Source organism: Enterobacter cloacae complex sp. P24RS (assembly GCF_014982165.1).
Taxonomy (GTDB): domain Bacteria; phylum Pseudomonadota; class Gammaproteobacteria; order Enterobacterales; family Enterobacteriaceae; genus Enterobacter; species Enterobacter quasihormaechei.
Genome location: NZ_JADCKU010000005.1, coordinates 57,672 through 115,342, shown reverse-complemented (window position 1 = coordinate 115,342; position 57,671 = coordinate 57,672). Strand labels below are relative to the sequence as shown.

The window sequence follows — 57,671 nt, the reverse complement described above, 5'->3', positions numbered from 1 at the left end:
GTCGGCAGCGCGGTGTCGACCAGCAGGTTCGCTGCGCTGCTCACGCTGTTGCCCACGCCGTTGGTCGCGGTCGCACTGAGGGTGTAACTGGCCTGACCGAGACCGGCCAGATCCGCAGCCGGAACCGTCAGGCTCCAGGTGCCGTCCGCCGCCGTCGTTGCGGTGTAGTTTTTACCGTTCAGGGTCACGGTCACCACGGTGCCTTCCGCCAGGTTGGCGCTGGTGCCGCTCACGCTCAGATCCTGACCTTTCTCCGCCGCGTTCAGGACGTTGTCACCGCTGATGGCGTTGAAGCTGACCGACGGCAGACCGGTATCGACGGTCACATTATGGGTGCCGCTGCCGGTGTTGCCCGCCGCGTCGGTAACAGACGCAGTGACGGTCACGGTGCCGTCGCTCAGGCCTGAAATCACGCTCGCCGGGACGCCCACGCTCCAGTTGCCCGCCGCGTCCAGCACGGTGGTGTACGTCTGGCCGCCGATAGTCACGGTGACCTTATCGCCCGCTGCCGCGCCGGTGGCGGTGCCGCTGATAATCTGCGCCTGACCGTGCTCGGCGACGTTAATCACGTCGTCATCTGCAATAGCGTGGATGGTGACCGCCGGAACGGTCATATCCACCGTCAGGTTATGGTTTACCGACGCCGGGTTGCCCGCCTTGTCGCTCACGCTCGCGGATACAGTCACGCTGCCGTCGCTGAGCGCCGCCAGATCCGCCGCCGGAACGTTCAGCGTCCAGCTACCGTCCGCGCCGACGGTTGTGGTGTAGTCCTTGCCGTTCAGCGACACGGTGACCGTCTGGCCCGCCTCGGCGGTGCTGGTGCCGGAAATCGCCAGGTCAGACTGCGCTTCCGTGGCGTTCAGGATGTCGTCAGTCGCAATCGTGTTGATGGTGACGGACGGCGCGGTGGTATCCACGCTGTACTCGCGGCCAGCCGAAGCGCTGTTGCCGTTGACGTTGGTGACGCTCACCTGCACGCTGGCGTCGCCGTCCTTGAGGCCCGCCAGATCCGCAGCCGGCACCGTGGCGGTCCACTTACCCGCCGCGTCCACCGTGGCGGTGTAGTGCTTGCCGCCAAAGGTGATGGTGACGGTCTGATTTTCCTCCACGTTTGAGGTGGTGCCGGAAAGCACCAGATCCGCGCCCTTCTCGGCCGCGTTAATCACGTCGTCGGTGGCAATGGCGTCGATGCTGATAGCGACGTTCGCCAGATCCACCGTCACATTGTGGCTGATGGAAACCGGATTGCCCGCGCTGCTCTGGCCCTCAACGGTCACGGTGACGGTGCCTGCTGCCAGGGCACTTACGTCCGCAGAAGGGAGAGCCGCGCTCCATGTACCGTCCGCCAGTACCGTCGCGGGATAGGTTTTGCCGTTGACGGTAACGGTCAGCGCCGTGCCTGCGCTCAGGCCATTGCTGGAACCGGTAATAATCAGATTCTGTCCATGTTCGATGCTGTTGATCACGTCATCGCCGGCCACGATGTCCACGCGCAGGCCCGGCAGGCTGGCGTCGATGGTGATCTCACGCTCGCCGCTGCCGCTGTTGCCCACGCCGTTCGTGACGCTGGCGGTTACAGTCAGATCGCCGTTGCCCAGCGCCGTCAGTGCCGATTCCGGTACAGCGACGGACCAGGTCAGATCGCTCTGCACCGTTGCGGTGTAGCTGTTGCCGCCAATCTTCACGGTCACGGTATTGCCCGCTTCGGCATTCACCACGGTGCCGCTGATGGTCTGGCCTGAGGCCACTTCTGCCGCATTGATGACGTCGTCGCCTGCCACGGTGTTGATCGTGACGCCCGGCAGCACGGACTCCACGTTCACGGTGTGCGAGGTGCTGGTGCTGTTGCCGACGCTGTCCGTTGCCGAGGCAGTGACGGTGTAAAGCGCCTCACCCAGTTGCCCTACCTCGCTCGCCGGAACGGTCGTGGACCATTGGCCGTTGGCCTCAACCGTGGCGCTGTAGGCTTTGCCGTTGAGCATCACGGTCACCACCGCGCCCGTCGCCAGTCCGGAAGCCGTACCGGTGATGGTCAGATCCTGCGTTTTCTCGCTGCTGTTAATCACATCGTCATCGGAGACGGTGTCGATGGTCAGCACCGGCGCGCTCAGGTTGACTTCCACCTCGCGCGTCGCGCTGTTGCTGTTTCCGGCTTTGTCGGTAAGCGCCGCGGTGATAGTGTAATCCCCGGCGGTCAGGGCACCGACGTCCGCCGCAGGCACGCCCACGCTCCAGTTGCCGGAAGCATCCAGCGTCGCCGTGTAATCTTTATTATTGATGGTAACGGTCACCACGTCGCCCGCCGCCGCGCCGGTCACTGAGCCGGTGACAATCAGAGCCTGCCCGTGCTCGGCGCTGTTGATCACGTCGTCATTGGAAACGGCGTCAATGGTCAGCTGTGGCACGGTGGTATCGACCAGCACGTCGCGACCCGCCGAAGCCGGGTTGCCGGCCTTATCGGATACCGCTGCCGTGATCGTGTAGTTGCCGTCGTTAATCGCGCCGACATCCGCAGAAGGTACGGTCACGCTCCAGCTGCCGTTTGCCTGCACGGTGGTGGTGTAATCCACGTCGTTCAGCGTCACGGTCACGGTCTGGCCCGCTTCGGCGTTAGAGGTGCCGTTGACGACCAGATCCTGCTGCGCTTCGGCGGCATTGATGATGTTGTTGTCGCTGACGATCTCGATAGATACCGTCGGCGCGGTGGCGTCCACGCCGTACTCGCGTCCCGCCGAGGCGCTGTTGCCGTTCACGTTGGTTACGCTCACCTGCACGCTGGCGTCGCCATCCTTCAGACCAGCCAGATCCGCCGACGGCACGGTCGCCGTCCAGTTGCCGCTGGCATCCACTTTCGCCGTGTAGGACTTGCCGCCGAACGTGATGTAAACCGTCTGGTTCTCTTCCACGTTGCTGGTGGCACCCGACAGCACCAGATCTGCGCCTTTTTCTGCCGCATTGATCACGTCGTCGGTAGCGATAGCGTCAATGCTGATAGCAACCGTCGCCAGGTCGACCTTCACGTCGTGGCTGATAGAAACCGGGTTGCCCGCTGCGCTCCGGCCTTCAACGGTCACGGTGACGGTGCCTGCGCTCAGCGCGCCGACGTCTGCTGCCGGAACAGCGGCCGTCCAGGTCCCGTCTGCCAGTACGGAGGCCGCGTAAGTTTTACCGTTAACGGTCACCGTCAATGCTGTACCCGCTGCCAGACCGTCGCTGGAGCCGGTGATAATCAGGTTTTGACCGTGTTCGATGCTGTTGATCACGTCGTCGCCCGCCACCTTATCGACCCGCAGGCCAGGCAGGTTGGCATCAATCGTGATGTCGCGCTCGCCGGAGCCGGTATTACCGTGGCCGTTAGTGACGCTGGCGGATACGGTCAGGTCGCCGTTGCCGATGGCGGTTAACACGTCAGACGCGACGTTAAGCGACCAGCTTAAATCGTCCTGCACGGTTGTCGTATAGGTATTGCCACCCACCGAAATTGTGACAGTGTCACCGCTAGCGGCACCGCTCACTTTCCCGCTCAGGGTTTGTCCGGAAGCGACTTCCGCTGCGTTAATCACGTCATCGGTGGCGATTGCGTTGATGGTGACCTGCGGCAGCGCACTGTCGACCAGCACGCTGTGGCTGGCGTCCGCGCCGTTGCCTGCGCTATCGGTCACGCTTGCCGTGACGGTATAGGTCGCTTCACCCAGCGCAGAGACGTTCGCCGCCGGAACGGTCACGCTCCAGCCGCCGCTGGCGTTGGTGGTCGCGGCGTAGCTGATGCCGTTGAGGTTCACGGTAATCGCTGTGCCTTCCGGCTGGTTGCTGGTTCCGGAAAGCAGCATATCCTGGCCTTTCTCGGTGGCATTGATGACGTCGTCAACCGCCAGGGTATCAATGGCAATCGTCGGTGCCGTCAGGGAGACGTCAAGAGCATGGGTGGCCGTGGTGCTGTTACCCGCCTTATCGGTGAGGGTGGCGGAGATCGTCTGATGCCCGCCCGCCAGCGCGCCCACGTCTGCCGCCGGAACACCCACGCTCCAGCTTCCGGCACCGTCCAGCATCGCGGTGTAGTCTTTGCCGTTCAGGGTTACGGTAATGACGTCGCCCGCCTGTGCGCCCGTCACCTTGCCGGAAACAATCAGCGCCTGGCCGTGCTCGGCAATATTCACAATGTCGTCGCCCGCGACGAGGTTGAAGCTAATCTGCGGCACGGTGGTATCCACCAGCACGGCAGCATCCGCGCTGGCCGGGTTGCCCGCTTTGTCGTATACGGAAGCCGTGACCGTGGCGTTACCGTCGGTGATGCCCGCCAGATCCGCAGCCGGCACGTCGAGCGTCCAGCTGCCGTCAGCCTGCACCTGCGCGGTGTACTGGTTGCCGTTGAAGGTTACGGTAACCGTCTGGCCTGCTTCGGCAGTGGACGTCCCGCTCAGGGTCAGATCCTGCGCTGCCTCAGCCGCATTCAGCATGTTGTCGCCGCTGATGGTACTGATGGTCACCACTGGCGCGGCGGTGTCGACGCTGAAGCCCTGCGAAGAGGAGGCCGCGTTGCCGTTCACGTTGGTCACGCTGACCTGCACGCTGGCATCGCCGTCCTTCAGGACGTTCAGATCGGCAGCCGGAACGGTGTAGCGCCAGTCGCCGTTGGCATCGACCGTCGTGGTATACGTTTTACCCGCGACGCTGACGGTAACGGTCTGGCCCGCTTCAACGTTTGAGGAAGAGCCGGAAAGCACCAGATCCTGGCCTTTTTCCGCCGCGTTAAGCACGTTGTCGTCCGTCACGCTGTTGATGCTAATCGCTACCGGGGCGAGATCGACATCCACAACGGTGCCGATGTTCACCGGGTTGCCGGAGGCATCCTGCGCGCTGGCGCTGATGGTGAGCGAACCGTCCGCCCATTGGGAGACGTCTGCCGCCGGAACCGCTGCCTGCCAGGTACCGTCCGTCAGTACCGAGGCAGAATAATCCTTGCCGTTAATGGTCACGGTTACGGTGCTGCCCGCCGCCAGGTCAGTACTGGTGCCGGAGATAACCAGGTTCTGCGCGTGTTCGATGACGTTAATCACGTCGTCACCGGCGACCATATCAATGCGCAGGCCGGGCAGCTGGGCGTCGATGGTGACGTCCAGAGAAGACGAACCGGTATTGCCGTGCGCGTTGGTGACGCTGGCCGATACGGTCAGATCGCCGTTGCCAAGCGCGGTTAACTGGCTCTGGGTTAGCGGCAGGCTCCAGGTGAGATCGTCCTGCACGGTTGCCGTGTATGTTTGCCCGCCGAGGATAATCGTGACGGTATCGCCCGATGCGGCGTTAGAGACCTTCCCGGTCAGGGTTTGCCCTGCGGCCACTTCCGCCGCGTTGACGATATTGTCGGTTGCGAAAGTGTTGATAGTGACTACCGGCAGCGAGCTGTCTACCAGCACGTCATGCGAGGTTGAGGCGCTGTTACCCACATTGTCGGTCACGCTCGCCGTCACGGTATAACTGGCTTCGCCCAGCGCGCTCACCGCAGAGGCGGGCACGGTGACGCTCCAGCCGCCGCTGGCGTTAGTGGTGGCGGTGTAGTTGATACCGTTCAGGTTTACGGTGATGGTGGTCCCTTCCGGCTGGTTGCTGGTACCGGAAAGCCGCAGATCTTCGCCCTTCTCTGCCGCATTGATCACGTCATCTACGGCCAGCGTGTTAATACCGATAACAGGCGTTACGGTATTCACCACCACATCCAGAGAATTGCTGCCAGTATTGCCGGACCGATCGGTCACGGAGACGTTAATGGTCCAGGTACCGTCCGTCAGCCCCTGAACGACGGATGCAGGCAGGCCGAGGCTCCAGTTGCCCGCCGCGTCCACCGCAGTGGTGTAGTCCACGTTATTAATGGTGATGGTGACCAAATCGCCCGCCGCCGCGCCGGTGACGGAGCCGCTCAGGATCTGCGCCTGAGAATGGGCCAACTGGTTAACGGTGTTGGTGTCGGTGACAAAGTCATTAATGGTCACCTGCGGCACGGTGGCATCCACCAGCCCAACGCGATCCGCGCTGCTGCTGTTACCCGCCACGTCGCTGACGGTAGCCGTAACGGTGATCGGGCCATCGGTTAGCGCGCCAACGTTGGCGGCAGGCACGTTCAGCGTCCAGGTGCCGTCAGCCTGTACGGTGGTTTGATAGTTTTTGCCGTTCAGCGTCACGGTGACCGTCTGGCCCGCTTCAGCGGTGGTACTGCCGCTGAGCACCAAATCCTGCTGCGCTTCTGCCGCATTGATGATGTTGTCGTCGGTCAGGTTATCGAGCGTAATGGCCGGCGGCTGCGTATCGACGGTCACCACGCGTGAGGCGTCCGCGCTGTTGCCGCTGACGTTTGTCACGCTAACGCTCACCTGCGCCCGCCCGTCGATCAGCGTTTCCATGGCGTTCGCCGGGACGGTCAGGCTCCATGAGCCGTCCTGCTGCACCTGCGCGGTAAAGGTCCGATCCGCGAATTTCACCACCACGGTCTGGCCCGCCTCTACGCCCTGCGTCTGGCCGGAAAGCGTTAAATCCGCCCCTTTTTCCGCAGCGTTGAGCATATCGTCAGCGGTTACCGTATTGATGGTGACGGCCACGGCGTTCAGATCAAGCTCAATCGGGTGTTCAGCTACAACGGTGTTGCCCCAGGCGTCTTCAGCGCTGACGCTGACTGTCATCCCGCCCGCGGTCCATGCCTTAAGGTCAGCCGCGGGCACGCCAATCTGCCAGCTGCCGCTGGCGGTAATCAGGGCGGCGTACTCAATATTATTGATGGTGACGACGATCGGCGTGCCGGCAGCCAGATGGGTACTGGAGCCGGTCACGGTCAGATCCTGCTGCTGTTCAATGGCGTTGATCACGTCATCGCCAGAGATGGTATTGACGCGCAGGCCCGGAAGTCCGGTGTGGATGTTGATATCCCGCTCGCCGGTGCCGGTATTGCCGTGCGCATTGGTGACGGAGGCACTGAAGGTTAGCCCGCCGTCGCCAAACGCCTGAATGTCTGCGGATGGGATCGTCACGCTCCAGGTCAGATCGCCGCCAACCGTCGCGGTGTAGCTTTTGCCACCCACGCTGATTGCGACGGTATCGCCCGCCGCCGCGCCGGTCACGCGTCCGCTAAGGGTTTGGTCCACCGCCGCTTCGGCGTTATTGACCAGGTTATCCCCCGCAAAGGTGTTGATGATCACCTTCGGCAGCACGGTATCGACAAGCAGATTCGCCTCGGCGGAGCCGCTGTTACCCACGCTGTCGGTGCCGCTGACGCTGACGGTGTAAAGGGTATTCGCCAGGCCCAGCACGTCGGAAACCGGCACCTGAACAGACCAGGTGCCGTTCTCAACGGTGGCCTGATAGCTCACGTTATTCAGGGTCACGGTGACGGCGCTGCCGTTCGGCAGATTACTGGTTCCGCTGAGGCTCAGGGGCTGCATAGCCTCCTGCGCATTCAGGACGTTATCCTGGCTGATGGCGTCAATGGTGAATTCTGGCGGGTTGCCGCTGAGCGTAATACCGTGCGTCGCGCTGCCGGTATTGCCCGCCGCATCGGTGACGGAGACAGAAACAGTATGGCTACCCTCACCCAACGCGCCGATAACAGAGGCCGGTACCCCTACGCTCCAGCTGCCGTCCGCCTGGACAACACCGGTAAAGGTCTGGCCGCCGACGGTCACGGTAACGACATCACCCGCTGCCGCGCCTTTCGCATGGCCGGAAACGATCTGCGCCTGCCCCTGCTCGCTGGTGTTCAGGATATCGTCGCCCGCAACGGTATTGATAGTCACAACCGGCGCGGCGGTATCCACGGTGAAATCGGCAGTCGCGGATGAACCGTTTCCGGCTTTGTCGCTGACGTTAACCGTCAGGGTATGCTCGCCATTTGCCAGCGCCTGTACCTCGCTGGCCGGCAGCGTGACGGACCATGAGCCGTCGCTGCCCACCGTCGCGGTATGATTTTTGCCGTTCAGTGTCACGGTGACAATTTGCCCCGCTTCGGCATCCGTTTTACCGGTCAGCGTCAGGGGCTGATTGTGTTCAGCCGCATTGATGACGTTATCCTGCGCGATCGTGTTGACAGTGATCGCTGGCGCAGCGGTATCAACGCCAATGGTCTGGCTGCCGCTCACGGTATTCCCCGCCGCATCCTTACCGCTGACGTTCACCGTCCAGGTGCCATCGCCCAGCGCCTGCGCATCTGCGGCAGGCACCTTCACGCTCCAAGCGCCGTTTGCGCCTACTTCAGCCGTATAGGATTTTCCGTTCAGCGTAACGGTCAGTTCGGTGCCCTGCGCCAGATTTTTGCTGGCACCCGAGAGCGTAAAGCCCGCAGTCTGTTCGCTGGCGTTGATCACGTTATCGCCCGCCGTCGTGGCAAGCGTAACGGTGGCATCTGCCGTGGATACGGTAACGGTGATGCTGCCCGCAGAGGTCGTTTTACTGCCGTCGATCTGCACGACAGACCAGGTATGCTCGCCGTCCGCCTGGGTCGGGAGTTTTACGGTCCAGGTGCCGTCTTTCGCAACCATGGTGCTGGCGATGGTGCTGCCGCTCCCGTCCTTAATCTGAATGGTCGCGCCCGGCTGCCCGGTACCGCTGAAGGTTGGGGTGTTATCGTCCGTGACTTCTTTTGCACTCAGCACACCCTGCTTGTCACCCGCTTTATCCGTCAGCAAAAACGTTGGCGTAGCGCTCTCTACTTCTTTCGTATTATCAATAACTTTTGTTTTGGTTTCGCCGTCACCGCCGTGAGAAAGCAGCGCACCGATGGCCCCGCCCCCTAACGCCGCCCCGGCAATCCAGCCCCACGGTGCATCGCTTAAGACGCCTCCCTGCTCCAGGAAAGGCTCAATGCTGCTGATGGGTGTCGCCTGCGCGGTTAATTCCGTGGCGGCAACGCCCGATGCTTCACCGGCATCGGCGAAAGAAATGTGCGTCAGTTCCTGATTATCGTTGAAGACCAGCTCTGAGTGGTTTTGCGTCTCAGGATCTTCCACAAAATAATTATTGCAGCGAATCACGCTGCCATCTTTCATATAAATGAGGAGGTCATTCCCCTGGCGGACATACCGCACCACGTCCTGAGCAGAGCCCTGAATTTCAATTACGCTCGGCGATGAAATAGAGACAGACAGATTTCCTTCACCGGTTAATTTTGTTTTTTCTGCCGTTTTTCGAATGATGACATCAACAACTTTTGCGTTACTCATATTCTTCTCCTTGCAGGTGCGCGTATTCCTGTGGATATGTCCACCAGATGGATGTAGCTATCCCTGGGAAAAATCACCCATTATTGTCTTACTTATTTCGCGCAGAAAGGCGCGCCTTTTTTTAACTCAAATCAGGTAGCTTCGCGGCAGCGTTTTTCTCGATTCCGATAAGCGGCATGAGATTATCCACTGCGGATGCGTAATTAATCGCCGCACTCCAGCCATCGTATTCAGCCATTATTTTTGCTGAGGTAGCAGCCCAGACATCCTGTTCCACGCTGAGCAGATCGTTAATGCTGCGCTTGCTCAGGGTATATTCATTTTTGTAGACGTCGCGGGCGCGCAGCGCATTTTCCAGCTGTCGTTTCCCGGCCTCCATTCGTCCTCGCGCTCCGGTCCAGTCGGCCTGCGCGACGGAGGCTTTTTGCAGGACATCAAAACGGGCCTGATCGACCTGAGTCGATGCCATCGCCCTTGCCCCTTCAGCCTGACGCACGCGCGCCGAGACCGCGCCGCCCTGATAAAGCGGTGCGTCAATATTGAGCTGGATCTGGTCATCCCAGTAGGCGCGATTATCCGACTCATACCGGGTCCGGCCCCCTTTCAGGCTCAAGGTCGGCCAGTGCTGAGACTTCGCGGTTTCGACCCCATACTGAGCGGAACGCTCCATGTTCTGTGCGGCCATCACCGCAGGAATCAGTGAATAATCAATACGATTGAGAGAACCCGGCTCCACGGCCAGTCTTCCAGGTACCGGTGAATAGCGTTCAGCCTGTATGCCGGTTAATACCGCCAGCCGCGCGCGGGCGCTATTCAGGGACGCATTATACTGCTCTACCGTGGCCTGCATACCGGCGATACGGGTACGGGTCTGAAGCTCGTCAGAGGTGGAGCTTACGCCAGCATCGGCGCGGAGTTTTGCCAGTTGCTCGACGTTTTTAAGCGCCTGCACGTTCTCTGTTGCCGCCTGCAACAGATCGCTGTAGCGCTTGACCTCCACATAGCTGAGGGCCGTTTTTTCCGCGACGGCAGACATCGTGCCCATCAGCTGATAGCGATAGCTGTCACGCTGCGCTGAAGACTGGCTGATGCTGTTGTTGGTCTTGCCAAAATCGTACACCAGCTGCGTCAGGCTCAGGCCCCAGGCAGCGGAATTTCGCAACGAGCCGCTCGAATCGGTGGTCTGGCTGTGACCGGTGCTCCCGTTCAGAGCAATTTGTGGCATCCAGGCACTGCGCGCTTCATCTATTTGCGCCTGGCCGATCCCCAGCTGTGCCGCCTGCTGGCTCACCGACGGATCGCGGTCCAGTGCGAAAAGAATACTTTCTTTCATTGTCATTGCCGCAACGGGCGATATTCCCACCGGGCCGTTATTTGCATGCGCCGCAGTCACCACCAGCGAAATGAAGGTCAGTGAAGCAGATAATTTAAGCAACCTGTTATTGCATTTCATCTTCATTATCTCCTCCGACTCCAGGCAATGGCTAAATAATTACCCATGAAGAGGTATAAATATTTTTTCAAATATTCCCCCACTCCTGTTTGATAAATTCAGGTAATAGTTCCCCATACCCATTTCATTTGAGATGAGAGCCGTACTACGTCTATTTTATTTTAAGAATTTACTTAAAAATTAATTGATTTGCAGCATAACAAAATGTGATATGTGCAACCACACCCGCAATGTTAACGTGGTGTTGCAAACAAGAAAAAAGATGGGGTTTCTGGACAAAACGCTATAAGACGCGTTTTAAATGAAACTTATAAAACCCCTGTAATTTAAGGAAAATTCCGAAATGCCCTGATGTACATTTTTGCGTTAATTTCATCTTGAATCAGACACAAAGATTTTCAAAGAAGTGTCAATTTAAGTAATTCGGCGGATAAAATTGAAGTATTATACTATTCACCTGAACCTATATAGATACAAGCACTATTTTTTAATTATAAATTAGATAAAAAAACCAATTACCGCCTGCAAACTGGCGACTTAACCCAAATTCCTATGTAAAACATAGCGATAACAACCTGGATAAAAGTTAAATACATGTTTTTGAAGAATGATTAATGCGATATCAATAATAACCTCATTAAACTGTTTTTAGATAACATTGCACACCTGCCTCATTTCTTTTCCTGCAAAATGCTGTAAACTGCGAGATATTGCGACATTTTGCAGGATAGTGCCCTCATGCATAAAACCGCCAGACAGAAATATGTGCTTGATATTATTAGTGAACAAGGCCAGGCCAGCATCACCGAGCTGGCAGAAAGGCTACTGGTATCGGCTGACACCATCCGTCGCGATTTGACCGACCTGGAAAAGCAGGGCCTTGCGCAAAAAAATCATGGCGGAGCCATCGCACTCAATCTCTCGACGATGACCCGTGTCAGCAGGAATACCTTGCTTCCTGAAATTAAGCAGCAGTTGGGTAAACAGGTGGCGCAACATGTGCCTGCGGGCTCGACGCTTTTTCTGGACGCGGGAAGCACAATACTGGCCGTTGCCTCTTTCCTTCAGGGGCCGCTGACCATCATTACCCCTTCTCTCGATATCGCCCAGCTGGTTAGCGCTCGGGAGGATATTGATCTGATCCTGCTCGGTGGAAAGTGGGATCAGAAACAGCGCCTGTTTGCCGGAAGTGCCACCCTTTCCCTGCTCTCTCGCTATCGGGCAGATATCGCCATTCTTGGCGCATGCGCCATTCATGCCGAGCTCGGGTTAAGCGCCAGTCAGGAGGCGGATGCCGAGGTAAAGCGAGCCATGTTGGCCGCAAGCCAGGCGCGCTGGATAGTCGCCGATCACCTTAAGCTCAACCAGTGCGAACCGTATCTGGTTTCGGGGTTATCCCAGATTCATCAACTGTTTTTAGATCGTCCCTGGGCAGAGCTCGGGGACCCTGGCGCCTTGCAGGTTACCGTTTGCGCGCATTAACGTGGAGAAGGTCATGAATAAAGTGAAGACAATCAATATTGCGCTGATCGGGTATGGTTTTGTAGGTAAGACGTTTCATGCCCCGCTGATCCGGTCCGTCGATGGCCTGAAGCTGGCGGTGGTCTCATCCCGGGATGAAGAGAAGGTCAAACGCGATCTGCCCGACGTCCTCGTTGTCGCCACGCCAGAAGAGGCCATTCAGCACCCGGATATCGACCTGGTGGTGATCGCCTCCCCCAACGCGACCCATGCGCCGCTGGCTACGCTGGCCCTGAACGCCGGCAAGCACGTGGTGGTAGATAAACCGTTCACGCTGGATATGCAGGAAGCGCGGGATCTGATTGCACTGGCTGAAGAAAAACAGCTGCTGCTTTCTGTCTTCCATAACCGCCGCTGGGACAGCGATTTTCTCGGCATTAAGCAGGTGATTGCGCAAGGCAGCATCGGCAAGGTAAAACACCTTGAGTCACATATCGATCGTTTCCGCCCGGAGGTTCGCGTGCGCTGGAGAGAGCAAAACGTTCCCGGCAGCGGCCTGTGGTTCGACTTAGGCCCGCACATGATTGACCAAACGCTACAGCTTTTTGGACTGCCACAGTCGGTGCAGGGCAACATCGCCACGCTGCGTGACGGCGCAGAGATTAACGACTGGGCGCACGTGGTGCTGAATTATCCTGAACACAAAGTGATCCTCCATTGCAGCATGCTGGTGGCGGGCGGCGTTTCACGCTTTACGGTCCACGGCGACAAAGCGAGCGTAGTGAAAGCGCGCATCGACCAGCAGGAAGCCCAGCTGCTGGCGGGCGTCATTCCAGGCAGCGAAAGCTGGGGTGAAGATAGCGACGATATGGTGCTGTTTAATGCTCAGGGGGAGGCCAGCGCTATCCCTGCGCCAAAAGGCGATCAGCGACAGTACTATATCAACGTGCGCGATGCCCTGAACGGCAAGATTGATAATCCGGTCCATCCGGTGGAAGCGCTGGCGGTGATGGCGGTGCTGGAAGCGGCGGTCAAATCGTCGAAAACGGGTTCAACCCAGACGCTGGAGTTAACGACGCAGGAGCGCGCGCAGCTGCAATAAACAGCGAAAAAAATGCCCTGCGGACTGGCAGGGCATTATCGTTTACTGACGCTTTTTCGGCATCATGCGCAGTAGCGTGTTGTCTTTCCAGAAGTAGTGATGCATTAGCGCGGCAAAGGTGTGCAAACCAATGACGAAATAGCCCAGATTCGCCAGGGTCACGTGCCACTCTTTTAGGCTGTCCACCAGGTCAAAATTCCCCTCCGCCGCATGCGGCATCGTCAGGCCAAAGGCAAACCAGTCATTTCCCCGGTTATACATCATCACGATGCCGATCAGCGGCAGCGCAATGAACAGCAGGTAGATAACCAGGTGCCCCAGATGAGACAACCCGGTGATCATCGCTTTTGGCTTCGGTTGAATAGGCGGAGCCGGGAATTTAAGGCGAATAAGCAGGCGCGCCACCATCAGCACCAGGATGCTGATCCCGCAGGAAACGTGGATCATATTAATGAGCGGACGATCGCTTCGCGGGAACCATCCCCTGAACTCCATGGCGCAATAGGCCATAATAACTAACAGAAAAACCAGCCAGTGAATGCTGATTTGCAGACCCGTATATTTTGTGCGCATGTCGTTTCCCGATAAATAACAACTAACGCGCCAACATAACCACCTTTCCTGAAAATGTGAACCCCCTCGCACGGAGGGGGCTCTTGATTACGACTGCAAATAGACCACCTGCGTCTGCAAATACTCATTCAGACCGTGTTTACCGTCCGCCCCGCCGATACCGGATTTCCGCCAGCCCGCATGGAAGCCCTGCATCGCTTCAAAGTTTTCGCGGTTAATGTAGGTCTCACCGAACTTAAGCCCTTTAATGGCTTTCATGGCGACGTTCAGATCCTGCGTATAAACAGACGAGGTTAAACCGTAGTCACTGTCGTTGGCCATTTTCAGCGCCTCTTCCAGCGTGTCGAAAACCACCACGGGCAGCACCGGACCAAAGGTCTCTTCGTGCATGATGGTCATGTCCTGACGCACGTCCAGCAGCAGCGTTGGGGGATAGAAATACCCTTTGCCTTCTGCTGCCTTACCGCCAAGGACAACTTTTGCCCCTTCCTGCACCGCGCGCGCCACCTTCTGCTCCACGCGCTCCAGCGCGGCGGCGTTGATCAGCGGCCCCATGGCAATGTCGGTTCGTTCCGCCGGATTGCCGAACTGGACGGCTTTCATGGCCTCGCCCAGACGATTGACAAAGCGGTCGTAGATCCCTTTCTGGACGTAAACACGTTCAGCGCAGTTACAGACCTGTCCGGTGTTGATAACGCGTGAATCGACAATGGCCTTCACCGCCAGCTCGAGGTCGGCATCGTCCATCACGATAGCCGGTGCTTTACCGCCCAGCTCCAGCCCCACTTTGGTGATGTTTTTCGCAGCCGCTGCCATGATCTTCTCGCCCGCCCCGACGCTGCCGGTCATGCTTACCATCGCCACTTTCGGGTTCCCGGCCAGCTCCTGTCCAACGGTTTCACCGCGGCCCAGCACCAGGTTAAAGACGCCTTTCGGCAGGCCAATCTCGTCGACGATTTTGGCGAACGCAATGGCGTTGTTTGGGGTAAATTCGCTCGGCTTGATAACGATGGTGTTGCCGGTGATCAGCGCGGGGGCGAGCTTACGGGCGATCAGGAAGAAGGGAAAGTTCCACGGCAGGATGCCGGTGGTCACGCCGAGGGCGCGTTTAAACACCAGAATATTCTCGCCCGGACGGTCGCTCTGAATGATTTCCCCTTCATAACGGCGCGCCCACTCGGCCATATAGTCGATATAGTCAGCGGTAAAGTTCACTTCCACTTCCGCCAGCTGCTGGATCTTGCCGCCTTCGGCCACAATCAGCGCGCTGATTTCACTGACGCGCTCGCGGATCCCGGCGGAAATTTTGCGCAGCCAGCCTGCGCGTTCAATGGCAGGCAGCGCCTCCCAGCCAGCCTGCGCGCGCTCTGCCGCATCAATGGCTTTGCGGGCATCCTCGGCGCCGCCGTCGGGAATACGGGAAATGACCTCTTCCGTGGCCGGATTGATCACGTCAATCCATGCATCACCCTGCCAGGCAACAAACTGTCCATCGATATACATAGGATGTTGTACGGGTACTGTCATAACCTGCTCCTGTAATTACACTGTTTTCAACAAGTAAACTTATTGTTAAAAACTATAATTACCGGGGCAAATGCCTACTGTATGAGCCTGTTTTTGTGAGATATCTCATAAAAGAAACGGGTCAGCACGCTTAAGGAATTACAAATCGGCAACATGAGATGCCCGTTTGCGTAAAAGATGGCGCAAACGGGCAGATCGCTACAGCAGAGAACGGCTCACCAGCGCGTCGGTGAGGATGACGTCGTTTCGCAAGGTCTGCCACGCCGACTCCACCTCGGCGGGGATGTCGACGTGGGCAATAAAGTCACGCCCCGCCGGACCGTAGCCGTTAATGTCGTCCCTTAATCGCGGAAGTTCACCCAGCACCAGCGACAGGTAGCGCTCTACCGGCCATAACCCCTCAACCGGGCCGCTAAAGACCAGACCGTCGTCGCTGTTTTGCAGCACCGGGGTCAGGCCGGGGTGACTCACCCAGGCGGGCGATACGCTCTCGTCGCGGCATACGCGGGCAAACGTAGCCATTGTGCGACGCTGCATCGTCGGGTCCTGCACCACCAGCACCCGTGCGGCGTTCAGGCCGGATTGTTTCATTAACGCCCAGCTGAAGCGGGCGTTTTCCCCGCAGTTGGTGGACTGGTCCTCAACGTGCAGTTTCTCAGCCGGAATATTCCAGAACTCGCGGGCAATGTCGGCCAGGATAGCCGCCTCGGCCCGCCCGGTGGTGGGTATCCTGTTGTAGCGGGGGTGTTTCGCAATCGCGGCGTAAAGGAAGGTCGTCGAGTGACCGATCCCGCCGCTGATGATCAGAGGAACACCCTGTTCAGCCGCGATTTTACAGGCAGCATCAATCGCGGGAATAACCGCGTTACCCGCCAGAATCACCAGATCAACGGGCTGGTTGTCCTGATAGTCATCCTGAGCAAGCCACGCCCCGACGGTATTCACGGCGTCGAGGGTTGTGCCAGGCAGACAGGGGAAAAGTGCCATTGTCATCGTTACCTCCTTACAGCATTCATCTTTAGAGTACTTCACGCAACGGGGTTGAAAAGGAGATCACTCTGAAAGCGGAGGTGCTCATTACGCGGCATATTTGTCATTTTGATGAAATAACCAGAAACATCCAAAAACAATTGGGTTGCACCCTGGGTTTGTGCTTTTGATTATCTGCCCTTCAATACATCCTGCCAAAACAGCGTGCTGAAAAAGCACCTGTTGCTGCTTAATCCAGCGTGATCTGACCCGTTTTAGTTCTGGCTGACTTGCCAAATGTAACATCCAACCCTAAGTTTCTTAACAATTTAACAACCATTACACACCGACAGGTTGCACCTGAAGCGCGCCAGGTAACACCTCTATTATCATCCACGTGGCGGAGTTTTGAGTCATGACACAACATGAGAGCACGACAACGGTATTGCGGAAAAACAAAAAGGTATTAATTGCCAGTCTTACGGGAAGTTCTATTGAATGGTTTGATTATTTTCTCTATGGCACCGCTGCCGCCCTGGTGTTTAACAAGATTTTCTTTCCGATGGTCGACCCGGTAATCGGGCTGATCCTCTCCTATCTCTCCTTCTCGTTGACCTTCTTTATTCGCCCCATTGGCGGCGTTCTCTTTGCACATATCGGGGATCGTATCGGTCGCAAAAAAACGCTTGTCCTCACCCTTTCATTGATGGGAGGTGCAACCGTGATGATTGGCCTGCTGCCCACCTACGACATGATCGGGATGTGGGCGCCCGCGTTGCTGATCCTGATGCGTATTATTCAGGGGATGGGTATCGGCGGTGAATGGGGTGGCGCGCTGCTGCTGGCTTACGAGTATGCGCCAGAAAAACGCAAAGGCTTCTTCGGCAGTATTCCGCAGGCGGGCGTTACCATCGGCATGTTGATGGCAACATTTATCGTCTCGCTAATGACGCTCTTCAGCGAAGAGGATTTTCTCTCCTGGGGCTGGCGCATTCCGTTCCTGCTCAGTTCCGTGCTGGTATTATTGGGGCTGTGGATCCGGAAAGATATTGACGAAACGCCTGATTTCCAGAAAGTGAAAAAATCCGGTCAGGTTGCGAAAGCTCCGCTGCGCGACACCCTAAAACACCACTGGCGTGAAGTGCTAATTGCCGCCGGGCTTAAGGTTGTTGAGACAGCACCGTTCTATATTTTCTCCACGTTTGTCGTGAGCTACGCCACTACCACCCTGACCTATCAGAAATCCCAGGCGCTGGAGGCAGTAACTCTTGGCGCACTGGTCGCCACTATCATGATCCCGCTGATGGGGCTGCTCTCCGACAGGGTTGGCCGCCAGCGAATGTACTCCGTCAGTGTCTTCATGCTCGGCCTGTTTATCGTGCCCTGGTTTATGCTGCTGAATACCGGTACCACTTGGGGAATTGTGCTCGCGACCGTTATCGCTTTTGGCGTACTGTGGGCACCGGTGACGGCAGTTCTCGGGACGCTCTGCTCTGAAATTTTCAGTGCCAACGTTCGCTACACCGGTATCACGCTGGGATATCAACTTGGGGCCGCGCTGGCGGGTGGAACGGCACCGCTAATAGCTACCGGACTGCTGGCGAAATACGACGGCGACTGGGTACCCGTGGCCTGGTATCTGGGCGTGACGGTTGCTATCTCCCTCGTTGCAATTTTTTGTGCAAGCCGCATCAACCGTGAACGCCACCTTCAGGCGCAGCCGGAACAGCGATAATATTTTTGCGGCTCCGTTCGCGAGCCGCACTTTTTCTTCATTACTCCCTCTACATTCGATTAACATACAATAATCGTATTCACTTGAATTATGATTTGCGGCAACCGTAGAATCATTAGCCCGCTCACAATTCAACTTTTTGAAAGGTAAATCCCGTTATGCGCCTGCCCCAACGCGATCCTTATGCTCCTCGCGAGTGGCAGCCACACGAGAAACCCGCCCTGCTGGGTTCCCCTTCCACCCCGGAACATCCCACCCCAAAACGGATCGCCTATGGCGTGGTCGGCCTGCTGGTGTGTTTGACCGGGGCGCTGGGTAACGCGGTCGTCACCGCCAATCTGCAAAATCTTCAAGGCACCTTCGGCGCCTGGTCGACCGAAATCGCCTGGCTGCCTGCGGTCTATGTTATGACCAACGTCTCCATAAACCTGCTGCTGGTGAAGTTTCGCCAGCAGTACGGTTTACGCGCGTTTACGGAAGGCTTCCTGGTGCTGTATGTGCTGGTCACCTTTTTCCACCTGTTTGTGAACGATCTCAGCTCGGCGCTGATGGTGCGTGCGGCGCACGGGATGGTCGCCGCCGCGCTCAGCTCGCTCGGCATTTATTACCAGATACAGGCCTGGCCCGCGAAGCATCGACTGAAGGCGCTGACCATCGGCATTACCGGATCGTCGCTGGCGATCCCGCTGGCGCGGCTGTTCTCCACCGAGCTGTTACAGCTTGACGAGTGGCGTGGACTGTACTTCTTCGAACTGGGTCTGGCCCTGATATCGCTGGCCTGCGTGATGGTGCTAAAGCTGCCCCCGGGCGATCGGCGCAAAGTTTTCGAGAAGAAAGATTTCATCACCTTCTTTTTGCTGGCACCCGGCATGGCGCTGCTGTGCGCGGTTCTGTCGTTAGGGCGCCTGGACTGGTGGTTTGAAGCGCCGTGGATCGGCTGGGCGCTGGCCCTCTCGCTGGTGCTGATTGTCTCAGCGATTGTGTTTGAGCATAACCGCAGCAACCCGCTGCTCAATACCCGCTGGCTCTCCAGCGGCAGCATCGTACGTCTGGGGCTGATTATGCTGCTGATCCGCATCGTGCTGGCGGAGCAGAACACCGGCGTCATCGGCTGGCTGCAATATGTAGGCCTACAGAATGAACAGATGACCCATCTGGCATGGGCTATTTTCGCCGGGATTGTCTGCGGTATCGTCACCAGTTGCCTGACGATAAAACCCACTAAACTGGCCTGGCCGATTATCACCTCGCTGGCGCTGATGATTATCGCCTCGCTGCTGGACAGCCAGTCTAACAACCTGACCCGACCGGATCAGCTAATGTTCAGCCAGTTCCTGCTGGGCTTCGGCAGCGCTTTCTTCCTCGCGCCTGCGATGCTGGCCGCCATTGGCGGGGTGATCGCCGACCCGCGCAACCTGGTCAGCTTTTCCGTGATGTTTGGCATGAGTCAGAACCTTGGGGGCCTGCTGGGTTCCGCGATCCTCGGCACCTTCCAGACCTGGCGCGAGAAGTACCATTCCAGCCTGCTGGCCGACCAGCTCACCACCCTGAACCCGCTGGTGAACGAACGTATTCAGCTTTACACCCAGATGTATAAAAGCCTGATTGGCGACAGTTCCCTGCTGGGCACCCAGGCCATTACCCAGCTCCAGACGGTGACGGCGCTTGAGGCAAATATTCTGGCTTACAACGATACTTATTTACTGACGGCGAGCATTGCCACTGCCACGCTGGTCTGGATTTTATGGCGCTTGCTGCGCCTGCGCATTACCGCCCGTATGGCCCTTAAGAACGCCACCGGCAATAAGTCATGATTATTTTTCAGGAGAGGTTATGAGTCAGCAGGATGCCGCCAAAGAGCAGGCCAACACCCGTAAAAACGTGCGCGTCGTGTCCATTTTCACCGCCGCGGCCATCGGTATTGTCGGGGTGCTGGTGATCCTTTATGCCTGGCAGTTGCCTCCGTTCACGCGTCACGCGCAGTTCACCGATAACGCCTACGTGCGCGGCCAGACAACGTTCATCAGTCCACAGGTAAACGGCTACATTACCGAGGTACACGTTCAGGATTTCGTGCAGGTTAAAAAAGGCGATCTGCTGTTGCAGATTGATGACCGGATCTATCGCCAGCGCGTCCATCAGGCCGAGGCGCAGCTGGCAATGAAAATCGCTGCCCTGAACAACAACCTGCAACAGCGTAAAAGTGCGGAAGCGGTGATTGCCAGAAACGAGGCGGCGTTGAAAAACGCCCGTGCCCAAAGCCTGAAAACCCAGGCGGATCTGAGGCGCGTGAAGGATCTGACCGCAGACGGCTCCCTGTCCATCCGCGAGCGCGATGCAGCGCTGGCGAGTGCCGCGCAGGGTAGCGCCGATATCGATCAGGCAAAAGCGACGCTTGAGATGTCGCGCCAGGATTTACAAACGGTCATCGTTAATCGCGGTTCGCTGGAAGCGGACGTTGAAAATGCCAAAGCCGCCCTTGAACTGGCGCAGATCGATCTGCAAAACACCCGAATTGTCGCCCCGCGCGACGGCCAGCTCGGGCAGGTTGCGGTGCGTCTGGGGGCGTACGTCACTGCCGGGACGCACTTGACCACGCTGGTTCCGCCGCAGCACTGGGTGATCGCCAACATCAAAGAGACGCAGCTGGCGAATATACGCGTCGGCCAGCCGGTGAAATTCACCGTCGATGCGTTAAACGATAAAGCCTATCAGGGGCGCGTAGAGAGCATTTCCCCGGCCACTGGCGTGGAGTTCAGCGCTATCACCCCGGATAACGCCACGGGCAACTTTGTCAAAATCGCCCAGCGCATCCCGGTGCGCATTGAGGTTCTCGGTGAGGCGGAGGAGTACCAGCTGCTGCGCCCTGGCATGTCGGTGCAGGTCACCATCGACACGCGGGAGGCGAAACAATGACGCTTCGCCCGATAGCTGGCCTGCTGATGATGGCTATCCTGGCGGGTTGCCAGTCGGTAGACGTTGAGCCCGCCACATCGTCACTGCACATTCCGGCCCAGTGGCGCGCCACGTCGGGGCCGACCAGCCCGGCAGAGCAGCTCTGGTGGCGCAATTTTCACGACAGCAATCTGAACCGCTATGTGGATCAGGCGCTGAAGAACAACAGCGACGTGCTGATTGCCCGCGAGCGGATTAATGAGTATCAGGCCCGGGTGTACGCTGCCGACGGCAGCCTGTTTCCGTCGCTAGATGCGGGCGTGACGGGAACGCGCGGGCGTTCGCAGTCCGCCGCCACCGGGCTTCCGGTATACGGTACGCTGTATAAAGGTAGCCTGACCGCCAGCTACGACGTGGATATCTGGGGCGTAAACCGCGGCACCGCCCGTGCCGCTGAAGCATCGCTGGAGGCACAAAAAGCGGCGGCTGCGGCGGCAGATCTTACCGTCGCGTCGTCGGTGGCCTCCGGGTACGTTACCCTGCTGTCGCTGGATGAACAGCTTCGCGTGACCCGTTCCACGCTGAAGTCGCGTGAAGAGGCATTTAACCTTGCTAAACGGCAGTTTGAGACGGGATACAGCTCTCGCCTTGAGCTGATGCAATCGGATTCTGAGCTGCGCGCCACCCGCGCGCAGGTTCCACTTCTACAGCACCAGATTGCGCAACAGGAGAATGCGCTTAGCCTGCTGCTTGGCGGCAATCCGGGTGACGTTCCGCGCGGTGAAAGCTTCGACGCCCTGACGCCGCTGAAACTGCCTTCACAACTGCCGTCGACGTTACTTAACCGACGTCCGGATATCGTCCAGGCGGAACGTCAGCTCGTTGCGGCGGACGCGACGCTGGCGTCATCGCGCGCCAGCCTGCTGCCGTCGATCAACCTCACGGCCACGGGATCGGTGCAGGATCGCACGCTGTCGGGGTTGCTGGATAACCCCCTACAGCTCTGGAGCGTGGGCGGCAGTATTCTTGCGCCGCTGCTGAACCGTCAGGCGCTGAATGCACAGGTAGATATCTCTCAGTCCCAGCGCAATCAGGCGCTGTACAGCTACGAAAAAACCGTTCGTAACGCGTTTGTCGAGGTGAATGACAGCCTTGATGCCATCACCCGCTATCAGGAACAGCTTACCGAGCTGCTGGCACAGCAGCAGGTCGCGCAGGAGACGCTGCGGATTGCGCAAAACCGCTACCGCAACGGGTACTCTTCCTATCTGGATGTGCTTGACGCGCAGCGCACCTTATTCTCGGTGCAGACCAGCGTGGTACAGGTGAAAAATAACCTGCTGCTGGCGCAAATTGATTTGTATAAAGCGCTGGGCGGCGGTTGGGCCAGTGCGTGAAAACATGCCGGGTGGCGGCTACGCCTTACCCGGCCTACATGTCTGGTGATGGTGGAACGCGGCCACGCCTCACTAGGCATACACATGCTTCCGTAGGCCCGGTAAGCGCAGCGCCACCGGGCAAAGGTTTTAGCCGGAGATCTGCTCCATCGCCTGCAAGATACGCTTGTCCGAAATCGGGTACGGCGTGCCCAGCTGCTGAGCGAAGAAGCTGACGCGCAGCTCCTCGATCATCCAGCGGATCTCCTGCACGTCGTCATCCTCCCGACGCGCCGGCGGCAGTTTGTTCAGCCACTGCTGCCATGCCTGCTGCACGTTTTCGACTTTCAGCATCTGCGCCCGGTCGCGATGCGGATCGATCGCCATTTTCTCCAGACGTTTTTCAATCGCCTGCAAATAACGCAGCGTATCGCCCAGCCGCTTAAAGCCGTTGCCGGTCACAAAACCGCGATAGACCAGCCCGGCCATCTGCGCCTTGACGTCCGACAGCCCCAGCGCCATGGTCATATCCACCCGCCCTTTCAGGCGCTTGTTGATAGTGAACACGGCGGTGAGGATCTGCTCGACCTGTTTCGCAATCTCTACCACGGTGTCGTTCAGCTCGGCGCGAACCTTTTCATGAAGCTGAGCAAAGCCCTCTTCCGTCCAGACCGGACCGCCCGCCTCGTGGATCAGCTTATCCACGCCGCAGGAGATGCAGTCGTCAATCAGATCCAGCACTTTGCCGTACGGGTTAAAGTACAGCCCCAGCTTGGCTTTGTTCGGCAGCTTCTCGTGCAGATACTTAATTGGCGATGGGATGTTGAGCAGAAGCAGTCGACGCAGCCCGCGCCACATCATCTGCTGCTGCTCCTGCGGATTGTCAAAGAGCTTAATCGCCACGCTGTCGCGCTCATCCACCAGCGCAGGCCAGGCTTTCACCTTGTAGTTCCCGCGCTTCTGCTCGTAGCTTTCCGGAAGCTGACCAAAGCTCCAGATATGCAGCCCGCTCTGCTCGATACCGTCGTCCGCCACGGCAGACAGGGTCTCCTGCACTTTGCCCTTCAGGGCGTCCTTCAGTTCCGAAAGCGAGCGGCCTTCAAGCAGCTTTTTGTTTTTATCGTCCACCACGCGGAAGGTGATTTTCAGGTGATCGGGCACCTGATCCCAGTTCCAGTCCTCGCGGTCAATGGTGGTCCCGGTCATACGGCGGAACTCGCGCTCAAGCGCGTCCAGCAGCGGCAGCTCCAGCGGCGTGACGCGGCCTAAAAAGGCTTCGGCGTAGTTCGGTGCTGGCACAAAATTGCGCCGTACCGGCTTCGGCAGCGACTTAATCAGCGCAATCACCAGCTCGCGGCGCAGGCCGGGAATTTGCCACTCAAACCCGCTCTCTTCCACCTGGTTTAACAGCGGCAGCGGAATGTGCACCGTCACGCCATCGGCATCCGCGCCCGGCTCAAACTGATAGGTCAGCCGCAGCTTGAGGTTCCCCTGATGCCAGAAGTTCGGGTAGTCGAGCTTGCTGACCGACTCCGCGCCCTCTTTGATCAGCATGCTCTTTTCGAAGTTGAGCAGGTCCGGGGTCTCTTTGCTGGCTTTCTTCCACCAGCTGTCGAAATGGCGCGCCGAGATCACATCGTGGCTGATGCGCTGGTCGTAAAACTCAAACAGCGTCTCGTCGTCCACCAGAATGTCGCGGCGGCGGGACTTGTGCTCAAGCTCTTCCACCTCGGCGCGCAGCTTCAGGTTTTCGCGGAAGAACGCGTGGCGCGTCTGCCAGTCGCCCTCCACCAGCGCATGGCGGATAAACAGCTCGCGACTTAACGCCGGATCGATCTGGCTGTAGTTAACCTTCCGCGCAGCGACCACCGGCAGGCCATAGACGGTGACTTTTTCGGTTGCCATCACCGCGCCCTGCCCGCGCTCCCAGTGCGGCTCGCTGTACGAGCGTTTCAGCAGGTGCTGCGCCACCGGTTCAACCCACTCCGGATCGATGCGTGCGGCAATTCGCCCCCACAGACGGCTGGTTTCCACCAGCTCGGCAACCATGGTCCACTTCGGCGGCTTTTTGAACAAGCCCGAGCCCGGGAAGATGGAGAATCGCGCGTTACGTGCCCCGGTATACTCCTGCTTATCGGCATCCTTCATCCCGATATGGGACAGCAGGCCGGTCAGCAAGGCGATGTGAATTTCGCGGTACTCCGCCGGTTCACTGTTCACCGGAATGCCCAGCTCTTTCACCACCTGGCGCAGCTGGGTGTAGATATCCTGCCACTCGCGCACGCGCAGGTAGTTGAGGAAATCCACCCGGCACTGACGGCGGAACTGATTCGAAGAGAGCGCTTTTTGCTGCTCGCCGAGATAGTTCCACAGGTTCACAAAGGCCAGGAAATCAGACTCTTTATCGTGGAAGCGACGGTGTTTTTCATCCGACGCCTGCTGTTTGTCCATTGGGCGCTCGCGCGGATCCTGAATGGAGAGCGCCGAGGTGATGATCATCGCCTCGCGCACGCAGCCATGCTTTTGCGCTTCCAGCACCATGCGCGCCAGACGCGGGTCGACCGGAAGCTGGCTAAGCTGACGGCCTAATGGCGTTAGCTTGTAGGCCGTCGCCTGCTCGTCGGTGGTGATGGCGCCCAGCTCTTCCAGCAGGCGCACCCCGTCCTGAATATTGCGCTTGTCCGGCGCTTCCACAAACGGGAAGGCGGCGATATCGCCCAGCCCCAGCGCGGTCATTTGCAGAATAACGGACGCCAGGTTGGTGCGCAGGATTTCGGGGTCGGTAAACGCCGGGCGCGACAGGAAATCGTCTTCCGAATAGAGACGAATACAGATCCCTTCCGACACGCGGCCACAGCGCCCCTTACGCTGATTCGCCGACGCCTGCGATACCGGCTCGATCGGCAGGCGCTGGACCTTGGTACGGTAGCTGTAGCGGCTGATGCGCGCTGTGCCAGGGTCGATCACGTATTTGATGCCCGGCACGGTGAGCGAAGTTTCGGCCACGTTGGTCGCCAGCACGATGCGGCGCCCGCCGTGCGGCTGGAACACGCGGTTCTGCTCGCTGTTCGACAGGCGCGCGTACAGCGGCAGGATCTCAGTATGGCGCAGGTCGCGCTTGCTGAGCGCATCGGCGGTGTCGCGAATTTCGCGCTCGCCGCTCATAAAGATCAGAATGTCGCCCGAACTCTCGTTGCCCAGCTCGTCGACGGCATCAAAGATGGCCTGAAGCTGGTCGCGATCGGTATCGTCCGCCTCTTCAACAATCGGGCGATAGCGCACTTCCACCGGATAGGTGCGGCCCGACACTTCAATAATCGGCGCGTTGTTGAAATGTTTTGAGAAGCGCTCCGGGTCGATGGTCGCGGAGGTGATGATGATTTTCAGATCCGGACGGCGCGGCAGCAGCTCTTTCAGGTAGCCGAGCAGGAAGTCGATGTTCAGGCTGCGCTCGTGCGCTTCATCGATGATGATGGTGTCGTATTGCATCAGCAGACGATCCTGCTGGATTTCCGCCAGCAGAATACCGTCGGTCATCAACTTAACCATGGTGTTGTCGCTGACGCGATCGCTGAATCGCACCTTGTAGCCGATGCAGCCGCCCGGCTCCGTTTGCAGCTCTTCGGCAATACGGTTGGCCACGGTGCGCGCCGCCAGACGACGCGGCTGGGTATGGCCAATCAGCCCCTTCACCCCGCGGCCCAGCTCCATGCAGATTTTCGGCAGCTGGGTGGTTTTACCTGAACCGGTTTCGCCCGCGACAATCACCACCTGGTGGTCGCGCACGGCCTCAAGAATGTCCTGTTTTTTCTGGCTGACGGGCAGGTTTTCCGGGTAGGTAATCTCCGGGCGTGCGGCTTCGCGCAGCACAACCTTCCCTGCCGCCTGTTCAATCTCTTTGGCCATCTCCTGGTAAATGGCCTGTTGTGCATCAGGATTTTTAACCTTCTTAACGCCGTGCAGGCGGCGCGCAAACCGCTGTTTATCGCGCAGCATCAGCGAATTAAGCTGCTGCATCAGCATCGGGAAGGTCAATTTTTGTTGTTCTGTCATAGCGTTAACGGGCAGTGCACTGCCGGATAAAATCTCTTTTTAATGATTGCTATAGAGTACCACATCAACGCTTTTAGCGCCTTATTCAAAAAATTCGAACATAGACTTCGATATATTGCGCTATCCCTGTGGCAGGATTGTGAATAAAGTGTCAACAAGCAACGGGGCAACCCCCTTCAATCAAATACAAAACAGGAATTTCCCATGAGCAAAGTATTAGTGTTGAAATCCAGTATTCTGGCAGGGTACTCACAGTCTGGTCAGTTGTCCGACTATTTCGTTGAGCAGTGGCGCGAACAGCATACTGCGGATGAAATCACCGTTCGCGACCTGGCGGCAAACCCGATTCCTGTGCTGGACGGCGAGCTGGTTGGCGCGCTGCGTCCGAGCGATGCGCCTTTATCCCCACGTCAGCAGGAAGCCCTGGCGCTCTCCGACGAGCTGATTGCTGAATTGCAGGCGCACGACGTTATCGTGATCAACGCCCCAATGTACAACTTCAACATTCCTACCCAGCTGAAGAACTACTTCGACCTGGTGGCGCGCGCTGGCGTAACCTTCCGTTACACCGAGAACGGCCCGGAAGGTCTGGTAAAAGGTAAACGCGCTATCGTCCTGACCAGCCGCGGCGGTATTCACAAAGATACCCCAACCGACCTGGTGGCGCCGTACATGACCCTGTTCCTCGGCTTCATCGGCATTACCGACGTGAACTTTGTGTTCGCTGAAGGTATCGCTTACGGCCCGGAAGTGGCTACCAAAGCGCAGTCCGACGCGAAAGCCGCTATCGACAGCCTGGTCGCTGCCTAAGCTCTCTCCCTCTCACCGCCCGGTGGGAGGGTTTTTCTTTTCCTGCATATTTCGTTATCATCCGCACCCACTCTCCAGCCGGGCGGCCTGATGTCTGTCATTATCGATACTTTTATTGCACCACCCTGTCACGACGACATTGAGATCCTCTGGCAGGACGAACATCTGCTGCTGATCAACAAACCTTCCGGCCTGCTTAGCCTCTCGGGGAAAAATCCGCAAAACCGCGATTCCGTTCACCATCGTCTGGTGCAAACCTTTCCTGGCTGCACGCTGGTGCATCGCCTTGATTTTGGCACCTCGGGCCTGATGGTCATTGCGCGTAACAAGGCGATTAACGCCGCGCTTTGTCACCAGTTCAGCCAGCGCGCCGTGAGCAAGGTTTACACCGCCCTGCTGTGCGGACATGTGGAAGAGGATGAAGGGACAGTGGATGCGCCGATTGCCAAAGATCCGGCGCTGTTTCCGCTGATGACGATCTGTTCACTGACCGGTAAACCCGCCCGCTCCCGCTACCGGGTGGTGGAACGTGTAAACCAGGATACGAAAATGCCGTTAACGCGGGTGGAACTTATCCCGGAGACCGGGCGCACCCACCAGCTGCGCATTCATTGCCAGCAGTTAGGCCACCCTATTATGGGGTGCGATCTGTATGGTGGTCTGGAATGGCCGGGCGCCGAAGAAACGCCCCGGCTGATGCTGCATGCAAGCGTTCTGAGTTTTATGCATCCGCTGAGCGGCGAAACCATGAATGCCCGTCACGCCGCGCCATTCTGAACGAGATTTACCACATTAAATCGTCAGGGATTTTGAAGTCTGCGTACGGATCGTCTTCGTCCTGCTCTTCCTGACTCAGCGCGCTGTTTAGCACAATGCTGTCTGCATCGCGCTGGGCAATTTTATCCGCTACCACCGCCGGAATAATCGCATATTCACAGTCGCCATTCGCGTTAATAACCAGACGGGCAATGGCCAGACGACCGTTAATCAGCTGGGTTTGTGTCTGCTTATCGACATCGATTTTTTTGATCAGGTTGCCGTCGGTAAAGTTAAAGGTGATGTTGCCCCTCGCCACGGTAATGCGGTTCATCTCAATCAGCTGCTTCACCTGCGCCTTAAACTCTTTCGCCAGCACCGCCTGTTTTTGCTGTTCGCTCAGCTGCTTGTCACGCTCAAGCTGCGCTTTCTTATTCTCTTCAACGGCTTCTCTCGCCTCGCGAGCCTGGACGCGGGATTTTTTTGCCGTGCGCTGGACCTTCGCCATCTTTTTGCTGCTGACTAAGCCCGCTTTCAGCATCTGCTCTTGTAGGGTGAGTTTTGTCATGATCGTTTAAACCGGTTGGAAATGTCGGGGGATTATACCTGAATTGCGCAGTTCATGAAGAACCCTCATGACGCAGTGAAATTAAGTCACTTCCCCTGCGCCAGTGACTCAGGCATAAATTATGCATTGATAACGTCCCGGCAACATGAACTTAGGATGCATAACGAAAATGAGTCAGGCTTTCACATTTACCCTTAAGCGCAGTTGCTTTGATGAAAACTATAACCCGTCAGAAAACACGCGCACGACCACCAACTTCGCCAATCTCGCACGTGGGGAGAAGCGTCAGGAAAACCTGCGCAATACGCTGGTGATGATCAACAATCGCTTTAACGCGCTGGCGAGCTGGGATAACCCCAAGGCGGACCGCTACGCCGTCGAGCTGGAGATTGTATCGGTCGATATGAATATTGGCGGGGAATTTACCTTCCCGGCCATCGAAATTCTGCAAACAACGATTGTGGATAAAAAGACCGACGAGCGCATTGAGGGCATCGTCGGGAATAACTTCTCATCCTATGTCCGTGACTATGATTTCAGCGTCCTGCTGCTGGAGCACAATAAAGATCAATCCCGTTTTACCCTCCCCGAGAATTTCGGTGAGCTGCACGGCAATATTTTTAAGTGTTTTGTGCATTCTGCGGAATATCGGGAGAACTTCAAAAAAGCGCCGGTGATCTGCCTGAGCGTCTCCAGCAAAGATACCTACCGCCGCACCGGAAACCACCATCCGGTGCTGGGCCTGGAGTACCAGCCGGACGGCGAGTCGCTGACGGAGCAGTATTTCGCCAAAATGGGCCTTAAGGTTCGCTACTTCATGCCTGAGAACAGCGTCGCGCCTTTTGCCTTCTTCTTCACCGGCGATTTACTGCGTGATTACACCAATCTGGAGCTGATCGGCACCATCAGCACGATGGAGACGTTCCAGAAAATTTATCGCCCGGAAATTTATAATGCTAATTCCGCCGCGGGGCAGTGCTATCAGCCCGACCTGAATCAGCAGGATCACTCATTAACCAAAATCGTTTATGACCGTGAAGAGCGCAGCCGTCTGGCCATTGAGCAGGGGAAATATACCGAAGAGCGGTTTATCAAACCCTATAAAACCCTTCTTGAGCAGTGGTCTCAGCACTTCACGCTTTAATTTAATACGGATAAAAGGTTTCTACTTATGAAAACATTGCTCCCGACATCGACGGCTGGCAGCCTGCCGAAACCCACCTGGCTTGCGCAGCCGGAAACGCTCTGGTCGCCGTGGAAATTACAGGACGACGAATTACTGGCAGGGAAACAGGATGCGCTGCGTTTGTCTCTGGACGAGCAACTCCGCGCGGGGATTGATATCGTCAGCGATGGCGAACAAACCCGCCAGCATTTCGTTACCACCTTTATTGAACACCTGAGCGGAGTGGATTTTGAGAACCGCCAGACGGTGCGCATCCGTAATCGCTATGATGCGAGCGTGCCGACCGTGGTGGATGCGGTAGCACGCCAGAAACCGGTGTTCGTTGACGACGCGAAGTACCTGCGCCAGCTTACGGACAAGCCGATCAAGTGGGCGCTGCCCGGCCCCATGACCATGATCGACACGCTTTACGATGCCCACTATAAAAGCCGCGAAAAGCTGGCCTGGGAGTTCGCTAAAATCCTCAATCAGGAAGCGCGCGAGCTGGAAGCGGCAGGCGTTGACATCATTCAGTTCGATGAACCGGCCTTTAACGTCTTTTTCGACGAGGTGAACGACTGGGGTATCGCCGCGCTGGAGCGGGCCATTGAAGGGCTGAAGTGCGAAACCGCGGTACATATCTGCTACGGTTACGGCATCAAAGCCAATACGGACTGGAAAAAGACGCTCGGCTCCGAGTGGCGCCAGTATGAAGAGGCGTTTCCTAAATTGCAGACCTCGAAGATCGATATCATCTCGCTGGAGTGCCACAACTCGCGCGTGCCGATGGATCTGCTGGAGCTGATCCGCGGTAAAAAAGTGATGGTCGGGGCGATTGACGTCGCCACCCAAACCATCGAAACGCCGGAAGAGGTCGCCGATACGCTGCGCAAGGCGTTGCAGTTTGTGGATGCAGACAAGCTTTATCCGTCGACCAACTGCGGCATGGCTCCCCTTTCCCGCCAGGTTGCCAACGGTAAGCTCAAGGCGCTAAGCGCCGGGGCAGAGATCCTCCGCCGCGAGCTTGCTCGTTAATCCTCAGGTTTGCCAGTACAGCGGCGTACCGAACCGTTCAATATAGTAATCAATCACCGCCCTGACGTTCAGGGGCGGATGACGCGCGTTCGGGTAAATTGCCGCAATCGTCAGCGGCTCCGTGTTGATTGAACACTCCCTCTCCGGCAGCAATGCCACCAGCTCACCGCTTTTCAGCCGTTCGCTCACCATCCAGTCGGGGAAAAGCACAATGCCCATGCCGCCCAGCGCCGAAATCAGGAGCGTTTCCGCGTTATTGGAGGTCATCAACGGTACGACGGGATAGTGAACCCACGCCTCGCCCGGCAACCGGATCAGCCAGCGGTTAGGCCCGGACGATCCGCGGTACACCAGACAGCGGTGACGGCTAAGATCGTCCGGCTCCTCGGGCGCGCCATGTTTGCGCAGATAGTCCGGCGAGGCCGCCAGATGGTAGAACTGCTGCCCAAACACCCGGGCGTGAAACGAGGAGTCCGTCAGCGCGCCGATGCGAAAGATAACGTCCGCGGCGTCGCGGTGAGGATCGATAAAATCGTCGGTGAGGGTAAGTTCAACGGAGAGACGGGGATAACGCGCCAGAAGCCCAGGCAGGCCCGGCGCGATGTGCCGTTGTCCGAAAAAGACCGGGCCATTGATGCGCAGCGTGCCCGACGGCTCGCGGGCGCGTTCATCCAGCTCGCGTCGCGCATCCTCCAGGTTCCCGGCCATCGCCCGCGCATAGCGAACAAAAAGATGTCCGCTCTCTGTGGGCATAATCGCCCGCGTGTTGCGGTAGAACAGCTGTTGCCCGAGGGCGTCCTCAAGCTGGTGGATCACGCGTGAAACCTGCGACGCGGAGATCCCTTCCCGCCGCGCGACCACGGAAAAATTTTGCGTTTCGTATACGTCAATGAAGATCAGCAGCGCGCGAATGCTGATATGTCCGGCATCCATCATTAATGCATTTCCTGCACAGGTGTTTCCTGCATTATGGCATTTTTCTCAATGATGTTCAGACGTAATCTTCCCGCCTGGAAAAAGGAGAAAAAGCGTTATGCACATTATTTTAGTTTTACTGGTGATTGCCGGCGGCATGGGGCTGTCCGTGGAAGCCGGGCTGCTGGGGCCGCTGGGCGCGGAGGTAGGCGATCTGTGGGCTGCGTTCAGCATATTCAGCGCGGGAACGGGGCTGACGTTTCTGCTGATGCTGTTTTTCAGCCCGCGCAACAGCCCCTCATTTTTTGCGCAACCATCATGGCACCTGCTGGGCGGCGTGCTCGGTCCGGTTTACGTCATCATTCTCACCATTGCCACCCCGGCGATCGGCATCGCGATGACGATGATTGGCATTCTGGCCGGTCAGGTATTTAAAAGCCTGATTATTGACCACTATGGCCTGCTGGGTACGCCGCACCGCAGGATCGATACAAAACGCATTATTGCGCTGGGGTTTATCATTGCGGCGCTCATTCTCGTGGCTCAGGGGTAACGTTATGACAGTAATTATGATTATTCTGGCCGTGATTGGCGGCGCGACGCTGAGCATTCAGGCTGCCATTAACGGGCAATTAGGCAACAGCGTGGGGGTTTTCAAAAGCGCGTTTCTGACGTTTTCCGTCGGCGCGCTGGTGACCGCCCTGCTCATCTTCTTCTTTGAGCCGAAACAGGCGGTCAGCCTGATGGATGTGCCCAAATGGCAGCTTCTGGGCGCCCTGTGCGGCGTGCCTTATATCGTGATTATGGTGCTCGCGGTGCAGCGCATCGGCACCGCCGTTGCCACGGTAGCGGTGATCCTGGGCCAGCTGGCCATGAGCATGCTGATTGATAACTTTGGCTGGCTGAACAATGAAGCCATTCCGTTTTCAATGAGCCGTCTGGGGGCCGTGGTCTGCCTGAGTATTGCACTCTTCTTCATCTACTCAAGCAGTAAACCTCAGCCCGAAGAGAGTTAACCGCCCTCTTTGCGGGTAAATAACAGCGTCACCGTGGCGACGGTGACGCCAAATTTCTTCATCTCGGTCTTATTGAACAGACGGCTGCCGTCCTGCAAATACATCCAGTCATCGAAGTGCAACAGCCAGGTTTTGCCGTCCGCCTTCACGTTCATGCTGTAGCGCCAGTTAAGGGCATTGCCCGCCGCCTGGCCTGACGCCACACCCTCAATATCGCCCGCCGTGCCCTCGTAGCGATTCTGACCAACGCGGCGGATGTGCCACACGCGCTGCTGCTTCTCGCCGTCGTCGTAGACAAAATGCTCATTCAGGGTCAGCGTATCGCCGATAACATCGCCGGCGATCTCGACGTGGAAACGGCGGATCTGCTTACCGCTACGATCCTGAACCATCCCCCACGCTTCGGTTTTCCCCTGGAAATAGGTGAAAATATCCAGCGTCGGCTGCTGCTGACGATACTCTGTCACCTCGGTGCTGCATCCGGCCACCAGCATCGTCAGGGCAAGCGCCATTAACAGGAAACGTTTCATTTTGGTCCTCCGATTAACTGCTGACGCAGTTCAGGATACTCGGTGCGGGGATCGAGCCAGATCGCCAGAAAGCGCGAGCTAAACGCTGCCGACTGGCGTGGCCCGAGTGGCGTAAAGTTTTTCTGCGACGCTGTAGAGCGATACCAGAATTGCCCCTGTCCGTCCTTCAGCACAAACGCAAGCTGCGCGCCGGGCGTGACGTCGGGCCAGAGCGTGGACAGCATGCGTAGCCAGGCTTCACTCTGCGGCTCCTGCTGCAAAATGCCCTGCGCCTGCCACTGCTCGCGGGTCGCCTCGACCAGGTCGTCGGCAGCAATGTCGCGGGCGTAGGTAATAATCAGCGCGTTATCGCTGTCTATCCCCGCGTAGCGCCCGTCGGGCGTGAGAAGCTGAGAGGTATAGACGGTAAGCGGCCCCCAGGTGAGCGTGGCGTCGCCCACCTTGCGCCAGATCAGCCAGTCAGCCGCCTGCACGCTACAGGTGAATACGGTCAGCGCGAGCATGAATAACAGTTTTCTCATTGTTGTCTCCCCATCAGCAGGTGGAAAAACAGCATCAACACCAGCCAGCCCGGGATCATCCAGCTGACGACGATAAAGCTCGGTTCCAGAAACGTTATGGCCCCCAGACGCTCGCCGATCAGGTAGGCCACCGGCCCGCCCACGGTCGCCAGCGCCGTCAGCAGCCAGCCCGGCAGCGTTGTCGTGCGGGTTAGCTGCGTCCAGACGCAGGCAAACATCAGCCACAGCGCGACCATCCATAGCGGCATTAGCGACGCACCGGTAAAGGCAATCAGCCCGGTCAGCGCCCAGAGGGCGTCAAGCAGCGCGCCCGACGCAGCCAGCACAATGGCGTATAGCCGGTGCGAAGGTGGTAACAGCAGCCAGGCAAGCACCGCCAGCGCGATCCAGATGACCAGACCCTGCTCGCGAAACAGCACCACCAGCGTCCAGTAGAGATCGAACCCGATGGCCAGCAAAAAGACCTGCCCGTAGCGCTTCATACGCGTTCCGCAGTGAGCTGCACCACGCTGATGGTGCGGGCGTTAAACCCGGCTTCACAATAGCCGAAGTAGTACAGCCACATCCGGCGGAAACGTTCATCAAACCCGAGCTTTTCTATCTCCTGCCAGGCGTGAATGAAGCGCTGCCGCCAGTGGGCGAGCGTGCGGGCGTAATCCGGCCCCATATCAAAGAGGTTACGCACCACAAAATCCGTGTGGCGTGTCATCAGGTCATTCATGGCGGTGATGCTGGGCAAAAAGCCGCCGGGGAAGATGTAGCGCTGTATAAAATCGACGCTTTTGCTGTAGTCGCGGTAGCGCTGATCCTGAATGGTGATGGCCTGAATCGCCATCCTCCCGCCTGGACGCAGACGCGCCTGACAGGTGCGGAAAAACGTTGGCAGGTAGCGTTGGCCGACGGCTTCAATCATCTCAACCGACACCAGCTTATCGTACACCCCGGTCAGATCGCGGTAGTCGCAGAGCAGCACCTCAACGCGATCCTGCAAGCCTGCCCGCGCGATCCGCGCGGTGGCCCAGTGGTACTGCTCCTGCGACAGCGTGGTGGTGGTCACCCGACAGCCGTAGTGACGGGCGGCGTACTCCGCCATCGCCCCCCAGCCGGTGCCAATTTCCAGCAGATGATCGTTTGCGGTGAGCGCCAGCTGGTCGCACAGCCTCGCCATTTTTGCCTGCTGAGCCGCCGCCAGATCCTGTTCTTCCCCGGTAAACAGCGCGCTGGAGTACAGGAGTTGCTCATCAAGGAAATGGGCGTAAAAGGTGTTGCCGAGATCGTAATGGGCGGCAATATTTTCACGCGCCTGAGCGCGGGAGTTGCGTCGCGCCCAGTGCCGTAGCCGCTCCACCGGCTTCGCGAGCAGGCGAAACCCTTTTTCCAGTTGCCCGAGGATCTGGCTATTGCGCGCAATCAGCTCCAGCAGCGGCGTCAGGTGGGCCGTCTCCCAGTCGCCATCCATCCACGCTTCCGCCGCGGCAAGGCTGCCTCCCGTTAAAATGCGCCAGTAGACGCCCGGAGATCGCACCTGCACTTCGGCGTGAAGCGCGGCGGACGCGTCGCCGAAATGGAACGTCTGGGGCCCTTCACGGAGCGTCAGCGAGCCTCCGCGCAGGCCGTTCAGCAGGCGAAAAAGCAACCAGCGCGCGACGCGAGCGTTGCGCGGGATATCGGGTTCAAGCGCAAAGACGGGATCGGTCATGATCGTTCACTCCTGCTGAGGGGATGGTTATGCAGCGGCACGCGCTTGAGCCACAGCCTGAGCGCCTGCCAGTAAATGGCAAAAACGGTTTTAAGGGTCATCAACGGGATCCGCACCAGCATCGCCCGCAGCGCCCCACGCGTCAGCGGCGCCCGGCGTAGCGTCAGCGTGGCATCAAACACCTTCGTTTCCTGATGGTTTTCAATATGCATGCGCAGCGTGCTGTCCGGGCTGTTGAAGCGCCAGTGGTAAACCATGTCCATCGGATTGAAGGGCGAAACATGAAATGCTTTCTCCGTCGGCGGAGCGTCCTGCCCCGCCACGGCGTAGTAATGCCGTTCATTCCACGGCGTGTTACGCACTTCGGCGAGAACCCAGCACAGAGTGTCTTCGCCGTCATAGCAGTAGTAAAAATTGACCGGGTTAAAATGAAAGCCGAAATATCGCAGCTGCGTCAGGAGCATGATCCGCCCCGCCGGACGCTCTCCGGTCAGCTTTTCCAGTCGCTCAAGGACGCGCTCTTTGAGCGGCGTGCCCAGCGGGTAATCCGCATCATAAAAGGCCGCGGGCGCAAAGCGGTTTCGCCGCACACCGACGGAGGGCAGCCCGTCCAGCTCATCGAGATCGAGCCACGCCATAAACACGCTATAGGTAAAATGGTGTGCTTTCGGCGTAAGACGCCGATGGCGCAATGCACCGTGGTAAAGGCAACTGTTCATCTCAGTTGCCCTCCCCGGCCGCGAGAGCATTCACCACGTCCAGCGCGCTGCGCACACCATCTTCGTGAAAGCCGTTGTACCAGTACGCGCCGCAGAACCAGCTCCGCTGGCGACCGTTTATCTCGCCGCGCCGGGCCTGGGCATGCCAGCTCTTCGGGTTAAAAAGCGGATGCTCATAGACAAAGCGGCGCAGCACAAAGCGCTCATCCACTGGCGTTTCCGGGTTAAGGGTGACGCAAAACAGCGGACTGCCGGCGGGCAGCCCCTGTAAAATATTCATGTTGTAGGTAACGCAGGCGCTGGCATCATCCTGCTCGCTGAGGCGATAGTTCCAGCTGGCCCAGGCGCGCTTGCGCACCGGCAGCCAGCGCGGATCGCTGTGAAGTACCACCTCGTTACGCTGCCAGCCGATATCCCCCAGCACCTCGCGTTCAGCCTGCGTCGGGCTGGCGAGCATCGCCAGCGCCTGTGCCGAGTGGCAGGCAAAGATCACCTGATCGAAGGTATGCGTAACGCCTTCCCGCTCAATGTCGACGCCGCGATCGTGGCGAACAACCTTCTGAACCGGCGCGTTGAGGTGCAGCGTCAGGCGATCGCCAAGCTTGTCCATCATCGCGCGGATGTACTCCCGGGAGCCGCCCGGCACCACGTACCACTGCGGACGATGGGTGATGTCCAGCAAACCGTGGTTGTCGAAAAAGCGTAAAAAGAGCGGCAGCGGGAACCGTTTCATCTCCTGTAGCGACGATGACCAGATCGCCGCCCCCATCGGCAGGATGTAGTGACGGGCAAAAAAAGGCGTGAAGCGGTGTTGGCGCAGGAACGTCTCCAGCGTGGCGGACTCGCTAACGTCGCCCTCAAGCGTCTGTTTCGCCAGCCGGTTAAAGCGCACGATCTCCTTCAGCAGCGTCCAGAAGCCGGGGTTCAGCAGGTTACGACGCTGGGCGAACAGCGACGTCAGGGTATGCCCGTTATACTCCAGCCCGCTCTGCGGGTTGTGCACCGAAAAGCTCATCTGCGTTTTTTGCCCGCTGATGCCCAGTTCGCTGAGCAGCCCCATAAAGCGCGGATAGGTGCGGTCGTTATAGACGATAAAACCGGTGTCGATGGCATACGTACCCTGCGGGGTGTCAACATCTACCGTTGCGGTATGGCCGCCCGGCGTAGCCTGCGCTTCAAAAAGCGTGACCTGATGATGTCCGGCGAGCCGCCAGGCACAGGTTAATCCGGCGATGCCGCTGCCGATAATTGCAATCTTCATGGCCGCACCATCCTGCGCAGCAGTGCGCGCTGAAGTACGTTGGGCAGGCCGGAAAGCAGGCGCAGCGCCAGGCTGAACCCGGCGGGAAACGCGATAGTATCTTTCCCTTTTGCCAGACCGCGACGAATAGCGCTGACGGCCTGCTCCACGCTAACCCGGCCCGGCATCGGAAAATCGTTTTTGCGGGTCAGCGGCGTGTCGACAAAACCGGGTGAAACGACCGTGACGGCAATCCCTTTCGGCTCCCAGTCGAGGCGTAGCGTGTCGGCAAACCAGGTTAACGCCGCCTTGGAGGCGCCATACGCTTCGGCCCGGGGGAAGTGAAGCCAGTGCGCCATCGAGCTGACCAGCACCACGCGGTTGCCGGATACCAGCTGCGGCTGCAACGCGGCAAGGCAGTTTACCGGCCCCATGAAATTGGTGGTCATCACCCGCTCCACCAGCGCGGCATCCACTTCGCCGCGATCGAGATACTCGCAGGTTCCGGCGCAGAGGATCACCGTATCGGCAGCACAGTCCGCCAGCGCCTGGCGACAGGCGTCCCTGTCCGTCATATCGAACAGGCGCACCGTAATAGTGGGGCTGTGCTGATGCAGGTCCGCCAGGCGTTGCGCATCGCGCCCGCAGGCAATCACCCGGTAGCCGTCGTCAGCGAAAGATTTCGCCAGCCCTGCCCCTATCCCCGAGCTTGCGCCGGTAATCAGAACCGTTTTCATGATTTCACTCTCCGCTTAACGCCGCGTACGGCCCAGCCGAGCACCGGAAGGTGTTCATAAATCATCTCTCCGGCATCGTAGTAATCGCGCTGGCGAACAATGCGATCGTCGCACATGTCTACCACGGAGCAGCCCGGTAGTTGCCGCATTGCCCCCCGGGCAATACGCGGGTGCGACCAATGCATAATCCAGGTGACAACAAAGCGCTCGCCCTGCTGCAACGGTGCATCGACGGTAAAGCGACAGTGCTGAACGTTAGCCAGCAGATGGGTGAAATAGCGCTGAAGCGCGAACAGCCCGCTGTGTTCGCCAAAGGGATCGATAAGCGTGGCATCGGCGCGATAAATCTCCGCCAGCGCCGAGGGTGGCTGGGTATCCAGCGTGGTGTAGTAATCAACGAACCGACTGATGACGGACGGCAACGTGCTCATGGGTCACATCCTGGCTGTAAACAACGTAGCGAAATCGCATAATTAAAACTTACACAATTAGCGTTATTTGTCCAAGTTCAGGAGAATATATTTTTTATTGTCGCTTATTTTCAACAGGTTAAATGCAGCCCGCGCAGCGCCATTTTTTGATAAAAGTTAGACACCCTCACCGAAGCCAGCTTTTTTAGGGATAACCTTAAGGCAAAAGTGCCATTTATCTTCCAGACTTATCCTTTTAATTCATAAGGATGTCACGCGATGAAAAATTTACTGATGGCGCTCTTTTCCAGCCCGGAATCTTTGTTGCAGGTCATGAGTCACCAGGAAATTATCGAAGCCGTAGAGGATGGCGACCGCATCATTATCGACCAGGATGGAAACGCCTCGGTTAACTACAAAAGCAACGAGGTACGGCAGGACTTTCTGCGCCATGTCAACGCGCTAAAGAGGGCCTGAGATGGGAACGGCAATTTTTATGGTCTTGATGGTATGCGGGTACTGGTACACCAGCCGCGACCTGTCAACGCGATTCAAAATTAAGCGTTCTTTCGGCTGGGACGTCTATTTTCTCGTGGCGCTGTATGGCTGTATTTTCGTCCTTCAGGGGGTAATCGCCACCGGCCTGCTGTGGCTGCTGTTGTTCGCCCTCTCCGCCGCCGATAACACTTTCCATTTCACGTCTGCGAAATATGCCGACTGGCAAATTGATTTTATGAACTGGAGCTTCCTGGGTATTCAGGCTCCGGTAGTGGTAATGCTGGCCTTTGCGATCCTGTTCTGTCTCTACCGCTCGAACTGGGCCGGCAGCGCGCGGCTCGACGGCGAAGGCCGGAAAAAATTGTACAAGCGGCTGGCGCAGTCGAGCGGTATCGAACAGCTCCTCTATCAGTGCATGGAAGAAGGCGAGCTGGCGCACGTCACGCTGAAATCGCGGCGGATTTATATTGGCATGATCCATACCGCCACGCTGGAGTATGAAAAAACCGCCAATATTGTGCTTATTCCGATGCTGAGCGGCTATCGTGACGGGAAAAACATGCAGCTGTGCATTGAACACAACTACAGCAAATGGTACGCCGAGCATGAGGTTACGCTCGACTCAGAGCCAAAAAGCGCCATGGATTTCCGTAAGGTGATTATGCTGGACCAGATTGAGAGTATTTCGCTCTTCGACCCCGCAAGCGCGAGCGCGCTGGCGATGCGTGAATAAAAAAATGGCGCCTTATTTCTAAGGCGCCAGGATTAAGAGGATGAAACCTAAACTTACGGCGTTACGATATTGAACCAGAAGTCAAACGTATCCATGTAGCTCAGCATCTCTTCCAGCTTCGCCCCGTCTCCGCTCACCTTCACGTCACCCTTGTCCACTGCCTGCTTCAGCGTCTCTTTCTTCAGGATGATGTCGTTCAGTGTGGTACGGTCAAGCGCGATGGTCGCGTCGGCATCCTTCGCCTGCGCGTTGGCGGTATGGTTCAGCACGCCGTTTTCCAGCTCCAGCTTGTATTTACCGCCATCCTTACCGAGGTCGACGTTAAACACCGCTTTGGCGTTACCGGCACGCACCCCGTTGATGTGCACGCCCAGGTAATCGAAGAACATTTCTGGCGTCATCGCACGCACGGTATCCGGGCTGGCGGTGTTCGGCGTCGGCAGCTTTTTCACGCCATTTCGCAGCTCCTGCGCGCCGGTCAGGTAGAAGTTACGCCAGGTGCCCGCTTCCGCCTGATAACCTAACTGCTCCAGCGCATCGGCTTCCAGGTTACGTGCCGCCTGGTTGTTAGGATCGGCAAAGACCACTTTGCTCACCACCTGGGCAACCCAGCGGTAATTGCCCTGCTGATAATCCGCTTTGGCTTTCTGCATAATGGCATCAGCGCCGCCCATGTACTGCACGAACTTCTTCGCTGCCTGTTCAGGCGGCAGCTCGTCGAGGGTTGCCGGGTTGCCGTCGAACCAGCCGAGATAAAACACGTAGGTGGCTTTGACGTCGTGGCTAACGGAGCCGTAGTAACCGCGGCTCGCCCACTGCTTCTCCAGCGATTCCGGCAGCTTAAATTCTGCGGCAATTTCATCGCGGGTCAGGCCCTTGTTGGCCATACGCAGGGTCTGGTCGTTGATGTAGCGGTACATATCGCGCTGGCCTTTCATCAGCTTGACGATATTCTCGTTACCCCAGGTCGGCCAGTGGTGCTGTGCAATAATCACTTCCGCGTCCGCGCCCCAGCGCTCAATGGCGGCGTTGATGTACTTAGACCAGGCCAGCGGATCGCGAATTTTCGCGCCCCGCAGGGAGTAGGTGTTGTGCAGCGTGTGGGTCACGTCCTCTGCGGCCTCGATCATTTTCTTCTCTTTGACGTACCACAGCATCTCCGAGGGGGCTTCTGAACCCGGCGCCATCATAAAGTCGTAGGTCAAACCGTCGATCACTTCTTCCTGACCGGTATGGGTGATGTAGTTGGTCGGCGGGATGAGGGTGACGGTACCCGCAGAGGTGGTGGTGCCAAGGCCCGCACCCACCTGGCCTTTTGCGTCCGGCTTCAGCAGGTTGCCGTACATATAGCTGGCACGGCGGCTCATCGCGTTCCCGGCCATAATGTTTTCGGAAACCGCCTCTTTCATAAAGCCATCCGGCGCGTAGATTTTCACTTTGCCTGACTTCACGTCGGCTTCGTCAACCACGCCGCGCAGGCCGCCGTAGTGGTCAACGTGGCTATGGGTGATCACCACCGCCACCACCGGCTTCTTGCCGCGGTTTGCATAGTAGAGATCCAGCGCTTCTTTCGCCGGTTCAGCGCTTAGTAGCGGGTCGATAACGGTAATGCCCTTCTCGCCCTCAATGATTGTCATGTTGGAGAGATCGAGATTACGGATCTGATACACGCCGTCGGTGACCTTAAACAGTCCGCCAATGTTGATCAGCTGTGACTGGCGCCACAGGCTCGGGTTCACCGTATCCGGGGCTTTTTCACCCTCTTTCACGAAGTCATACTTCGCCGGGTTCCAGATAACGTTTCCTTGCTCGCCTTTGATCATGTTCTGCGGCAACGGGGCGATAAAGCCCTTATGGGCGTTTTCAAAATCGGTTTTATCGGCAAAGGGCAGTTTATTATACAGGGCGTTATTAGCCTGCTGGGTTGTGGGTGTGGCATCCTGCGGCTGCACTTCAGCCCATGCAGAAAGCGAAAGCGATGTTAACACACCGGCCAGCGCCAGTTGCTTAGCGATTATCGTTAATTTCATTAAATGGCCTCATAGATTAATTGCGCCGCCCGGATATTTACTGCTGGCGGATAATTTAATGCGAACTCATTGAGGACCATTCTAAACAGAATACTTTCCCATCATAGTCCCATATGGGACTGGTATGAGGTTGTCTCGTCATCAGGACGCGACTCCTGCTATACTCGATGCGACGACAGACGTTGCGGGACGAGGCCTAGCGTGAATTTTCAGGACATCCATACCTATTATCAGCAGCTCAATATTGGGCGCTTTTTTCCACAAATCCTGTCTTCAGGAGAAGCGCTAACCGTTGCCGCAAATAAAAAGTTAGCCGTCGAGCCCGGCTATATTTATTTCTGTACCGAAGGTTCTCTGACGATATTAATGCCTGAAGATGGGTTGAATATTGGCAATACCATTGAATATATGCCCATCGGTCTAATGGAACGCTATTGCCCGCTAGCGAAATTTGAATATCGCAGCAGTGCGAAGGTTAAACTGGTAAAAATTCCCTACGCCGATTTCGACCAGCTATTTTTGCACGGCGGGCCAGAACGCGTGCAGGCGCTGACCACTATTCTGACCTTCATGTCGATTTTTACTATCGATCTGCACAACGAGCGCGGACAGGTCACGAGCTACCAGACCATCAAACACATGCTGTACCGCTATCTCTATCGGCAGGAAACCCACACGGGCGAAAATGAAGGCCTGGCGCTGTTTATCATCAAGCGCACCAACCTGTCGCGAACGCATGTTTTTCGCGTGCTGGCAGATCTGAAAGCCGGGGGGTATATCACCGTGAAGCGCGGAAAGCTGGTGTCGATTGACCGGCCGTTGCCGGAAGCGTATTAAGCTCGGCCTCACGGATTTAAAAGACGCGCACAACCGGCGATTAATCATCCCGACCAGCCGATTTTGGCCGCAAATTCTCATCGAAGACCAGCCGCTTGCGTCCGGGCTCTTCTTCGCGCAGCGGCTCCACCTGATGCAGCGTCTGCTTACAGCGGTCCACCAACACCTGATACTCCCGCGTGCCCTGCATTTTCCACTCGATTTCCTGCGCGCTCAGCTCACGAATCGCTTTTGCCGGACTGCCAAGGATCAAATGATTCGCCGGCATCTCCGCTTTCGCCTTCACAAACGCCGCCGCCCCGACGATGCTGTTTTCGCCGATCGTCGCCCCGTCCATCACCACCGCATTCATCCCCACCAGCGCATTACGGCGGATGACGCAGCCATGAAGGATTGCGCTGTGGCCGATATGCCCGTCCTCTTCCACCACGGTGTCCTGCTCCGGAAAACCGTGCATCACGCAGTTATCCTGAATGTTCGCGCCGTCTTTCACTACGATTCGGCCAAAATCACCGCGCAGGCTGGCGTTGGGACCCACGTAAACGCCTTTTCCGAGGATGACGTCACCAATCAGCACCGCCGTCGGGTGAACATAGCTCTCTTCAGGCACGACCGGCGTCAGACCATCAATTTGATAAACAGGCATACCCTCTCCTTATGTGATATTCAGACCACCAAAGCGCTGATGATAAAGCGTGCCGGGCGCGGGCAGCTCGCCCACGGAGGTCTCGCCCTTCTCGCTGACAAACGCCAGGGCGCCCGCCGCCACGCGCTGGTAGATGTTAATGCACAGCTGCCGCGCGCTCTGTCCCGCCCAGTGCGCAGGGAGTAACTCCTCCGGCAACAGCGGATCTTTCAGCACCACGCGACGATAAAAATGAATGAGTAACAGCTGGATCTGGAAGCAGCGCTCCGGGGTTAACTCCTCCGGCGACGCCTCCTTCAGAAGCGGCAGCAGCGGACGAAATGAATGGATAAACGTTTCGTACATCGCGTTTTGTTCAGTCAGCTGCCAGCACTCTTCCACGCGGGCTCGTAACGCCGCGCGTGATAAGGCCAGCGGTGAATGGGCCTCAAAGAAGATGACGTTTTCCGCCACGCCCGCGTCATGCAGCAGAGACTGCACATCCGCCAGGTTCTGCGACGGCGAGGCCATCAGGCTCGGCGCCAGCGTGCCAAACCCTTGCCAGATAAGCTGTTTTTTTACATCCGCGAGCGTGGTTTTATCCAGCCCCTCGGAGAGCAGCAGCAGCCATTTACCGTCCCAGGCCGGCAATTCCGCACGGTAGATTTTATTTTCCGCACGACGGGTCAAACGCAGCCCCTTGTCGCTGAGACGGTAAAAGCTGCGGCGACCTATTCGGGACACATCCAGCCAGCCCTCTTTGTTGAGGCGAAACAGCGCGGTGCGCACAAAGCGCTCGCCAAATCCCATCCCTTCCAGCAGGGCCGCCAGGCTGCCGAGCCAGATCTCTCCGCCGCGATGGGAAAGCGCGTCGCCATACAGCGAGGAGATAAGCGACGTTCCGCTCACCGGAACCGAGCTGACCGCGTGCTGGATAAAAGCGTCAAGTTTATTCATGTGATTCATTCTGTTGATATTTTTTTCCTGGATGAATCATAGCACAGGAATTTGGGTTTCCCCCCTCACCCCAGCCCTCTCCCTCAAGGGAGAGGGGGCCGTCATGTTGTGAGGTTCCTTCACCCGTTAGCCGCGACCTTACGCAGATCAAATACCCGGCAGGCTTTGCCTTCGGAGCGCGGTATGCTGCCGCAGTTCACGATCGTCACGTCCGTTGAGATCCCCACCATCGATTTAATACGGTGCCGCAGCTGGTGGCAGACCTGACAGCGCTGTTCATGCGTCAGCGTTAAGCTGCTCTGTTTTAGTTCGACCTTCACCGAAAGTGAATCAAGATGTCCGCGGCGGTTGACCTCCAGCTGATAGTGCGGCGAAAGGTGTTCGAACTTAACGATCTCCTCTTCCAGCTGTGACGGGAAGACGTTCACGCCGCGAATGATCAGCATGTCGTCACTGCGCCCGCTGATGCGATCCATCCGGCGCATGGTGCGCGCGGTGCCCGGCAGCAGGCGCGTCAGGTCGCGGGTGCGGTAGCGGATCACCGGCAGCGCCTCTTTGGTCAGGGTGGTGAACAGCAGTTCGCCCTGCTCCCCGTCGGCCAGCGGCGTGCCGTCATTGGGGTTAACGATTTCCGGGAAGAAATGATCTTCCCAGATGGTCGGGCCGTCCGTGGTTTCCAGACACTCCATCGCCACGCCCGGCCCCATCACTTCCGAAAGACCATAGATATCCAGCGCGGTAATGCCCAGCCGTTTTTCAATTTCGCCGCGCATCGCCTGCGTCCACGGCTCGGCGCCGAAAACGCCCACGCGCAGGGAACAGGCGCTGGCGTCACCGCCCATCTGACGCTCCAGCTCTTCGATAAGGTTCAGGCAGTAAGAGGGTGTCACCATGATCATATCCGGCTGAAAATCGCGGATCAGCTGCGCCTGCTTCTCCGTCTGGCCGCCGGACATCGGTATCACCGTCGCCCCCAGACGCTCGGCACCGTAGTGCGCGCCCAGCCCGCCGGTGAACAGCCCGTAGCCGTAGGCCACGTGAATTTTATCCTTTGCGCTGCCCCCGGCGGCGCGCAGGGAGCGGGCGACGATATTGGCCCAGTTGTCGATATCATTTTGGGTATATCCCACCACGGTCGGCTTCCCGGTGGTGCCCGACGAGGCGTGGATACGCACCACCTGCTCCATCGGCACCGCAAAGGTATCGAACGGGTAGTTGTCGCGCAGATCCTGCTTGGTGGTGCACGGGAATTTTTGCAGGTCCGCCAGCTCGTTAAAATCGTCAGGGTGAACGCCCGCGGCGTCAAACTTGCGTTTGTACATCGGAACGTTGTGGTAGGCGTGGTTCAGCGTCCACTTCAGGCGCGCGGTCTGCAACGCCTGTAATTCATCAACGGACGCGGTTTCGATCGGATCAAGCTTTGTTGTATTTATCATCGCAGGGTACTCACATTATTGTTCGCTCAAACACGCTCAAGGATCATGGCAATGCCCTGACCCACACCGATGCACATCGTACACAGCGCGTAGCGCCCGCCGCGTCGGTGCAATTCATTGCTTGCCGCCAGCGCCAGTCTGGCACCGCTCATGCCCAGCGGATGACCTAGCGCGATCGCCCCGCCGTTCGGATTGACGTGCCCGGCGTCATCCGGCAAACCCAGCTGGCGCAGCACGCCCAGCGCCTGGGCGGCGAAGGCTTCGTTCAGCTCAATGACATCCATATCGGTGATGCTCAGCCCGGCACGCTCCAGCACCTTGCGGGTGGCGGGCACCGGGCCTAACCCCATCAGACGCGGCTCGACGCCCGCGGTCGCCATTGCCACTATGCGCGTGCGCGGCGTTAACCCCTGGGCAAGCGCCATCGGCTCGCTGGCGATAATCAGCGCCGCCGCGCCGTCGTTCACGCCGGAGGCGTTCCCCGCCGTCACCACCCCGTTCTTACGGAACGGGGTTTTCAGCGCGGCAAGCTGTTCAAGGGTGGTTTCGGCGCGCGGATGCTCATCCACGCTCACTTCCGTCACCGCCCCTTTTTTTCCCGCCACCTGTACCGGAATAATTTCCTGTGCCAGAACGCCGTTCTGCTGCGCCCGCGCGTTGCGCTGCTGGCTGCGCAGGGCAAACGCGTCCTGATCGGCACGGCTGATATTTAACAATTTCGCTACATTCTCTGCCGTTTCGGGCATGCTGTCAGTTCCGTATTGCTGATGCATGAGCGGATTCACAAATCGCCAGCCGATGGTGGTATCGAAGATCTCCGCCTGACGCTGAAACGCAGCGGTGGCTTTGCCCATCACGAACGGCGCTCGGGACATCGACTCCACGCCGCCGGCGATCAGCAGATCGCCGTCGCCCGCCTTAATGGCGCGTGCGGCAAAGCCAATCGCGTCCAGACCCGACCCGCACAGGCGGTTAATGGTGGTGGCGGACACCGTCTGCGGCAGCCCGGCCAGCAGCGCCGACATGCGCGCCACGTTGCGGTTATCTTCCCCGGCCTGATTCGCGCAGCCGAAGATCACGTCATCAATGCGCTCCAGATCGAGCTGCGGATAACGCGCCAGCAGCGCGCGCAGCGGCACGGCCCCTAAGTCATCGGCGCGCACGCTGGCCAACCCTCCGCCGTAACGGCCGACCGGGGTACGCACCCCCTCACAAATAAATGCGTCACGCATCAGGCTTCTCCTGTCACACTGCCGCCGGTGCGGTGGGATTTCCCGCGAAAAAGCGCGACGGTTTTCTGGTGTTGGTTCTGAATTTCAATGTCGTATACGCCGGTCAGCTTGCCCTGATGCTTCACCCGTGCGGTGGCGGTCAGCTTGTCTCCGGCAAAGCCCGGTCGCAGAAAGTCGATGGCGCACCCTGAGGCTACCGCCGCCAGCCCCTGACTGTTGCAGGCGTAGGCAAAGGCGGTATCGGCCAGCGAGAACAGCTGTCCGCCGTGGCAGGTTTTATGCCCGTTAAGCATCTGCGGGGTGATGGTCATGGTCACCACCGCATAGCCCTCGTCCATGTCGATAATGTCCATCCCCATCGCCTGCGCGCAGGCGTCTTGTTCGTACATCGCGCGGGCGTTATGCCAGGCGTTATGACTCATAGCTACTCTCCAGAAGCGCACGCTGGCGCAGCAGGGAACAAGGGCGATAGCGTTCCTCGCCGTAGTGACGTTGCAGGTTCTCCAGCAGCGTTAACAGACGCTGCCAGCCAAGGCGCTCGCCCCAGGCGATGGGACCGCAGGGATAGTTGACCCCTAAGCGCATGGCGGTATCGATGTCTTGCTCGCTGGCGACCCCTTTTTGCAGGGCGTCCAGCGCTTCGTTGGCAATCATCGCCACCGTGCGCCAGACCAGCAGGCCGGGGTAATCCGCAATCTGTAACACCCGCTTCTCCTGATGCTGCAACCAGTAAATGGCCTTCTGCGTGGCGGAGCGCGGATTGCCGGGCGCGGCGGCAATTACGGCCACATCCCGCTCGATACGGTCGACTACCACCACCGGGCAGCCGTGGCGCAGCGCCAGCGCCTGCGCGGTTTCACCCTGCGTTTCAATCAGCAGCAGTTCGTCAATTTCCGTGACACCGTCACTTCTTCGCTGTACGCGCATCGGGCTGAAGCTGTCGCTGACCGGGTCGAGCCAGCTGACGGCGGTTTTTTCCTCCTGCCAGCGGTAAACGCCCTGCCCGCTTTTTTTGCCCAGACGCCCCGCCAGCACCAGCTCCTGCTGCATCAGCGACGGCAGAAAACGGCGCTCCTGCCAGAAGGCGTTAAACACGGAGCAGGTCACGGCAAAGTTGACGTCCTGACCGATCAGGTCCGTCAGCTCAAGCGGCCCCATCGGGAAGCCGCCGCCGTCTCGCAGGGCGGCGTCGATCGCCTCGGGCGTTGCCACCTGCTCTTCCAGCGCGCGCCAGGCTTCCGAATAGAACGGACGCGCCACGCGGTTGACGATAAACCCCGGCGTGGACTGACAGCGTACCGGCTGCTTTCCCCAGCTCAGCGCCAGCTCGCACAGCGCATCGGCCACTTCGGACGAGGTGGCCAGCCCGCTGACCACCTCCACCAGCTTCATCACCGGCGCGGGGTTGAAGAAGTGCAGCCCGGCGACGCGTTCAGGGTGGCTAATCTCCGCCGCAATCGCGGTAACGGAAATGGACGAGGTGTTGCTGGCGAGCAGCGTCTGCGGCGGGCAGACCTCTGCCAGCTGGCTAAACAGGGCTTTTTTCACCTCAAGCCGTTCGGAGGCCGCCTCGATCACCAGATCGGCTTTCGCCAGGGCATTGATAGTCGTCACCGGCGTCAGGCGGGACAGGATCTGCTCCGCGGCGTCGGCAGAAAGTTTTCCGCGCGAAACGCGAGAGATCAGGCGCTGGCGAATGCCGTCAACGGCTCGGGAAATCGCCGCTGCGTCAATGTCGTACACCAGCACCGGATGACCGTGGCTGGCCGCCACTTCGGCAATGCCGGCACCCATGGTGCCGCTGCCGATCACGGCGATCGTATGAAGGTTGGTCGCCATCTTATTTCCCCGTAAAGTTCGGCGTACGTTTTGTCAGAAACGCGCTGACGCCTTCCCGGTAGTCGTCGCTGCGTCCGGCCAGACGTTGGTAGTCGCGCTCCAGATCGAGCTGGGCATCAAGGGTGTTGGTTTCGGCGGCGTTAATCGCCTGCTTGATCAGGCCCAGGCCAAAGGTAGGCTGAGAGGCAAAATGCAACGCCATCTGCCGGGCGGTGTCAGAGAGCTGCTCATCGTCCACCACCTGCCAGATCATCCCCCACGCCTGCGCCTGTTCGGCGCTGAGCTTATCGCCCAGCAGCGCCAGCCCCATGGCGCGGGCGCGTCCGGCCACGCGCGGCAGCAGCCAGGTGCCGCCACAGTCCGGCACCAGTCCGAGCTTGCTGAAGGCCATCACAAAATTAGCTGAACGGGCGGCAATCACTATGTCGCAGCCGAGGGCCAGCGTGGCACCCGCTCCCGCCGCCACGCCGTTAACCGCGCAGATCACCGGCTTCGGCAGCTTCGCCAGGCGGCGCACCAGCGGGTTGTAAAAGGTCTCAACGGACATGCCCAGATCCGGCGCGGGACCGTTGGGATCCACGTTACGATCGTTAAGGTCCTGCCCGGCGCAGAAACCGCGCCCCGCCCCGGTGATCAGCAGACAGCGAATGGCGTCATCGCGCTCGGCCTGCTTCAGGCATTCGGAAAGCTGCTGGTGCATGACATCGTTAAAGCTGTTCAGGCGATCCGGGCGGTTCAGCGTAATGGTCATTACGCCCTGCTCAACATGGCTCAGAATACATTCCACAATTAGCGTCCTTTGAAGTCTGGGGTGCGTTTTTGTAAGAAGGCGTCGATACCTTCCCGGCGATCGTCGGTGGCCGCGAGCAGCGTAAACAGCTGACGCTCCTGCGCCAGCCCGGCCTGGAGAGGGACTTCCTGCGACTGGCGTAGCGCCTGCTTCGCCGCCTGTAGCGCCAGCGGCGAGTGGCTCGCCATCCGTGCCGCCAGCTTCAGGGCGTACTCCAGCGTCAGCGAGGCCGGGAAGACGTCGCTGACCAGCCCGGCGCTGTGCGCCTGAACCGCCGTGATGCTTTCACCCGTCAACACCATTTTGCAGGCCAGGGATTTGCCCACGCTGCGGATCAGCCGCTGGGTGCCGCCTGCGCCCGGCATGATCCCGAGGGTGATTTCCGGGAGGCCAAAACGGGCGTTATCGCCGGCAATCACCACGTCGCAGAGTAGCGCCAGCTCGCAGCCGGCGCCCAATGCGTAGCCGTTCACGGCGGCGATCAGCGGTTTATTGAAGGCGTCTATCCGTGCCCACAGCCGGGGGCGAATATCATTCAGGGTGGCGGACAGATCTTTCTCCGCCATTTCGTTCAGATCGGCCCCGGCGGCAAAGCAGCGTTCATTGCCAGAAATCACGCAGACGGCGATTTCAGCATCCGCTGCGGCGGCCTCAAGCTGCTCGGCAAGCTGCATCAGCAGCGTATTGTTGAGCGCGTTGCGCGCCGCCGGACGATTTAGCGTTAGCTGCAACACGCGGCCATGACGGGTGACAATCAGTTCGCTCATGCCATCCCCTTCGCGTCAAAATCGACGATGACGTCGGCGGTTAACGGCAGCGCCTGACAGCTCAACACATAGCCCGCAGCCAGCTCGTCCGGCTCCAGGCTGTAGTTGGTCGCCATATCGACTTTTCCGCGCAGTACTTTGCATTTGCAGGTGGCGCATACGCCGCCCTTGCAGGCATACGGCAGATCCGCGCCCTGACGCAGGGCGGCGTCCAGGATGCTCTCATCGTCCGCCGTCAGGGTAATTTCCCGATCGCGTCCGTCCTGACGGACGGTGACCTTCTGCCCCTCGGCCTGCACGCTGTGCGTCCGTTTCACGGTAGTGCCCGGCGTGTTAAACCGCTCAAGATGGATCGCTTTTTCCGGCATGCCGAGCGCTTTCAGCGCCGCCTCGGCCTCGTCCATCATCGCCGACGGGCCGCAGATAAAGGCTTCGTCGTACTGGCGGAAATTGATCAGCGTTTTTGCCAGCGCCTGGAGCTTTTCGCCGTCAATGCGGCCATGAAGCAGATCGCTGTCGAGCGTCTCCTGGCTGAAGATGGAGACCAGTTGCAAGCGCTGCGGATATTTGTCCTTCAGGTCTGCCAGTGCCCGACGGAACATCATACTCTGGCTGCTGCGGTTGCCGTAAATCAGGGTGAAGTGGCTGTGCGGTTCCGTGGCCAGCGTAGCGGATAAAATGGCCAGCATCGGGGTGATCCCGGACCCGGCGGCGATTGCCAGATAGTGGCCTTCGCGTTCAGCCTGCGGCTGGTAGCCGAACTGCCCCTGGGGCACCATCACCTCTAAAGCCATGCCCTGCTTAATCTCGTCCCGGGCGTAGCGGGAGAAGCGCCCGCCGTCGATGGCCTTGACCGCTACGCTGATCTCCCCCGGTGCGGTGCTCCGGCAGATGGAGTAGCAGCGGCGCAGTTCGTCACCGCCAAGCCTGGCTTTCAGGGTCAGATGCTGACCGGGGCGGAAGCGGTACGCCTCCTGCAACGCCTGCGGCACCGCGAAGGTAATGGTCACCGCGTCGCGGGTTTCAGGTTCTACTTTTGCCACTGTTAATGAATGAAACGTTGTCATGGCGGCCTCAAATACATTTGAAATAGTCGAAGGGCTCACGGCAGGTATTGCAGCGGTAGAGCGCTTTGCAGGCCGTCGAACCAAATTCACTGATAAGCGCGGTATCGGTGCTCGCACAGCGCGGGCAGCTCACCTCTGCGGGAGCGTGGGCATGGCAGCTATGGCCGACAGGCGGGCTGATACCATATTCACGCAGGCGCCTGCGCGCATCGTCGGTCATCCAGTCGGTGGTCCAGGCGGGCTCCAGTTGCAGCACAATATGTACCGGGGAAAAGCCGTTCCCGGTCAGGGTTTCGCGGATGGCCCCCAGCAGATGCTCCGTTGCCGGGCAGCCGGAATAGGTCGGCGTGAAGCCAATAACCCAGCCTTCCCCCTGCGCCTTCACGCTGCGCACCATGCCTAAATCGGTAATGGTCAGCACCGGCACTTCCGGGTCGGGGATCTGGCTTAGCAGCGCCCAAATCTGCGGGATTTGGGCAGGCGCAATGTCGACGAGGCGTTGCATAGCGTTCTCCTTCACCACTGCTGGCCGGGGTAGACGCGCTGGAGATACTGCATCTCTGCCAGCATCGGCCCCAGGTGTTCGGTATGAAGCCCCTTCTTGCCGCCCGTGCGATACGCCACGTCTTCGGGCACGCGGAGGGTGGCTTCCGCCAGCCCGTCGAACACTTCGCGCTCCCACGGCTCGCGCAGGGTGCGGGGATCGACCGCCACGCCGGCGTCAATCAGCGCCAGCTCGACGTCGTCGGCATCGAACAGCTCGGCCGTAAAGCGCCACAGGCTATCCACCGCCTGCTGCATTTTCTGGGCGGAGGTTTCTGTTCCGTCGCCCAGACGCACCAGCCAGCCGCGGCTAAAGCGCAGGTGATAGCGCGCCTCCTTAATGGCTTTTGCGGCGATGGCGGCAAGCTGGCCGTCGCTGCTGTGGATCAGTCGCTCGTACAGCGCCACGTTCCACGCATCCATAAGATACTGACGGGCAATGGTGTCGGCGAAGCTGCCGTTTGGCTGCTCCACCAGCAGCAGATTGCTGAACTGACGCTCATCACGGCCATAGGCCAGGGTGTCTTCATCCCCCGTACCGTCCAGATCAGCGGCGTAGGTCAGGAAGTTGCGCGCCTGGCCGAGCAGGTCGAGGCCGATGTTGGCGAGGGCCAGGTCAATCTCCAGCTCCGGCGCGTGGCCGCACCAGGCGCCCAGACGCTGGGAGAGCACCAGACCGTTGTCGCCCAGTCGCAGGGCATATGCAGATACGTTGTTCATCCCTACCCTCACATGTGCTCAATGCCATCAGGGATGGTGTAAAACGTCGGATGGCGGTAGACCTTGCTTTCCGCCGGATCGAAAAATTCACCGCTCTCTTCCGGCTGGGAGGCGACGATTTCGATCGCCTTTACCACCCAGATGGAACAGCCTTCGCTGCGGCGGGTATAAGCGTCACGCGCGTTTTCCAGCGCCATGCGGTCGTCGGCAGCGTGCAGACTGCCCACGTGACGGTGCGACAGCCCCTGCTTAGACCGGACAAACACTTCATATAACGGCCAGTAAACATTGCTCATGGTTGATTCCTCTTATGCGGCCTGGCGGGCGCGTTGTTTTTCGGCATGCGCCAGCGCGGCTTCACGCACCCACGCGCCGTCGTCCCAGGCTTTACGTTTTGCGGCCAGACGTTCGTGGTTACAGATCCCGCGCCCGTTGATGACCTCGTCAAATTCCTGCCAGTCGATATCGCCGAAGCGGTAGTGGCCGCTCGCGTCATCAAACCGCAGGTCAGGGTCCGGCACGGTCATGCCGAGCATTTCCACCTGAGGCACCGTGTTATCAACGAAGCGCTGGCGCAGCTCATCGTTGCCGAAGCGCTTGATCTTCCAGGCCAGGCTGCGGGCACTGTTTGGCGAGTTGTCGTCATTGGGTCCAAACATCATCAGCGCTGGCCACCAGAAGCGGTTAATGGCGTCCTGCAACATCTGACGCTGGGCTTCGCTGCCCTGCGCCAGCGCCATGCAGGCCTCAAAACCCTGACGCTGATGGAAGCTCTCTTCTTTACAGATTTTCACCATCGCCCGGGCATACGGGCCGTAAGACGTGCGGCACAGCGCCACCTGGTTCACGATGGCCGCACCGTCCACCAGCCAGCCGATAACGCCGATATCGGCCCAGCTCAGGGTCGGATAGTTGAAGATGGAGGAGTATTTCATCTTGCCGTCGAGCATCTTTTGATAGATGTCCTCCCGGGCGCAGCCCAGCGTTTCCGCCGCACTGTAGAGGTAGAGGCCGTGTCCGGCTTCGTCCTGCACCTTCGCCAGCAAAATGGCTTTCCGGCGCAGCGTCGGCGCGCGGGCGATCCAGTTCCCTTCCGGCAGCATGCCGACAATTTCAGAGTGGGCGTGCTGTCCAATCTGGCGGATCAGCGTCTTGCGGTAAGCTTCCGGCATCCAGTCCTGCGGCTCGATGGCCGTCTCCTGCGCGATGCGTTGCTCAAAGCGTTGTTCTTGCGTCACATAACCACCTTTATGATTCGTTAGATCACCACATGTAGCAAAATGGTGAATCACTTGTTTTCTTAAAAGTTACACAAAGGTTAAATATAACCCCAAGAAGCGTTTGCTTATTTTGTGACGACGCTCGCAAGGGTTTTCTTGAACAGCAGGAATAGCGCGGGTTTTTCATGACGAAGCTGAGCAATGCAGATCACAACGTTAACAATTCATTAAAACTCAGCTTGATTTTTATGATTCATGATCAAACTATCTATAGTGAAATCACGAAACATCTGGAGAGAAGAAATGCAGCAGTTAGCCAGCTTCTTGTCCGGCACCTGGCAGTCAGGCCGGGGCCGCGAGCGCACCATAACCCACGCTATCAGCGGGGAAACGCTATTTGAAGTCACCAGCGAAGGGCTGGATATGGCGGCCGCACGCCGTTACGCCATTGAACGCGGCGGGGAGGCGCTTCGCGCAATGAGCTTTATCGAGCGTGCCGCCATGCTGAAGGCGGTGGCCAAACACCTGCTGAGCCAGAAGGATCGGTTTTACGCCCTTTCAGCCCAGACCGGCGCAACGAAGGCCGACAGCTGGGTGGACATTGAAGGCGGTATCGGCACCCTCTTCACCTACGCCAGCCTCGGCAGCCGCGAACTGCCGGACGATACCCTGTGGCCAGAAGATGAGCTGATCCCGCTGTCGAAAGAAGGCGGCTTTGCGGCGCGCCACGTGTTGACCTCCAGGTCCGGTGTGGCGGTACATATCAACGCGTTCAACTTCCCGTGCTGGGGGATGCTGGAAAAACTTGCCCCGACCTGGCTTGCCGGGATGCCCGCCATCATCAAACCCGCCACCGCCACCGCGCAGGTCACGCAGGCGATGGTGAAAGCGATTGTCGAGAGCGGTCTGGTGCCGGACGGCGCCATCAGCCTGATCTGCGGCGGCGCGGGCGATCTGCTGAGCCAGCTCGACAGCCAGGACGTGGTGACGTTTACCGGATCGGCCAGCACCGGACAGAGCCTTCGCGTGCACCCGAATATCGTCGCCCATTCCATTCCGTTTACCATGGAAGCGGATTCCCTGAACTGCTGCGTGCTCGGTGAAGACGTAACGCCGGAGCAGCCGGAGTTTGCGCTGTTTATCCGTGAAGTGGTGCGCGAAATGACCGCCAAGGCCGGGCAAAAATGTACCGCCATCCGCCGCATCATCGTGCCGGAAGCGCAGGTTGAGGCCGTCAGCCAGGCGCTGATTGCGCGGCTGGAGAACGTGGTCGTCGGCGATCCGGCGCAGGAAGGGGTGAAAATGGGGGCCCTGGTCAACCATGAGCAACGCGCCGACGTGCAGGAAAAAGTCGATCATCTGCTTGCCGCGGGCTGCCAGATCCGTCTGGGTGGTAACGCCGATTTGCAGGCGGCTGGCGCATTCTTCCCGCCCACCCTGCTGTTCTGCCCGCAGCCGGACGAGACGCCGGCCGTTCACTCCACCGAAGCCTTTGGCCCCGTCGCCACCCTGATGCCGTATCGCAATACCGAACACGCCATGCAGCTGGCGCGAGCGGGCGGCGGCAGCCTGGCGGGAACGCTGGTCACGGCAGATTCAAACGTGGCGCGGCAGTTTATTGCCGGGGCAGCACGCGCCCACGGACGTATTCAGATCCTCAACGAGGAATCTTCCAAAGAGTCTACCGGACACGGTTCCCCGCTGCCGCAGCTGGTGCACGGCGGTCCGGGACGTGCGGGCGGCGGCGAAGAGCTGGGCGGCCTGCGCGCCGTGAAGCACTATCTTCAGCGCACGGCCATTCAGGGCAGCCCGTCCATGCTCGCCGCCATCGGCAAACAGTGGGTGCGTGGCGCCGGGGTGCAGGAAGATCGCGTTCATCCGTTCCGTAAATACTTCGAAGAGTTACAGCCGGGCGACAGCCTGCTGACCCCGCGCCGTACCCTGACGGAAGCGGATATCGTTAATTTTGCCTGCCTGAGCGGGGATCACTTCTATGCCCATATGGACAAAATTGGCGCGGCGGAGTCGATTTTTGGCGAGCGCGTGGTGCACGGCTATTTTCTGATTTCCGCCGCGGCGGGGCTGTTTGTCGATGCCGGGGTTGGGCCGGTTATTGCCAACTACGGTATGGAAAACCTGCGCTTTATCGAGCCGGTTAAACCGGGCGACACCATTCAGGTGCGCCTGACCTGCAAACGTAAAACGTTGAAGAAACAGCGTGCTGCCGATGAAAGGCCCACCGGCGTGGTGGAATGGGCGGTTGAGATTTTCAACCAGCATCAGCAGGCCGTGGCGCTCTACTCCATCCTTACGCTGGTGGCGCGCCAGCAGGGTGATTTCTGACGTACCTCTTTCCTGCCGGGTGTCGCTCCGCTTACCCGGCCTACAACCGCTTGACCGGGGTGTGATTCTCCCCGGTCTTTTTTTAACCTGGCAAGACTGACAAACAACCTGGCAGATGCAGGCAAACGCTTTTCGTGCCCGCCTGTCAGGATAAGGCTGACACAACACAATAAACACAACAAGATGAGGTCTGCGATGGGAAGCTATTCTTCTTTTTCTGCCCGTAGAACGGCGCTGGCCATGGCCGTTACGCTCTGTTGCGCCTGGCAATCCCCTGTTTACGCGCACGGCAGCGAGGCGCATATGGTTCCGATGGACAAAACGCTCCAGGCGTTCGGGGCTGACGTGCAGTGGGATGATTATGCCCAGATGTTTACCATCGTTAAAGACGGTGCCTTTGTGAAGGTCAAACCCGGCGCAAACACCGCCATTGTTAACGGCACGCCGTTGACGCTACAGGTGCCCGTGGTGATGAAGGACAACAAGGCGTATATCCCGGAGACCTTTATCAACGATATCTTTCAGTCCGGTCTTGATCGGACCTTTCAGGTCGAAAAAAGCCCCCATCCGTTAAACGCGCTGACGGCTGATGAAATCAAGCAGGCCGTGGAGATTGTGAAAGCGTCTGCGGATTTTAAGCCCAATACCCGCTTTACCCAGATCGCGCTGGCGGAGCCAGATAAAGCCAAAGTCTGGGACTTTGTGCTGAACGGCACGGCGGTGGATGCGCCCCGCCAGGCCAATATCATCATGCTTGACGGCAAACGCATCGTCGAAAGCCGGGTGGATTTGAAGGACAAAAAGATCCTCCACTGGGCGCCGATCAAAGACGCGCACGGCATGGTGCTGCTGGATGACTTCAACACCGTGCAGCAGATCGTCAGTGAGAGCCCGGAGTTTGCCGCGGTGCTGAAAAAGCGCGGCATTAACGATCCAAAAAAAGTGATCACCACGCCGCTTACCGTCGGCTTTTTTGACGGCAAGGATGGGCTGAAACAGGAAGATCGCCTGCTGAAAGTGATCAGCTATCTCGACGTGGGCGACGGTAATTACTGGGCGCACCCGATTGAAAACCTGGTCGCGGTGGTGGATCTTGAGCAGAAGAAAATTCAGAAAATTGAGCAAGGCCCGGTCGTGCCGGTGCCGCTCACCCCGCGCCCGTATGATGGCCGCGACCGCGTTGAGGCGGAGAAAAAACCGCTGGATATTATCGAGCCGGAAGGCAAGAACTACACCATCACCGGGGATAGGGTGCACTGGCAGAACTGGGATTTTCATCTGAGCCTGGACTCACGCGTCGGCCCGATGATCTCCACCGTGACCTATAACGACAACGGCAAAAAGCGCCAGGTGATGTATCAGGGTTCGCTCGGCGGAATGATCGTGCCATACGGCGACCCGGATATCGGCTGGTACTTTAAAGCCTACCTGGACTCCGGTGACTACGGCATGGGTACCCTGACCTCCCCGCTGGTGCGCGGTAAAGACGCGCCGTCCAACGCCGTGATGCTCAACGAAACTATCCCGGACTACACCGGTGCGCCAATGGAGATCCCCCGGGCGATCGCT

47 protein-coding genes (2 of these 47 cut by a window edge) are annotated in these 57,671 nt (G+C 58.6%); 17 read left to right on the top strand and 30 right to left on the bottom strand.

Annotated features, from left to right (window positions below; all coding sequences use genetic code 11):
* Positions 1 to 9,200 carry the 5' portion of an Ig-like domain-containing protein gene (locus INF58_RS06820; protein WP_193527329.1) on the bottom strand. It extends 8,809 nt beyond the left edge of the window, so the window shows 9,200 of its 18,009 coding nt (coding positions 1–9,200); its start codon is at positions 9,198 to 9,200; the stop codon falls past the left edge of the window.
* Positions 9,201 to 9,321: 121 nt separating this feature from the next.
* The gene (locus INF58_RS06815) at positions 9,322 to 10,659 is read right to left on the bottom strand and encodes a TolC family outer membrane protein (RefSeq protein ID WP_193527328.1); all 1,338 of its coding nucleotides are present in this window, start codon (positions 10,657 to 10,659) and stop codon (positions 9,322 to 9,324) included.
* 732 nt (positions 10,660 to 11,391) lie between these two features.
* Here INF58_RS06815 and INF58_RS06810 point away from each other — a divergent pair.
* A complete protein-coding gene (locus tag INF58_RS06810; protein WP_193527327.1) occupies positions 11,392 to 12,135 on the top strand; it encodes a DeoR/GlpR family DNA-binding transcription regulator in 744 nt (247 codons plus the stop codon).
* Positions 12,136 to 12,148: 13 nt separating this feature from the next.
* Positions 12,149 to 13,216 (top strand): oxidoreductase, encoded by a 1,068-nt coding sequence (locus INF58_RS06805; RefSeq protein ID WP_193527326.1) that lies wholly within the window; start codon positions 12,149 to 12,151, stop codon positions 13,214 to 13,216.
* Positions 13,217 to 13,258: 42 nt separating this feature from the next.
* Here the strand turns inward: INF58_RS06805 and cybB are convergent, their stop codons facing one another.
* The 3 genes from cybB to INF58_RS06790 form a co-directional block, all read right to left on the bottom strand.
* Positions 13,259 to 13,789: a cytochrome b561 gene (cybB, locus tag INF58_RS06800; protein ID WP_193527325.1), complete on the bottom strand. Its 531-nt coding sequence runs from the start codon at positions 13,787 to 13,789 to the stop codon at positions 13,259 to 13,261.
* Positions 13,790 to 13,876: 87 nt separating this feature from the next.
* On the bottom strand, positions 13,877 to 15,316 hold the full coding sequence (aldA, locus tag INF58_RS06795; protein ID WP_063866765.1) for an aldehyde dehydrogenase: 1,440 nt from the start codon (positions 15,314 to 15,316) through the stop codon (positions 13,877 to 13,879).
* A 198-nt stretch (positions 15,317 to 15,514) separates the two neighbouring features.
* A complete protein-coding gene (locus INF58_RS06790) occupies positions 15,515 to 16,309 on the bottom strand; it encodes a YdcF family protein (protein WP_193527324.1) in 795 nt (264 codons plus the stop codon).
* A gap of 391 nt (positions 16,310 to 16,700) precedes the next feature.
* Here INF58_RS06790 and INF58_RS06785 point away from each other — a divergent pair, with 391 nt between their 5' ends.
* The 4 genes from INF58_RS06785 (at position 16,701) to INF58_RS06770 (ending at position 22,312) form a co-directional block, all read left to right on the top strand.
* Positions 16,701 to 18,020, top strand: a complete 1,320-nt coding sequence (locus tag INF58_RS06785) for an MFS transporter (protein WP_193527323.1) — start codon at positions 16,701 to 16,703, stop codon at positions 18,018 to 18,020.
* A 158-nt stretch (positions 18,021 to 18,178) separates the two neighbouring features.
* On the top strand, positions 18,179 to 19,834 hold the full coding sequence (locus INF58_RS06780) for an MFS transporter (RefSeq protein ID WP_063451390.1): 1,656 nt from the start codon (positions 18,179 to 18,181) through the stop codon (positions 19,832 to 19,834).
* A 19-nt stretch (positions 19,835 to 19,853) separates the two neighbouring features.
* The gene (locus INF58_RS06775; RefSeq protein WP_063866768.1) at positions 19,854 to 20,936 is read left to right on the top strand and encodes an HlyD family secretion protein; all 1,083 of its coding nucleotides are present in this window, start codon (positions 19,854 to 19,856) and stop codon (positions 20,934 to 20,936) included.
* Positions 20,933 to 22,312 (top strand): efflux transporter outer membrane subunit, encoded by a 1,380-nt coding sequence (locus INF58_RS06770; protein ID WP_063866769.1) that lies wholly within the window; start codon positions 20,933 to 20,935, stop codon positions 22,310 to 22,312. Before INF58_RS06775 ends, INF58_RS06770 begins: the two co-directional genes overlap by 4 nt.
* A gap of 129 nt (positions 22,313 to 22,441) precedes the next feature.
* Here INF58_RS06770 and hrpA read toward each other — a convergent pair whose 3' ends face one another.
* A complete protein-coding gene (gene hrpA / locus INF58_RS06765) occupies positions 22,442 to 26,344 on the bottom strand; it encodes an ATP-dependent RNA helicase HrpA (protein WP_193527322.1) in 3,903 nt (1,300 codons plus the stop codon).
* A gap of 204 nt (positions 26,345 to 26,548) precedes the next feature.
* Between hrpA and azoR the strand changes: the two genes are divergently transcribed.
* Positions 26,549 to 27,154, top strand: a complete 606-nt coding sequence (gene azoR / locus INF58_RS06760) for an FMN-dependent NADH-azoreductase (RefSeq protein WP_063451395.1) — start codon at positions 26,549 to 26,551, stop codon at positions 27,152 to 27,154.
* A gap of 90 nt (positions 27,155 to 27,244) precedes the next feature.
* Positions 27,245 to 27,931, top strand: coding sequence for an RluA family pseudouridine synthase (locus INF58_RS06755; protein ID WP_193527321.1), 687 nt, complete (start codon positions 27,245 to 27,247; stop codon positions 27,929 to 27,931).
* Positions 27,932 to 27,938: 7 nt separating this feature from the next.
* Here the strand turns inward: INF58_RS06755 and INF58_RS06750 are convergent, their stop codons facing one another.
* Complete coding sequence (locus tag INF58_RS06750; protein WP_063451397.1) at positions 27,939 to 28,478, bottom strand: DUF2058 domain-containing protein; 540 nt, start codon at positions 28,476 to 28,478, stop codon at positions 27,939 to 27,941.
* Between the two features lie 169 nt (positions 28,479 to 28,647).
* Between INF58_RS06750 and INF58_RS06745 the strand changes: the two genes are divergently transcribed.
* Both INF58_RS06745 and INF58_RS06740 read left to right on the top strand, forming a co-directional pair.
* Positions 28,648 to 29,622, top strand: coding sequence for a DUF1852 domain-containing protein (locus INF58_RS06745; protein ID WP_107535307.1), 975 nt, complete (start codon positions 28,648 to 28,650; stop codon positions 29,620 to 29,622).
* Positions 29,623 to 29,649: 27 nt separating this feature from the next.
* Positions 29,650 to 30,678: a methionine synthase gene (locus tag INF58_RS06740; RefSeq protein WP_063866773.1), complete on the top strand. Its 1,029-nt coding sequence runs from the start codon at positions 29,650 to 29,652 to the stop codon at positions 30,676 to 30,678.
* Between the two features lie 3 nt (positions 30,679 to 30,681).
* Here INF58_RS06740 and INF58_RS06735 read toward each other — a convergent pair whose 3' ends face one another.
* Positions 30,682 to 31,614: a LysR family transcriptional regulator gene (locus tag INF58_RS06735; RefSeq protein WP_063866774.1), complete on the bottom strand. Its 933-nt coding sequence runs from the start codon at positions 31,612 to 31,614 to the stop codon at positions 30,682 to 30,684.
* 97 nt (positions 31,615 to 31,711) lie between these two features.
* On the opposite strand from INF58_RS06735, the gene INF58_RS06730 reads away from it, so the two are divergent.
* Positions 31,712 to 32,146 (top strand): DMT family transporter, encoded by a 435-nt coding sequence (locus INF58_RS06730; protein WP_193527320.1) that lies wholly within the window; start codon positions 31,712 to 31,714, stop codon positions 32,144 to 32,146.
* 4 nt (positions 32,147 to 32,150) lie between these two features.
* Positions 32,151 to 32,609, top strand: a complete 459-nt coding sequence (locus INF58_RS06725) for a DMT family transporter (RefSeq protein WP_193527319.1) — start codon at positions 32,151 to 32,153, stop codon at positions 32,607 to 32,609.
* On the opposite strand, the gene INF58_RS06720 is transcribed toward INF58_RS06725, so the two are convergent.
* From INF58_RS06720 to INF58_RS06685, 8 genes are read right to left on the bottom strand one after another with little or no spacing between them, the layout of a single operon-like run.
* Positions 32,606 to 33,139: a DUF3833 domain-containing protein gene (locus INF58_RS06720; protein ID WP_193527318.1), complete on the bottom strand. Its 534-nt coding sequence runs from the start codon at positions 33,137 to 33,139 to the stop codon at positions 32,606 to 32,608. The two genes, INF58_RS06725 and INF58_RS06720, sit on opposite strands and share 4 nt — an antisense overlap.
* Positions 33,136 to 33,660: a hypothetical protein gene (locus INF58_RS06715; protein ID WP_193527317.1), complete on the bottom strand. Its 525-nt coding sequence runs from the start codon at positions 33,658 to 33,660 to the stop codon at positions 33,136 to 33,138. The genes INF58_RS06720 and INF58_RS06715 overlap by 4 nt, the downstream gene beginning before the upstream one ends.
* On the bottom strand, positions 33,657 to 34,142 hold the full coding sequence (locus INF58_RS06710) for a DUF2878 domain-containing protein (RefSeq protein ID WP_193527316.1): 486 nt from the start codon (positions 34,140 to 34,142) through the stop codon (positions 33,657 to 33,659). Before INF58_RS06710 ends, INF58_RS06715 begins: the two co-directional genes overlap by 4 nt.
* Complete coding sequence (locus INF58_RS06705; RefSeq protein WP_063866779.1) at positions 34,139 to 35,359, bottom strand: cyclopropane-fatty-acyl-phospholipid synthase family protein; 1,221 nt, start codon at positions 35,357 to 35,359, stop codon at positions 34,139 to 34,141. The genes INF58_RS06710 and INF58_RS06705 overlap by 4 nt, the downstream gene beginning before the upstream one ends.
* Positions 35,356 to 36,078: a DUF1365 domain-containing protein gene (locus tag INF58_RS06700; protein WP_193527315.1), complete on the bottom strand. Its 723-nt coding sequence runs from the start codon at positions 36,076 to 36,078 to the stop codon at positions 35,356 to 35,358. The genes INF58_RS06705 and INF58_RS06700 overlap by 4 nt, the downstream gene beginning before the upstream one ends.
* Position 36,079: 1 nt before the next feature.
* On the bottom strand, positions 36,080 to 37,339 hold the full coding sequence (locus tag INF58_RS06695; RefSeq protein ID WP_193527314.1) for an NAD(P)/FAD-dependent oxidoreductase: 1,260 nt from the start codon (positions 37,337 to 37,339) through the stop codon (positions 36,080 to 36,082).
* Positions 37,336 to 38,055: an SDR family NAD(P)-dependent oxidoreductase gene (locus INF58_RS06690; protein ID WP_193527313.1), complete on the bottom strand. Its 720-nt coding sequence runs from the start codon at positions 38,053 to 38,055 to the stop codon at positions 37,336 to 37,338. The genes INF58_RS06695 and INF58_RS06690 overlap by 4 nt, the downstream gene beginning before the upstream one ends.
* Positions 38,052 to 38,486, bottom strand: a complete 435-nt coding sequence (locus INF58_RS06685; RefSeq protein ID WP_063451410.1) for a nuclear transport factor 2 family protein — start codon at positions 38,484 to 38,486, stop codon at positions 38,052 to 38,054. The genes INF58_RS06690 and INF58_RS06685 overlap by 4 nt, the downstream gene beginning before the upstream one ends.
* Before the next feature lie 258 nt (positions 38,487 to 38,744).
* Between INF58_RS06685 and INF58_RS06680 the strand changes: the two genes are divergently transcribed.
* The gene (locus tag INF58_RS06680) at positions 38,745 to 38,942 is read left to right on the top strand and encodes a hypothetical protein (RefSeq protein WP_022648035.1); all 198 of its coding nucleotides are present in this window, start codon (positions 38,745 to 38,747) and stop codon (positions 38,940 to 38,942) included.
* Position 38,943: 1 nt separating this feature from the next.
* A complete protein-coding gene (locus INF58_RS06675; RefSeq protein WP_063866783.1) occupies positions 38,944 to 39,696 on the top strand; it encodes a hypothetical protein in 753 nt (250 codons plus the stop codon).
* 53 nt (positions 39,697 to 39,749) lie between these two features.
* Here INF58_RS06675 and INF58_RS06670 read toward each other — a convergent pair whose 3' ends face one another.
* On the bottom strand, positions 39,750 to 41,726 hold the full coding sequence (locus INF58_RS06670; RefSeq protein ID WP_193037437.1) for an alkyl/aryl-sulfatase: 1,977 nt from the start codon (positions 41,724 to 41,726) through the stop codon (positions 39,750 to 39,752).
* Positions 41,727 to 41,927: 201 nt separating this feature from the next.
* Between INF58_RS06670 and INF58_RS06665 the strand changes: the two genes are divergently transcribed.
* A complete protein-coding gene (locus tag INF58_RS06665; protein ID WP_131637613.1) occupies positions 41,928 to 42,563 on the top strand; it encodes a helix-turn-helix domain-containing protein in 636 nt (211 codons plus the stop codon).
* Positions 42,564 to 42,603: 40 nt separating this feature from the next.
* Here INF58_RS06665 and paaY read toward each other — a convergent pair whose 3' ends face one another.
* From paaY to paaA, 13 genes are all read right to left on the bottom strand, one after another.
* On the bottom strand, positions 42,604 to 43,209 hold the full coding sequence (gene paaY, locus INF58_RS06660) for a phenylacetic acid degradation protein PaaY (RefSeq protein ID WP_193032487.1): 606 nt from the start codon (positions 43,207 to 43,209) through the stop codon (positions 42,604 to 42,606).
* 9 nt (positions 43,210 to 43,218) lie between these two features.
* Positions 43,219 to 44,154, bottom strand: coding sequence for a phenylacetic acid degradation operon negative regulatory protein PaaX (gene paaX, locus INF58_RS06655; RefSeq protein WP_107535295.1), 936 nt, complete (start codon positions 44,152 to 44,154; stop codon positions 43,219 to 43,221).
* Between the two features lie 110 nt (positions 44,155 to 44,264).
* Complete coding sequence (gene paaK / locus INF58_RS06650) at positions 44,265 to 45,581, bottom strand: phenylacetate--CoA ligase PaaK (RefSeq protein WP_063866788.1); 1,317 nt, start codon at positions 45,579 to 45,581, stop codon at positions 44,265 to 44,267.
* A 26-nt stretch (positions 45,582 to 45,607) separates the two neighbouring features.
* Positions 45,608 to 46,813, bottom strand: coding sequence for a 3-oxoadipyl-CoA thiolase (gene pcaF / locus INF58_RS06645; RefSeq protein ID WP_193527312.1), 1,206 nt, complete (start codon positions 46,811 to 46,813; stop codon positions 45,608 to 45,610).
* Entirely contained in the window at positions 46,813 to 47,235 is a 423-nt protein-coding gene (gene paaI / locus INF58_RS06640; RefSeq protein WP_063866790.1) for a hydroxyphenylacetyl-CoA thioesterase PaaI, read from the bottom strand. Before paaI ends, pcaF begins: the two co-directional genes overlap by 1 nt.
* A complete protein-coding gene (paaH, locus tag INF58_RS06635) occupies positions 47,225 to 48,652 on the bottom strand; it encodes a 3-hydroxyacyl-CoA dehydrogenase PaaH (RefSeq protein ID WP_193527311.1) in 1,428 nt (475 codons plus the stop codon). Before paaH ends, paaI begins: the two co-directional genes overlap by 11 nt.
* Position 48,653: 1 nt before the next feature.
* Positions 48,654 to 49,442: a 2-(1,2-epoxy-1,2-dihydrophenyl)acetyl-CoA isomerase PaaG gene (gene paaG, locus INF58_RS06630; RefSeq protein WP_193527453.1), complete on the bottom strand. Its 789-nt coding sequence runs from the start codon at positions 49,440 to 49,442 to the stop codon at positions 48,654 to 48,656.
* Positions 49,442 to 50,209 carry a 2,3-dehydroadipyl-CoA hydratase PaaF gene (paaF, locus tag INF58_RS06625; protein ID WP_193527310.1) on the bottom strand — a complete coding sequence of 256 codons (768 nt, stop codon included), beginning with the start codon at positions 50,207 to 50,209 and terminating at the stop codon, positions 49,442 to 49,444. Before paaF ends, paaG begins: the two co-directional genes overlap by 1 nt.
* Positions 50,206 to 51,276: a 1,2-phenylacetyl-CoA epoxidase subunit PaaE gene (gene paaE, locus INF58_RS06620; protein WP_063866793.1), complete on the bottom strand. Its 1,071-nt coding sequence runs from the start codon at positions 51,274 to 51,276 to the stop codon at positions 50,206 to 50,208. The genes paaF and paaE overlap by 4 nt, the downstream gene beginning before the upstream one ends.
* A 7-nt stretch (positions 51,277 to 51,283) precedes the next feature.
* Complete coding sequence (paaD, locus tag INF58_RS06615) at positions 51,284 to 51,781, bottom strand: 1,2-phenylacetyl-CoA epoxidase subunit PaaD (protein WP_107535289.1); 498 nt, start codon at positions 51,779 to 51,781, stop codon at positions 51,284 to 51,286.
* An 11-nt stretch (positions 51,782 to 51,792) separates the two neighbouring features.
* Complete coding sequence (paaC, locus tag INF58_RS06610; protein ID WP_193527309.1) at positions 51,793 to 52,539, bottom strand: 1,2-phenylacetyl-CoA epoxidase subunit PaaC; 747 nt, start codon at positions 52,537 to 52,539, stop codon at positions 51,793 to 51,795.
* A gap of 8 nt (positions 52,540 to 52,547) precedes the next feature.
* On the bottom strand, positions 52,548 to 52,835 hold the full coding sequence (gene paaB, locus INF58_RS06605; RefSeq protein WP_193527308.1) for a 1,2-phenylacetyl-CoA epoxidase subunit PaaB: 288 nt from the start codon (positions 52,833 to 52,835) through the stop codon (positions 52,548 to 52,550).
* 12 nt (positions 52,836 to 52,847) lie between these two features.
* On the bottom strand, positions 52,848 to 53,777 hold the full coding sequence (gene paaA / locus INF58_RS06600; RefSeq protein ID WP_063866796.1) for a 1,2-phenylacetyl-CoA epoxidase subunit PaaA: 930 nt from the start codon (positions 53,775 to 53,777) through the stop codon (positions 52,848 to 52,850).
* Positions 53,778 to 54,062: 285 nt separating this feature from the next.
* Between paaA and paaZ the strand changes: the two genes are divergently transcribed.
* On the top strand, positions 54,063 to 56,102 hold the full coding sequence (paaZ, locus tag INF58_RS06595; protein WP_193527307.1) for a phenylacetic acid degradation bifunctional protein PaaZ: 2,040 nt from the start codon (positions 54,063 to 54,065) through the stop codon (positions 56,100 to 56,102).
* Positions 56,103 to 56,297: 195 nt separating this feature from the next.
* Positions 56,298 to 57,671, top strand: the 5' portion of a protein-coding gene (gene tynA, locus INF58_RS06590) for a primary-amine oxidase (protein WP_193527306.1). The gene runs 903 nt beyond the window's last position; the window shows 1,374 of its 2,277 coding nt (coding positions 1–1,374); the start codon lies at positions 56,298 to 56,300; the stop codon falls past the right edge of the window.

What these genes read in the sequence shown, in the direction of transcription:
- paaE (WP_063866793.1), bottom strand. Translation starts at nt 51,276, where the DNA reads ATGACAACGTTTCATTCATTAACAGTGGCAAAAGTAGAACCTGAAACC.
- INF58_RS06815 (WP_193527328.1), bottom strand. Translation starts at nt 10,659, where the DNA reads ATGAAGATGAAATGCAATAACAGGTTGCTTAAATTATCTGCTTCACTG.
- hrpA (WP_193527322.1), bottom strand. Translation starts at nt 26,344, where the DNA reads ATGACAGAACAACAAAAATTGACCTTCCCGATGCTGATGCAGCAGCTT.
- INF58_RS06710 (WP_193527316.1), bottom strand. Translation starts at nt 34,142, where the DNA reads ATGAAGCGCTACGGGCAGGTCTTTTTGCTGGCCATCGGGTTCGATCTC.
- INF58_RS06695 (WP_193527314.1), bottom strand. Translation starts at nt 37,339, where the DNA reads ATGAAGATTGCAATTATCGGCAGCGGCATCGCCGGATTAACCTGTGCC.
- INF58_RS06670 (WP_193037437.1), bottom strand. Translation starts at nt 41,726, where the DNA reads ATGAAATTAACGATAATCGCTAAGCAACTGGCGCTGGCCGGTGTGTTA.
- INF58_RS06690 (WP_193527313.1), bottom strand. Translation starts at nt 38,055, where the DNA reads ATGAAAACGGTTCTGATTACCGGCGCAAGCTCGGGGATAGGGGCAGGG.
- paaK (WP_063866788.1), bottom strand. Translation starts at nt 45,581, where the DNA reads ATGATAAATACAACAAAGCTTGATCCGATCGAAACCGCGTCCGTTGAT.
- cybB (WP_193527325.1), bottom strand. Translation starts at nt 13,789, where the DNA reads ATGCGCACAAAATATACGGGTCTGCAAATCAGCATTCACTGGCTGGTT.
- paaI (WP_063866790.1), bottom strand. Translation starts at nt 47,235, where the DNA reads ATGAGTCATAACGCCTGGCATAACGCCCGCGCGATGTACGAACAAGAC.
- INF58_RS06705 (WP_063866779.1), bottom strand. Translation starts at nt 35,359, where the DNA reads ATGACCGATCCCGTCTTTGCGCTTGAACCCGATATCCCGCGCAACGCT.
- paaC (WP_193527309.1), bottom strand. Translation starts at nt 52,539, where the DNA reads ATGAACAACGTATCTGCATATGCCCTGCGACTGGGCGACAACGGTCTG.
- INF58_RS06745 (WP_107535307.1), top strand. Translation starts at nt 28,648, where the DNA reads ATGAGTCAGGCTTTCACATTTACCCTTAAGCGCAGTTGCTTTGATGAA.
- paaX (WP_107535295.1), bottom strand. Translation starts at nt 44,154, where the DNA reads ATGAATCACATGAATAAACTTGACGCTTTTATCCAGCACGCGGTCAGC.
- INF58_RS06755 (WP_193527321.1), top strand. Translation starts at nt 27,245, where the DNA reads ATGTCTGTCATTATCGATACTTTTATTGCACCACCCTGTCACGACGAC.
- INF58_RS06785 (WP_193527323.1), top strand. Translation starts at nt 16,701, where the DNA reads ATGACACAACATGAGAGCACGACAACGGTATTGCGGAAAAACAAAAAG.
- INF58_RS06810 (WP_193527327.1), top strand. Translation starts at nt 11,392, where the DNA reads ATGCATAAAACCGCCAGACAGAAATATGTGCTTGATATTATTAGTGAA.
- INF58_RS06735 (WP_063866774.1), bottom strand. Translation starts at nt 31,614, where the DNA reads ATGATGGATGCCGGACATATCAGCATTCGCGCGCTGCTGATCTTCATT.
- aldA (WP_063866765.1), bottom strand. Translation starts at nt 15,316, where the DNA reads ATGACAGTACCCGTACAACATCCTATGTATATCGATGGACAGTTTGTT.
- INF58_RS06740 (WP_063866773.1), top strand. Translation starts at nt 29,650, where the DNA reads ATGAAAACATTGCTCCCGACATCGACGGCTGGCAGCCTGCCGAAACCC.
- paaB (WP_193527308.1), bottom strand. Translation starts at nt 52,835, where the DNA reads ATGAGCAATGTTTACTGGCCGTTATATGAAGTGTTTGTCCGGTCTAAG.
- INF58_RS06790 (WP_193527324.1), bottom strand. Translation starts at nt 16,309, where the DNA reads ATGACAATGGCACTTTTCCCCTGTCTGCCTGGCACAACCCTCGACGCC.
- INF58_RS06725 (WP_193527319.1), top strand. Translation starts at nt 32,151, where the DNA reads ATGACAGTAATTATGATTATTCTGGCCGTGATTGGCGGCGCGACGCTG.
- INF58_RS06750 (WP_063451397.1), bottom strand. Translation starts at nt 28,478, where the DNA reads ATGACAAAACTCACCCTACAAGAGCAGATGCTGAAAGCGGGCTTAGTC.
- INF58_RS06680 (WP_022648035.1), top strand. Translation starts at nt 38,745, where the DNA reads ATGAAAAATTTACTGATGGCGCTCTTTTCCAGCCCGGAATCTTTGTTG.
- paaH (WP_193527311.1), bottom strand. Translation starts at nt 48,652, where the DNA reads ATGGCGACCAACCTTCATACGATCGCCGTGATCGGCAGCGGCACCATG.
- paaY (WP_193032487.1), bottom strand. Translation starts at nt 43,209, where the DNA reads ATGCCTGTTTATCAAATTGATGGTCTGACGCCGGTCGTGCCTGAAGAG.
- INF58_RS06685 (WP_063451410.1), bottom strand. Translation starts at nt 38,486, where the DNA reads ATGAGCACGTTGCCGTCCGTCATCAGTCGGTTCGTTGATTACTACACC.
- INF58_RS06675 (WP_063866783.1), top strand. Translation starts at nt 38,944, where the DNA reads ATGGGAACGGCAATTTTTATGGTCTTGATGGTATGCGGGTACTGGTAC.
- pcaF (WP_193527312.1), bottom strand. Translation starts at nt 46,813, where the DNA reads ATGCGTGACGCATTTATTTGTGAGGGGGTGCGTACCCCGGTCGGCCGT.
- paaF (WP_193527310.1), bottom strand. Translation starts at nt 50,209, where the DNA reads ATGAGCGAACTGATTGTCACCCGTCATGGCCGCGTGTTGCAGCTAACG.
- INF58_RS06700 (WP_193527315.1), bottom strand. Translation starts at nt 36,078, where the DNA reads ATGAACAGTTGCCTTTACCACGGTGCATTGCGCCATCGGCGTCTTACG.
- paaD (WP_107535289.1), bottom strand. Translation starts at nt 51,781, where the DNA reads ATGCAACGCCTCGTCGACATTGCGCCTGCCCAAATCCCGCAGATTTGG.
- INF58_RS06775 (WP_063866768.1), top strand. Translation starts at nt 19,854, where the DNA reads ATGAGTCAGCAGGATGCCGCCAAAGAGCAGGCCAACACCCGTAAAAAC.
- azoR (WP_063451395.1), top strand. Translation starts at nt 26,549, where the DNA reads ATGAGCAAAGTATTAGTGTTGAAATCCAGTATTCTGGCAGGGTACTCA.
- INF58_RS06715 (WP_193527317.1), bottom strand. Translation starts at nt 33,660, where the DNA reads ATGAGAAAACTGTTATTCATGCTCGCGCTGACCGTATTCACCTGTAGC.
- INF58_RS06730 (WP_193527320.1), top strand. Translation starts at nt 31,712, where the DNA reads ATGCACATTATTTTAGTTTTACTGGTGATTGCCGGCGGCATGGGGCTG.
- paaZ (WP_193527307.1), top strand. Translation starts at nt 54,063, where the DNA reads ATGCAGCAGTTAGCCAGCTTCTTGTCCGGCACCTGGCAGTCAGGCCGG.
- INF58_RS06720 (WP_193527318.1), bottom strand. Translation starts at nt 33,139, where the DNA reads ATGAAACGTTTCCTGTTAATGGCGCTTGCCCTGACGATGCTGGTGGCC.
- INF58_RS06780 (WP_063451390.1), top strand. Translation starts at nt 18,179, where the DNA reads ATGCGCCTGCCCCAACGCGATCCTTATGCTCCTCGCGAGTGGCAGCCA.
- INF58_RS06805 (WP_193527326.1), top strand. Translation starts at nt 12,149, where the DNA reads ATGAATAAAGTGAAGACAATCAATATTGCGCTGATCGGGTATGGTTTT.
- INF58_RS06770 (WP_063866769.1), top strand. Translation starts at nt 20,933, where the DNA reads ATGACGCTTCGCCCGATAGCTGGCCTGCTGATGATGGCTATCCTGGCG.